Annotated in this window: 53 protein-coding genes (2 of these 53 only partly in view); 26 read left to right on the top strand and 27 right to left on the bottom strand. The window is 67.9% G+C overall.

The annotated features are described in order from the left end of the window. On the bottom strand, positions 1-685 hold the 5' portion of the coding sequence (locus RAH40_RS14155) for a bifunctional 5,10-methylenetetrahydrofolate dehydrogenase/5,10-methenyltetrahydrofolate cyclohydrolase (protein WP_306598203.1). The gene continues 173 nt to the left of window position 1, outside the view; only the first 685 of its 858 coding nucleotides appear in the window; its start codon is at positions 683-685; its stop codon lies off the left edge, out of view. Positions 686-725: 40 nt separating this feature from the next. Here RAH40_RS14155 and nth point away from each other — a divergent pair, with 40 nt between their 5' ends. Together nth and RAH40_RS14145 are read left to right on the top strand one after the other, a co-directional pair. Then, positions 726-2,177: an endonuclease III gene (gene nth / locus RAH40_RS14150; RefSeq protein ID WP_306598202.1), complete on the top strand. Its 1,452-nt coding sequence runs from the start codon at positions 726-728 to the stop codon at positions 2,175-2,177. Further along, positions 2,174-2,617, top strand: coding sequence for a DUF1569 domain-containing protein (locus RAH40_RS14145; RefSeq protein WP_306598201.1), 444 nt, complete (start codon positions 2,174-2,176; stop codon positions 2,615-2,617). The genes nth and RAH40_RS14145 overlap by 4 nt, the downstream gene beginning before the upstream one ends. 24 nt (positions 2,618-2,641) lie before the next feature. Here the strand turns inward: RAH40_RS14145 and RAH40_RS14140 are convergent, their stop codons facing one another. Then, on the bottom strand, positions 2,642-4,369 hold the full coding sequence (locus RAH40_RS14140) for a protein-disulfide reductase DsbD (RefSeq protein ID WP_306598200.1): 1,728 nt from the start codon (positions 4,367-4,369) through the stop codon (positions 2,642-2,644). Between the two features lie 104 nt (positions 4,370-4,473). Between RAH40_RS14140 and RAH40_RS14135 the strand changes: the two genes are divergently transcribed. The 6 genes from RAH40_RS14135 (at position 4,474) to RAH40_RS14110 (ending at position 12,657) form a co-directional block, all read left to right on the top strand. After that, positions 4,474-4,809 (top strand): 6-carboxytetrahydropterin synthase, encoded by a 336-nt coding sequence (locus tag RAH40_RS14135; RefSeq protein WP_306598199.1) that lies wholly within the window; start codon positions 4,474-4,476, stop codon positions 4,807-4,809. Then, positions 4,806-6,548, top strand: coding sequence for a polysaccharide deacetylase family protein (locus RAH40_RS14130; protein WP_306598198.1), 1,743 nt, complete (start codon positions 4,806-4,808; stop codon positions 6,546-6,548). The genes RAH40_RS14135 and RAH40_RS14130 overlap by 4 nt, the downstream gene beginning before the upstream one ends. A 35-nt stretch (positions 6,549-6,583) precedes the next feature. Next, positions 6,584-9,193: a DNA translocase FtsK 4TM domain-containing protein gene (locus tag RAH40_RS14125; RefSeq protein ID WP_306602302.1), complete on the top strand. Its 2,610-nt coding sequence runs from the start codon at positions 6,584-6,586 to the stop codon at positions 9,191-9,193. After that, positions 9,190-10,581: a C45 family peptidase gene (locus tag RAH40_RS14120; RefSeq protein WP_306598197.1), complete on the top strand. Its 1,392-nt coding sequence runs from the start codon at positions 9,190-9,192 to the stop codon at positions 10,579-10,581. Before RAH40_RS14125 ends, RAH40_RS14120 begins: the two co-directional genes overlap by 4 nt. Before the next feature lie 395 nt (positions 10,582-10,976). Further along, positions 10,977-12,017 (top strand): IS630 family transposase, encoded by a 1,041-nt coding sequence (locus RAH40_RS14115; protein WP_306597910.1) that lies wholly within the window; start codon positions 10,977-10,979, stop codon positions 12,015-12,017. A 220-nt stretch (positions 12,018-12,237) separates the two neighbouring features. Next, positions 12,238-12,657, top strand: a complete 420-nt coding sequence (locus RAH40_RS14110; protein WP_306598196.1) for a GxxExxY protein — start codon at positions 12,238-12,240, stop codon at positions 12,655-12,657. A gap of 186 nt (positions 12,658-12,843) precedes the next feature. On the opposite strand, the gene RAH40_RS14105 is transcribed toward RAH40_RS14110, so the two are convergent. After that, positions 12,844-14,145 (bottom strand): IS701 family transposase, encoded by a 1,302-nt coding sequence (locus RAH40_RS14105; protein ID WP_306598195.1) that lies wholly within the window; start codon positions 14,143-14,145, stop codon positions 12,844-12,846. Positions 14,146-14,209: 64 nt separating this feature from the next. Next, positions 14,210-15,226 (bottom strand): hypothetical protein, encoded by a 1,017-nt coding sequence (locus RAH40_RS14100; protein ID WP_306598194.1) that lies wholly within the window; start codon positions 15,224-15,226, stop codon positions 14,210-14,212. Between the two features lie 184 nt (positions 15,227-15,410). Here RAH40_RS14100 and RAH40_RS14095 point away from each other — a divergent pair, with 184 nt between their 5' ends. From RAH40_RS14095 to RAH40_RS14085, 3 genes are read left to right on the top strand one after another with little or no spacing between them, the layout of a single operon-like run. Continuing rightward, positions 15,411-15,998 carry a YceI family protein gene (locus RAH40_RS14095; RefSeq protein ID WP_306598193.1) on the top strand — a complete coding sequence of 196 codons (588 nt, stop codon included), beginning with the start codon at positions 15,411-15,413 and terminating at the stop codon, positions 15,996-15,998. Positions 15,999-16,013: 15 nt separating this feature from the next. Continuing rightward, complete coding sequence (locus RAH40_RS14090; protein ID WP_306598192.1) at positions 16,014-16,283, top strand: DUF493 family protein; 270 nt, start codon at positions 16,014-16,016, stop codon at positions 16,281-16,283. Positions 16,284-16,306: 23 nt separating this feature from the next. Beyond that, positions 16,307-16,804 carry a DinB family protein gene (locus RAH40_RS14085; RefSeq protein ID WP_306598191.1) on the top strand — a complete coding sequence of 166 codons (498 nt, stop codon included), beginning with the start codon at positions 16,307-16,309 and terminating at the stop codon, positions 16,802-16,804. 10 nt (positions 16,805-16,814) lie between these two features. On the opposite strand, the gene asnS is transcribed toward RAH40_RS14085, so the two are convergent. From asnS to RAH40_RS14045, 8 genes are all read right to left on the bottom strand, one after another. Then, entirely contained in the window at positions 16,815-18,113 is a 1,299-nt protein-coding gene (gene asnS / locus RAH40_RS14080) for an asparagine--tRNA ligase (protein WP_306598190.1), read from the bottom strand. 54 nt (positions 18,114-18,167) lie between these two features. Continuing rightward, the gene (locus RAH40_RS14075) at positions 18,168-19,103 is read right to left on the bottom strand and encodes a chemotaxis protein CheW (protein ID WP_306598188.1); all 936 of its coding nucleotides are present in this window, start codon (positions 19,101-19,103) and stop codon (positions 18,168-18,170) included. After that, a complete protein-coding gene (locus tag RAH40_RS14070) occupies positions 19,100-21,226 on the bottom strand; it encodes a chemotaxis protein CheA (RefSeq protein ID WP_306598187.1) in 2,127 nt (708 codons plus the stop codon). Before RAH40_RS14070 ends, RAH40_RS14075 begins: the two co-directional genes overlap by 4 nt. Positions 21,227-21,229: 3 nt before the next feature. Beyond that, positions 21,230-22,738 carry a chemotaxis protein CheW gene (locus tag RAH40_RS14065; RefSeq protein WP_306598186.1) on the bottom strand — a complete coding sequence of 503 codons (1,509 nt, stop codon included), beginning with the start codon at positions 22,736-22,738 and terminating at the stop codon, positions 21,230-21,232. Between the two features lie 3 nt (positions 22,739-22,741). Next, positions 22,742-23,311 (bottom strand): hypothetical protein, encoded by a 570-nt coding sequence (locus RAH40_RS14060; RefSeq protein ID WP_306598184.1) that lies wholly within the window; start codon positions 23,309-23,311, stop codon positions 22,742-22,744. A 32-nt stretch (positions 23,312-23,343) separates the two neighbouring features. Beyond that, complete coding sequence (locus tag RAH40_RS14055; RefSeq protein ID WP_306598183.1) at positions 23,344-23,700, bottom strand: response regulator; 357 nt, start codon at positions 23,698-23,700, stop codon at positions 23,344-23,346. A 24-nt stretch (positions 23,701-23,724) separates the two neighbouring features. Further along, a complete protein-coding gene (locus RAH40_RS14050) occupies positions 23,725-24,120 on the bottom strand; it encodes a PilZ domain-containing protein (protein WP_306598182.1) in 396 nt (131 codons plus the stop codon). A 115-nt stretch (positions 24,121-24,235) separates the two neighbouring features. Then, complete coding sequence (locus tag RAH40_RS14045; protein ID WP_306598181.1) at positions 24,236-25,816, bottom strand: adenylate/guanylate cyclase domain-containing protein; 1,581 nt, start codon at positions 25,814-25,816, stop codon at positions 24,236-24,238. A 70-nt stretch (positions 25,817-25,886) separates the two neighbouring features. Here RAH40_RS14045 and rimO point away from each other — a divergent pair, with 70 nt between their 5' ends. From rimO to RAH40_RS14030, 3 genes are read left to right on the top strand one after another with little or no spacing between them, the layout of a single operon-like run. Continuing rightward, positions 25,887-27,263, top strand: a complete 1,377-nt coding sequence (gene rimO / locus RAH40_RS14040) for a 30S ribosomal protein S12 methylthiotransferase RimO (protein ID WP_306598180.1) — start codon at positions 25,887-25,889, stop codon at positions 27,261-27,263. 41 nt (positions 27,264-27,304) lie between these two features. Further along, positions 27,305-27,754 carry an OsmC family protein gene (locus RAH40_RS14035; RefSeq protein ID WP_306598179.1) on the top strand — a complete coding sequence of 150 codons (450 nt, stop codon included), beginning with the start codon at positions 27,305-27,307 and terminating at the stop codon, positions 27,752-27,754. Then, positions 27,754-28,299 carry a phosphatidylglycerophosphatase A gene (locus RAH40_RS14030; RefSeq protein ID WP_306598178.1) on the top strand — a complete coding sequence of 182 codons (546 nt, stop codon included), beginning with the start codon at positions 27,754-27,756 and terminating at the stop codon, positions 28,297-28,299. The genes RAH40_RS14035 and RAH40_RS14030 overlap by 1 nt, the downstream gene beginning before the upstream one ends. Positions 28,300-28,348: 49 nt before the next feature. Here RAH40_RS14030 and RAH40_RS14025 read toward each other — a convergent pair whose 3' ends face one another. After that, a complete protein-coding gene (locus tag RAH40_RS14025; protein ID WP_306598177.1) occupies positions 28,349-30,100 on the bottom strand; it encodes a DNA repair helicase XPB in 1,752 nt (583 codons plus the stop codon). Between the two features lie 174 nt (positions 30,101-30,274). Between RAH40_RS14025 and RAH40_RS14020 the strand changes: the two genes are divergently transcribed. After that, positions 30,275-32,185: a helicase-associated domain-containing protein gene (locus RAH40_RS14020; RefSeq protein ID WP_306598176.1), complete on the top strand. Its 1,911-nt coding sequence runs from the start codon at positions 30,275-30,277 to the stop codon at positions 32,183-32,185. A gap of 176 nt (positions 32,186-32,361) precedes the next feature. Beyond that, the gene (locus RAH40_RS14015; RefSeq protein ID WP_306598175.1) at positions 32,362-33,261 is read left to right on the top strand and encodes a hypothetical protein; all 900 of its coding nucleotides are present in this window, start codon (positions 32,362-32,364) and stop codon (positions 33,259-33,261) included. Here RAH40_RS14015 and RAH40_RS14010 read toward each other — a convergent pair. From RAH40_RS14010 to RAH40_RS14000, 3 genes are read right to left on the bottom strand one after another with little or no spacing between them, the layout of a single operon-like run. After that, positions 33,256-33,543 carry a hypothetical protein gene (locus tag RAH40_RS14010; protein WP_306598174.1) on the bottom strand — a complete coding sequence of 96 codons (288 nt, stop codon included), beginning with the start codon at positions 33,541-33,543 and terminating at the stop codon, positions 33,256-33,258. The two genes, RAH40_RS14015 and RAH40_RS14010, sit on opposite strands and share 6 nt — an antisense overlap. 43 nt (positions 33,544-33,586) lie before the next feature. Then, entirely contained in the window at positions 33,587-34,093 is a 507-nt protein-coding gene (locus RAH40_RS14005; RefSeq protein ID WP_306598173.1) for a hypothetical protein, read from the bottom strand. Then, positions 34,080-34,607, bottom strand: coding sequence for an RNA polymerase sigma factor (locus tag RAH40_RS14000; RefSeq protein WP_306598172.1), 528 nt, complete (start codon positions 34,605-34,607; stop codon positions 34,080-34,082). Before RAH40_RS14000 ends, RAH40_RS14005 begins: the two co-directional genes overlap by 14 nt. Positions 34,608-34,833: 226 nt before the next feature. Between RAH40_RS14000 and RAH40_RS13995 the strand changes: the two genes are divergently transcribed. Continuing rightward, positions 34,834-35,496: a uracil-DNA glycosylase family protein gene (locus tag RAH40_RS13995; protein ID WP_306598171.1), complete on the top strand. Its 663-nt coding sequence runs from the start codon at positions 34,834-34,836 to the stop codon at positions 35,494-35,496. Between the two features lie 33 nt (positions 35,497-35,529). Further along, a complete protein-coding gene (locus RAH40_RS13990; protein WP_306598170.1) occupies positions 35,530-36,897 on the top strand; it encodes a lipopolysaccharide assembly protein LapB in 1,368 nt (455 codons plus the stop codon). On the opposite strand, the gene RAH40_RS13985 is transcribed toward RAH40_RS13990, so the two are convergent. Further along, on the bottom strand, positions 36,894-37,262 hold the full coding sequence (locus RAH40_RS13985) for a PilZ domain-containing protein (protein WP_306598169.1): 369 nt from the start codon (positions 37,260-37,262) through the stop codon (positions 36,894-36,896). The two genes, RAH40_RS13990 and RAH40_RS13985, sit on opposite strands and share 4 nt — an antisense overlap. Positions 37,263-37,435: 173 nt before the next feature. Between RAH40_RS13985 and rplI the strand changes: the two genes are divergently transcribed. The 7 genes from rplI to RAH40_RS13950 all read left to right on the top strand — a co-directional run bounded on the left by rplI (position 37,436) and on the right by RAH40_RS13950 (position 43,992). Then, a complete protein-coding gene (rplI, locus tag RAH40_RS13980; protein ID WP_306598168.1) occupies positions 37,436-37,885 on the top strand; it encodes a 50S ribosomal protein L9 in 450 nt (149 codons plus the stop codon). A 75-nt stretch (positions 37,886-37,960) separates the two neighbouring features. Beyond that, a complete protein-coding gene (locus RAH40_RS13975) occupies positions 37,961-38,260 on the top strand; it encodes an HU family DNA-binding protein (RefSeq protein ID WP_306598167.1) in 300 nt (99 codons plus the stop codon). Between the two features lie 187 nt (positions 38,261-38,447). Further along, positions 38,448-38,927, top strand: a complete 480-nt coding sequence (locus RAH40_RS13970; RefSeq protein ID WP_306598166.1) for a 4Fe-4S dicluster domain-containing protein — start codon at positions 38,448-38,450, stop codon at positions 38,925-38,927. Positions 38,928-38,937: 10 nt separating this feature from the next. Then, complete coding sequence (locus RAH40_RS13965; RefSeq protein WP_306598165.1) at positions 38,938-40,788, top strand: aldehyde ferredoxin oxidoreductase family protein; 1,851 nt, start codon at positions 38,938-38,940, stop codon at positions 40,786-40,788. Position 40,789: 1 nt separating this feature from the next. Beyond that, positions 40,790-42,031 (top strand): NAD(P)/FAD-dependent oxidoreductase, encoded by a 1,242-nt coding sequence (locus RAH40_RS13960; RefSeq protein WP_306598164.1) that lies wholly within the window; start codon positions 40,790-40,792, stop codon positions 42,029-42,031. Beyond that, the gene (locus RAH40_RS13955) at positions 42,028-42,282 is read left to right on the top strand and encodes a MoaD/ThiS family protein (protein ID WP_306598163.1); all 255 of its coding nucleotides are present in this window, start codon (positions 42,028-42,030) and stop codon (positions 42,280-42,282) included. The genes RAH40_RS13960 and RAH40_RS13955 overlap by 4 nt, the downstream gene beginning before the upstream one ends. A 222-nt stretch (positions 42,283-42,504) precedes the next feature. Further along, positions 42,505-43,992, top strand: a complete 1,488-nt coding sequence (locus RAH40_RS13950) for a PQQ-dependent sugar dehydrogenase (RefSeq protein WP_306598162.1) — start codon at positions 42,505-42,507, stop codon at positions 43,990-43,992. Here RAH40_RS13950 and RAH40_RS13945 read toward each other — a convergent pair. Then, positions 43,963-44,958 (bottom strand): YhcG family protein, encoded by a 996-nt coding sequence (locus RAH40_RS13945; RefSeq protein WP_306598161.1) that lies wholly within the window; start codon positions 44,956-44,958, stop codon positions 43,963-43,965. The two genes, RAH40_RS13950 and RAH40_RS13945, sit on opposite strands and share 30 nt — an antisense overlap. A 244-nt stretch (positions 44,959-45,202) precedes the next feature. Here RAH40_RS13945 and RAH40_RS13940 point away from each other — a divergent pair, with 244 nt between their 5' ends. After that, positions 45,203-45,478: a hypothetical protein gene (locus RAH40_RS13940; protein WP_306598160.1), complete on the top strand. Its 276-nt coding sequence runs from the start codon at positions 45,203-45,205 to the stop codon at positions 45,476-45,478. Here the strand turns inward: RAH40_RS13940 and thiS are convergent. The 9 genes from thiS to RAH40_RS13895 all read right to left on the bottom strand — a co-directional run. Next, entirely contained in the window at positions 45,475-45,672 is a 198-nt protein-coding gene (gene thiS, locus RAH40_RS13935) for a sulfur carrier protein ThiS (protein ID WP_306598159.1), read from the bottom strand. The two genes, RAH40_RS13940 and thiS, sit on opposite strands and share 4 nt — an antisense overlap. Before the next feature lie 2 nt (positions 45,673-45,674). Further along, positions 45,675-47,906 carry an aldehyde ferredoxin oxidoreductase family protein gene (locus RAH40_RS13930; RefSeq protein ID WP_306598158.1) on the bottom strand — a complete coding sequence of 744 codons (2,232 nt, stop codon included), beginning with the start codon at positions 47,904-47,906 and terminating at the stop codon, positions 45,675-45,677. A 15-nt stretch (positions 47,907-47,921) separates the two neighbouring features. Next, entirely contained in the window at positions 47,922-48,344 is a 423-nt protein-coding gene (locus RAH40_RS13925; RefSeq protein ID WP_306598157.1) for a 4Fe-4S binding protein, read from the bottom strand. 148 nt (positions 48,345-48,492) lie between these two features. Then, a complete protein-coding gene (locus RAH40_RS13920) occupies positions 48,493-50,640 on the bottom strand; it encodes a hypothetical protein (protein ID WP_306598156.1) in 2,148 nt (715 codons plus the stop codon). Between the two features lie 35 nt (positions 50,641-50,675). Continuing rightward, on the bottom strand, positions 50,676-51,743 hold the full coding sequence (locus tag RAH40_RS13915; RefSeq protein ID WP_306598155.1) for an ABC transporter ATP-binding protein: 1,068 nt from the start codon (positions 51,741-51,743) through the stop codon (positions 50,676-50,678). Continuing rightward, entirely contained in the window at positions 51,740-52,438 is a 699-nt protein-coding gene (locus tag RAH40_RS13910) for an ABC transporter permease (RefSeq protein WP_306598154.1), read from the bottom strand. The genes RAH40_RS13915 and RAH40_RS13910 overlap by 4 nt, the downstream gene beginning before the upstream one ends. A 3-nt stretch (positions 52,439-52,441) precedes the next feature. After that, positions 52,442-54,073 carry an L-glutamate gamma-semialdehyde dehydrogenase gene (pruA, locus tag RAH40_RS13905; protein ID WP_306598153.1) on the bottom strand — a complete coding sequence of 544 codons (1,632 nt, stop codon included), beginning with the start codon at positions 54,071-54,073 and terminating at the stop codon, positions 52,442-52,444. Positions 54,074-54,131: 58 nt separating this feature from the next. Next, complete coding sequence (locus RAH40_RS13900; RefSeq protein WP_306598152.1) at positions 54,132-54,956, bottom strand: substrate-binding domain-containing protein; 825 nt, start codon at positions 54,954-54,956, stop codon at positions 54,132-54,134. A 143-nt stretch (positions 54,957-55,099) separates the two neighbouring features. Further along, positions 55,100-55,402 carry the 3' portion of a winged helix-turn-helix domain-containing protein gene (locus tag RAH40_RS13895; RefSeq protein ID WP_306598151.1) on the bottom strand. Its footprint extends 72 nt past the window's final position, so only the last 303 of its 375 coding nucleotides appear in the window; its start codon lies off the right edge, out of view; it ends in the stop codon at positions 55,100-55,102.

Raw genomic sequence — 55,402 nt, 5'->3', positions numbered from 1 at the left:
TGGGGATGGAGTAGCCGTCGGCGGGCACGGCGCTCACGATGACGTCGGCCATCTTGATGAAACCCTCGAGGTGGGCCGGGTTGGTGTGGTGGTGGCAGAGGATGGGGGTGGCCTTGAGGTTGGCCACCATGGCGGTGATGGGGCGGCCGATGCGCAGGCTGTCGTTGATGCAGAGCACGGTCTTGCCGTCGAAGTAGTCGCCGCCGAAGCCGCGCTTGATGACCTTGATGACGGCGCGGCCGGTGCAGGGCACCATGCACACCCGGTCGATGCCCTCGGACATGCGCTTGCGGAACTTGTTGAGGTAGCCGATGTTGATGGAGTGCAGCCCCTCGATGTCCTTGCCGGGGGCCACCAGGTCCATGATCTCGTCGTCCCGGAGCTCGTCGTAGCGCAGGGGGTAGAAGATGAAGATGCCGTTGGTGCCGGGGTCCTGGTTGAGGTGGGCGATGAGCTTGACCACCTGGATGCCGCTGCCCACCTCGTGGATGGAGGGGCGGATCCCCAGCTCCTCGCAGTCCCTTACCAGCAGGTCCCGGTAGAGGACGCTGCCGGGGTCGTTGCTCCCCAGGATCACGCCCAGTCCGGGCGCGGAGCCGAGCTTGTGGATGTTGGATTTCACCCGGTCCCGGTAGTGCTGGGCGGTCTCCACGCAATCGAGCTTGCCAGTGGGCTGGAAGGTCATTCGGCACCTCGCCCTGATTCTAACGGGTTAAGCTGGTGGCATGGCAAGGAAGGCCCCCTCCAACTCCCCCCTTTCGGACCGGCTGAAGGCGGCCTACCCCGACGCCCGCTGCGCCCTGGACCACCTGGACCCCTTCCAGCTGGTGGTGGCCACCGTGCTCAGCGCCCAGTGCACGGACGCCCGGGTGAACATCACCACCCCGGCGCTCTTCCTGCGGTTCCCGGACGCCGCGGCCATGGCCGCGGCGGACCTGGAGGAGCTGGAGGGGCTCATCCGCTCCACCGGGTTCTTCCACAACAAGGCCCGGAACCTCAAGGCCATGGCCATGGCGCTGCTGGAACGGCACGGCGGCGTGGTGCCCGACACCCTGGAGGCGCTCTCGGCGCTGCCCGGCGTGGGGCAGAAGACCGCCAACGTGGTGCTGTCGAACGCCTTCGGCATCCCGGCCCTGCCCGTGGACACCCACATCTTCCGGGTGGCGCGCCGCCTGGGCCTCTCCGAGGGCAGCACCCCCGAGAAGGTGGAGGCCGACCTGTGCCGCCGGTTCCCCCGGGAGGAGTGGATCGACGTGCACCACCAGCTCATCCTCCACGGCCGGCGGGTGTGCGACGCGCGCAAGCCGGACTGCGCCGGCTGCGTCGTGCGGGACCTCTGCCCCACCGGCATGGGACGCATGGCCGACCCCCACACGGGGCGGACGCTGGGTTCGGCCGCCTCCACCGGCAAGGCCGCGCCCGCCGACGCGCCAGCGGCCCTGGGCGCGGGCCCCATGCGCATCATCTCCCTGGTGCCCAGCGTCACGGAGCTGCTGACCCAGTGGGGCCTGGCATCGCGCCTGGCCGGGCGCACCACCTTCTGCGTGGAGCCGCCCTGGATCCGCAACACCGTGCCCCCCATGGGCGGCACCAAGAACCCCGACCTCCCCCGCATCCTGTCCCAGCGCCCGGACCTGGTGATCCTGGAGCGGGACGAGAACACGCTGGAGGCCGCCCGGGCCCTGGAGGCGGCCGGCGTGCCCCTCCTGGTGCTGGAGATCCGGTCCCTGAAGGACTGCCTCCGGGCCTTCCGCCTCCTGGGCGATGCCGTGGGCGCGCCCGAGGCCGGCCGGGCCCGGGAGGCCTCCCTGAAGGCCTTGCTGCGCCCCGTGCGGAAGAAGGGGCGCCGGACCCTCACCCTCATCTGGAAGGACCCCTGGATGAGCGCCGGCCCCGACACCTACGTATCGGACCTGGCACGCCAGGCGGGGCTCCTCCCCGTGGGCCCGGACCGCTACCCCGTGCTGGCCGACGCCGACCTGGAGGCCCTGGCGCCGCAGGTGGTGCTGCTGCCCAGCGAACCCTACCGCTTCACCCGCCGCCACCGCGACGAGCTGGCCCGGCGCCTGGGCGGCGCCGAGGTGCGCCTGGTGGACGGCAGGGCCTTCACCTGGTACCTCAGCCGGACGGAAGACGCACTCAGGCAGCTTCACGATCTCCTGGAGGCCACGCCATGAAGAACTTCTTCGAGCACAGTGTCCAGGCCGGCCTGCTGAACCGGCTCCAGGCCCTGCAGCCCTCCGCCCCCGCCCTGTGGGGCCGCATGGACGCCGCGCAGATGCTGGCCCACTGCACCGGGGCCATGCGCATGGCCACCGGGGAACTGCCCGTGAAATCCGGCCTTCCCGCCCTCTTCGGCTGGATCTTCAAGCGCCTGGCTTACAACGACACGCCCTTCAGGCCCGGCGCCCCCACCGCCACGGAGTTCCGGATCGTGGAACCGAAGGAATTCCAGGTGGAGAAGGCGCGCTTCCTTACGCAGTTCCACACCTTCTCCGCGGGGCCTTCCGCCATCGGGGACGTCAAGCACCCCTTCTTCGGGACCCTCAGCCAGGACCAGTGGGGAAGGCTGCTGTTCAAGCACCTGGACCACCACTTCCGGCAGTTCGGCATCTAGCCTGTTTCCAATTGCGTGGAGCTCCTAGCCCTTGAGGAACTTCAGCATCTCGCCGGGCTTCTGGAAGCCCATGGAGCGCCGGAGCTCGCGCCCTTCGGCATCGAGCAGGATCACGGTCGGGTAGCTGCGGATCTGCAGTTTGCCGGCCAGGTCCTTGCGGACCCGGTCCGTGTCGATGCGGATGGCCACGGCGTTCTCCCGGATCCAGGAGGCCACGGCGGGATCGGGCCAGGTGTTCTCGTCCAGTTCCTTGCACTGGGCGCACCAGTCGGCGTAGATGTCCACCAGGACCACCTTGTTGCCTGCCTTGGCCTTGGCCAGGGCGCCTTCCAGGTCCTGTTCGAGCCAGGTCTGGGCGGCCCCGGCGGCCGGCGCGGCCGCGGCGGGGAGCTTCAGGTCCAAGCCCGCGGCCGTGGCGAGCACGCCCAGGAGGACGCCGATGGCCAGGGCCAGGATGCCCAGGCCCTTGCGCACCCCGGCGGCGAGGGTCGCGGCGGGCTGGAACGCCCCCAGGAAGGAGGCGGCGATGAGCAGCACGAGGCTCCAGAGGGCGAAGTCGATCCACAGCGGCAGGATCAGGCGCACCACCCACACCGCGAAGCCCAGGACCAGGAGGCCCATGAACTGCTTGAGCTTCTCCAGCCAGTCGCCGGACCGGGGCAGGGCGGCGGTGAAGGTGCCCGTGATCACGAACAGCACGCCCATGCCCAGCGAGAACGTGAACAGCTCGGCGGCGCCCAGCAGGACATCCCCCTTGAGGGCGATGGCCAGGAGCACGGTGCCGATGACCGGGCCCACGCAGGGCGCCGACAGGGGCCCCAGCACCAGTCCGACCAGGAACGCGCCCAGGAAGCCCTTGCGGGAGCCGCTGCCCTGGAGCCTCTGCTGGAGGGCGTCGGGGAGGCGGATCTCGAAGGCGCCGAACAGGCTCAGGGCGAACAGGCCGAAGATGACGGCCACCGGGACGAGGAAGGCCGGCCTCTGGGCGAAGGCGCCGAAGGCCGCGCCGGTGCGGGCCGCCACCACGCCCAGGGTCGTGTAGGTGACCGCCATGCCCAGGACGAGGGCGATGGACAGGGCGAAGCCCCTGGCCTTGCCGCCCCCCTTGGCCCCGATGACGGCCATGGTGATGGGGATCATGGGGAACACGCAGGGGGTGAGGGAGGCCAGGAGCCCCGCGGCGAACACGCCGAGGAAGATCAGGAAGAGGTTCTCCCGGGAGGCGGGGGCGGGGGAGGCGGCGGGGGCCGGAGCCGGAGCGGGCGGGGCCGGGGCCTTCGCTTCGGCCGGCGGGACCGGAGCGGGATCGGCGGCCGCGGGGGCCTTGCCCGCCAGGGCCGGGATCTCCGTGGCCTTCACCTTCAGCACCTTGTCGGTGGGCGGGAAGCATACCCCGCCCTGGCCCTCGGTGCAGGGCTGGTACTCCACCACCAGCTCCACGTCGCCCTTGAGGCCCTCGCCGGCCACGGGGATGACGACCCGGTCGTGCCAGATGCCGTCGCCCAGTTCGTCCTTTTCCCTCGTCGGAGGCATGGGGCCGGCCTTGAGGGTGCCCTTGGCGCCCTCCTTGAGGGCCACGGACATGAAGGAGGCCTTGAGGTGCGCGCCCTGGGGCACGGTGACCACCACGGCGCCCTTGCGCAGGACCACCTGGACGTCCCGCTCGGGATCGAACCCCTTCAGGGACTGTGCCTGGACTGCGCTGCAGGCCATGAGCAGCAGTGCGGTCAGGAATGCTGGCAACCCGCGCATCCATCCTCCAACGGGCCGGCAGGCCCACCCTCCATGATGCCAGCGGCGGGCGGGCCCGGCCATCGCGAGGATTTCAAGGGGCGGGAACCTGGATAGAATGGGACATGGGGACCTTCCTCCAATCCGTCCGCCGGCCCTTCGTGGCCGACCACTTCCACGACCTCCCCGGGTTCGTGGAGGCCCGCCACGGCCACAACTGGGAGGCGGAGGTGGCCTGCGCCGCCGGCGAGGACCCGGGCCCGGCCCTGGACGCCTGGGTGGCCCGCATGGACTATTCGCTCCTGAACCAGCAGGAGACCCTGGCCGGCCGGAATCCCACCGCCGAGCTCCTGGCGCAGGACCTCTTCCGCTGCCTGGAGGCCGCGGGCCTCGGCGTGGCGCGGGTCAAGGTGCGGGAAAAGGCCAACTACTGGGCCTCCTGCTCCCGGGAAGCCCGGTGAGGGGCGGGCCGGCCTCCGGCTGCCTGCGCCTCGCGCCGGTCCTTGCGGGGCTGGCCCTGCTCCATTGCCGCCGGGAGCCGCCTCCGCCGCCGCCCCCTCCGGCCCCGTCCATGGCCCTGGTGCTGGACCCCTGGAGCTGGCACTTCGTGGGTGGCCTGGTGGTGATCACCGGCGAGGTGGAGGATCCCGTGGAGGTGACCCTCAAGGGCACCACCCTGAACGAGACCCGGTCCCTGCCCTTCGGCCCCGTGCGCTGGGAGCTGCTCCGGCCGCCCCCGGGCGAGGTCGCCGAGCTGCGGGCAGGCGGCAAGCTGCTGATGAAATTCGAGTTCGACAAGACGCCTCCGCCCCGGACCCGGGCGGCCGCGCCGGTGCCCATCCCCGAGGCCGCGCCCCAGCGGTCCGGCCCGCCCCCGGCTCCGGGCCGCCCCGCCGCGGCCCCCGTGGCTCCGCCCCCCGAGGCCCTTCCAACCCCTGCCCGGCCCGCGGCCCGGCAGGAACCTGCCCGTCCGGTTCCCACCCCGGCGCAGCCGCCCGCGTCCACGCCCGGTGCGGCCTCGGCCAGGCCGCCTGTACGCCCGGAACCCGCCCGTCCGACCCCCTTCCCCGTCCAGCCTCCCCTTTCCGTGTCCGGAGGCGGCGCCCAACGTTCCCAGGTCCCGCCGCCGCCCCGCCCCCAGGCCGTGCCGGTGGCTCCGCCCCAGGAGAAGCCCTCCCCCGTCCGCTCCACGGGAACCCTTCCTGCCCGGCCCATGCCGACCCAGCAGGCGCCCCCGGCTCCCGCGCCCGCACCCAGGCCCGCCGCGCCCACCCAGGCCCCGCCCGCGCAGCCCCCGCCGCCCAGGCCCCGCCTGGAGCCGCCGCCGAACCCCAAGGTGCCGCCCCGCGTGGCCCCGGCCCCGGTGATCGTCGCCCGTTCCACCTCCAACGTGCCCGCCACGCCCTCCCCCTCGGCCAGGCCCGCGGTGCCTCCCCCGGTGAAGCTCCCTGAAGCCTCCGCCTGGCCCGGGGCGGGCGAAGGCGCCAACGTCCTCCGAGGTCCCAAGGGGGACCGCCGCATCTGCATGACCTTCGACGGGGGCTCCACCTCCGAAGTGGCGCTGGACGTGCTGGACGCCCTCAAGGCCCGCAACATCCGCACGACGATCTTCCTCACGGGCGACTTCATCCGCAAATACCCGGACCTGGTGCGGCGCATCGACCGGGACGGCCACGAGATCGGCAACCACACCCTCACCCACCCGCACATGGCCCCCGGCATGCGCCGCGATCCAAGGTGGACCCGCGAGCGCGTCCAGCAGGAGCTGCTGGACGCGGACCGGGCCCTGTTCCGCCTGCTGGGGCGGCCCATGGACCCCGTCTGGCGCGCGCCCTACGGGGAGCACACGGCCGAGATCCGGAAGTGGGCCGAGGAGCTGGGCTACCGCCACGTGGGCTGGAGCGAGGGCGCCGACACGCTGGACTGGGCCACGGTCAAGGAACGCAGGCTCTACCGCACCGGCAACGCCATCCTGGACAAGCTGCGGGCGCGCATGGAGAAGCAGGACGGGGACGGGCTCATCGTGCTCATGCACCTGGGTTCCGGCAGGCCCAGCGGCGACCGCCCGGGCCAGGTGCTGGGGCCCTTCCTGGACCGGGCCCTCCAGGACGGCTGGCACTTCGTCCCCATCGGCGACTACGTGAAGGGCCTCGGCAAACCCAGGTGGGAACCCGTCCGGCGCGTGGCCCTCCTGCGCTAGACTCAGTATCCATGACCGGAGGAAGCGTGAAAGGTATGGGCAGGATCCTGCTCAGAGTTCTGGCAGGGGCCTTCGCCCTGGTGATGGGTCTGTCCCTCCTGAGCTACCATCCGCTGGATCCCCACCCCTTCTCCCAGGGCGGCGTCGGCATGCCCATCAACAACCTGTGCGGCACCTTCGGGGCCCTTCTCGCCGGGACGCTGCAGACCCTGGTGGGCGCGGGCTCCTGGCTCGTGCCGGCGTACATCCTCTGGGAATGCTTCCCCTCGGGCGCCACGCTCTGGCCCCGGCGCATCGCCTGGGCCGCCCTGGCGCTCTCCGTGTGGACGCTCCTCGGGGGTCTGGGGCCCCGCCTCTGGCACGGGGACGCCTCGCAGGTCATCGCGCTGCGCTGGGGAGGCTGGCTGGGGCAGACCCTTTGGCCCCCCTGCCGCAGGCTGCTGGGGCCCGTGGGGCTCCCGCTGGTGCTGGCGCTGCTCATCGCGCTGGCCGTGATGCTCCTGGCGCCGGTGCTGGCGCGGAGCGCCGGGAACGTGGTCGCGGGCTGGCTCGGGAAGAGCGCCCTGCCCTGGTTCAAGCCGCTGCCCGCGAAGGGCGCGCGCAAGTTCATCGAGATGATCAGGCGCCCCTTCCTGCGCGTGTCGGCCCAGCGCGACGTGCCGGACCTGGACGCCCAGGACGCGCTCGACATGGCCCGGGAATCGGAACGCCACCGGCAGGAGCAGGAGGGCATCGACGCCATGGCCCGCGCCGTGGAGGCTTCGGCCTCCTACCGCAAGAACAACCGCGGCGGGGACCTGGACCTCCCCGTCATCCATTCGCTGCACCTGGACGTGGGCCCCGAGGACATCCCCGAGGATCCGGCGATCCTCATCGCCGAGCGGTACGGAACCCCGGCCGAACCCCTTCCGCCCCCCCTGCTCCTGCGCAACCTGCCCCCCCCGCCCCCGCCCAAGGCCCCCCTGGTGGCCCCCAAGGTGGAGAAGGACGCCTACGGCCGCGTGATGGAGCAGCAGCCCCTGGGCCTCACCGAGCCCACCCCGGTGCACCCCCTGCCGTCCCTGCCCGCGCCCAGGCCCAAGCCCAAGCCCGCCCCGTCCAAGCCGGCCGCGCAAAAGCCCGCGCCCGAGGAGGATGCGGGGCCCGGAATCGTGGACCGCCTGGAACTCCCGCCCAGGCGCCTCTTCGACCCGCCCCAGGCCGAGCACCGCCAGGACATGGCCCTGCTGGAGGCGACGCGGGCCCTGGTGCAGGCCAAGTTCACCGAGTTCAAGGTCAAGGGCACGGTCACCGGCCTCCAGCCGGGTCCGGTGGTGACGGTCTACGAGTTCCAGCCGGATCCCGGCGTTCCCGTGGCCAAGGTGCTGAGCATGGAGGAGGACCTGGCCCTGGGCCTCCAGGCCGAGAAGGTCCGCATCGACCGCATCCCGGGCCGCAACCTGGTGGGCATCGAAGTGCCCAACCGCCACCGGGAGGTCATCAGCTTTCGGGAGGTGGTGGACAGCCCGGCCTTCCGCGACCCCTCCCAGAAGGACGCCCGCAGCCTGCTGACGCTGGCCCTGGGCAAGGACATGGCGGGCCACCCCGTGGTGGCCGACCTCGCCAAGATGCCCCACCTGCTCATCGGCGGCTCCACCGGCAGCGGCAAGAGCGTGGGCGTCAACGCCATGATCTGCTCCCTCCTGCTCCGGGCCATGCCCAGCGAGGTCAAGCTCATCCTGGTGGACCCCAAGATGGTGGAGCTGGGCATCTACGAGGACATCCCGCACCTGTGGGCCCCGGTGGTCACCGACATGAAGGAGGCCGGCCGCGTCCTGAAGTGGGTGGTGTCCCAGATGGAGGACCGCTACAAGCGCCTGGCCCTGCTGTCGGTGCGCAATCTCGAGGGCTTCAACGCCAAGGTCGTGGAGGCCGGAGGCCAGATCGACATCAGCGACCGCACCCCGAACCCGCGCTGGCCCGAGCGGCCCCCGGTGCTGGAGCACCTGCCGTACGTGGTGGTGGTCATCGACGAGCTGGCCGACCTCATGATGGTCTGCCGCGCCGAAGTGGAGGAGAGCATCGCCCGCATCGCCCAGAAGGCCCGGGCCGTGGGCATCCACCTCATCCTCGCCACCCAGCGCCCCTCCGTGGACATCGTCACCGGCGTGATCAAGGCCAACCTCCCCAGCCGCCTGAGCTACCGCGTGAACACGAAGATCGACAGCCGCACCATCCTGGATTCGGGCGGCGGCGAGCAGCTGCTGGGCAAGGGCGACGCCCTCTTCCTGGCCCCCGGCAACGCGCGCCCCAAGCGCATCCACGCGCCGCTGCTCACCGAGGAGGAGACGCTGCGCCTGGTGGAGTGGCTCAAGGAGCGGGGGCGCCCCGACTACAACCGGGCCCTGCTCTGCGCCATGGAGACCGAGGACGAACTGGCCCTGGGCGGCACGGAGGAGGTGGCGTCCGCCGGCGACGACATCTACGACCGGGCGGTGGCGGTGGTCAAGCGCGAGCGCAAGGCCTCCACGAGCCTGCTCCAGCGCAAGCTGAACATCGGCTACGGCCGCGCGGCCCGCATCATCGACCGCATGGAGGACGAGGGCATCATCGGCGGTGACCGCGGCGCCGGCAAGCCCAGGGAAGTGCTCGCAGGGGAGGAATGAGAATGCGCATGCTGCTGGCTTTCGCCTGCGTCCCGCTCCTGGCGGCGCCGCTCACCGACGCCCAGAAGGCGCTCTGCGCCAAGGGGAGCCGCTTCGAGCGGGCCGGCTGGATCTACCTGCACCTGGAGGGCGGGCCCCGGGCCCGGGGCTTCCAGCACGGGTACCTGCTGGCGCGCGAGATCGAGGGGGGCATCAACTCCATCCGGAAGGGCTGGGAGCGCCAGACCGCCACCCCCTGGGCGGGCCTGGTGGAGAAGGCCAGGGCGTTCTTCGTGCCCGGCATCGACCCCGAGAACCTCGAGGAGCTCGCCGGCATGGCCGAGGGGCTCGGGGCGGCGGGCGTCGCCACCACCCGGGACGAGCTCGCCGTCTACAACGGCTCCACGGAACTCTCCGGCTACTGGTGGCCCCAGGAGCTGGCCCGCATCCGCGACGCGAAGCCCGAGCCGCACGTTAAGGAATCCTGCAGCGCCTTCATCGCCATAGGTTCCTACACCGCCGGCGGCGGGCTCGTCATGGGCCACAACAACATGAGCGGGTACCAGGACCCCCAGACCAACCTGGTGCTGGACATCGTGCCCGACAAGGGCCACCGCATCCTCATGCAGGGCGTCCCGGGCTGGATCCACAGCGGCACCGACTTCTTCGTCACGGACGCGGGGCTCGTGGGCACGGAGACCACCATCGGCGACTTCCAGCCCTACGAGGCCGGCGGGATCCCGGAATTCGCCCGCATGCGCCGCGCCACGCAGTACGCCGACGGCATCGACAGCTGGTGCGCGGTCATGAAGACCGGCAACAACGGCGGCTACGCCAACGCGTGGCTGCTGGGCGACATCAACCGCAAGGAGATCGCGCGCCTGGAGCTGGGCCTGCGCTACGTGGGCTTCGAGCGGAAGACGGACGGCTTCTTCACCGGCTCCAACATCGCCGAGGATCCGCGGATCCTGCGCTTCGAGACCACCACCCGGGAGACCGACATCAACGCGTCCAAGGTGGCCCGGCGCCTTCGGTGGCGCCAGCTCATGGCCCAGCACCGGGGGAAGATCGACGTTACCCTCGCCAAGGCCTTCGAGGCGGACCACTGGGACGTCTCGCGCCGGGAGGAGCACCCCGGGGGCCGCACCCTCTGCGGCCACTTCGAGCTGGAAGCCGAGTCCCCGGGGGATGCGCCCTTCGATCCCTCGGGCACCACCGACGGCAAGGTCCTGGACGCGGCCATGGCCCGGCGGATGGCCTTCGCCGGGCGCTTCGGCAGCGCCTGCGGCATGCCCTTCGACGCGCCGAAATTCCTGGCGGACCACCCGCAGTTCGAATGGCTGACGGGTATCATGCCCAGCCGCCCCACCCAGCCCTGGGTGGAGTTCAAGGCCGGCGAGACGCGCTAGGAGCCTGTCTACGTAATAGGAGGCCCCGCGACGGCGCCCAGAAGCGTGATTATCGAGCGCAAGGCCCGCAGGAGGATTAGGTCAATCCTTCAAGGGACTTGCACACGATAAGCGCGCTTCTGGGCGCCGCCCTTCGGGTGATGGCAGCGGGGCCAGCAACTCTGCGTCAGGCTCGTCAACCGCAGTCCCGCTGCGGCTTTCCTCGCCTTCCTTGATTTGCTAGCCCCGGTGCCATCATCGCGGGGCCTCCTATTACGTAGACAGACTCCTAGTGTAGGCCGCCAGAAATACCTGTAACGCCAATACAGCTCGTCGCATCCAAGCGGCAGGTGAGAACTTTGGCGCAAGTGGGGCGAGTTGATCTAACTGTGGAGCAATTCAGACGCCTTGAGGAAATGGCGCGGAGCCGGACCTTGCCTGCGCGCAGCGTCCTGCGGGCCAAGATTGTTCTTCATCGAGCTTCTGGCGAGTCCTTTCGTGACATCGGCCAGGCTTTGGGCTGTGATCATCGGACTGCTTGGCAATGCCTCAAGCGATGGGAGGAAGCGGGCTTCGATGGCCTCGAGAGGGAACGCCCAGGTCGAGGCCGGAAGTCTTGGGTGATTGCTTTGAAGGGGCAAGAGGTGCTCCATAAGACGACGCAGGAACAGCCCGTCAATGCCACGCACTGGAGCCGGGCCTCCATGGCGCAGGCCACCGGGGTGAGCGAGAGCACGGTGGGACGCATTTGGCGTCAGAATGGCCTCAAGCCGCACCGCACCGTTGGTTTCAAGTTAAGCAACGATCCTCATTTCGAAGAGAAGTTGGTGGACATCGTGGCCCTGTATCTGGACCCTCCGGAGCATGCCATCGTGCTGAGCGTAGATGAGAAGAGCCAGATTCAGGCCCTGGACCGGACTCAGCCTGGCCTACCGATGAAGAAGGGTCGCTGCGGCACCATGACGCACGACTACAAGCGCAATGGAACGACCACCCTCTTTGCGGCCATGAACACGCTGGATGGTACGGTGATCTCGGCCACGATGCCACGTCATCGCCATGAGGAGTGGCTGAAGTTCCTCAAGCGGCTTGAGCGGGGTACGTCGAAGCGACTCGCTCTGCACATCATTTGCGACAACTACGCCACCCACAAACATCCGGCGGTCAAAAGCTGGTTGAAAGGCCATTCGAGGGTCCACGTTCACTTCACCCCCACCAGTTCATCGTGGTTGAACATGGTGGAGCGATTTTTCCGAGACATCACGGAGAACCGCATCCGAAGGGGTATTTTCAGATCCGTCCCGGAACTCGAAGCAGCGATCCACACCTATATCGCGAGACACAATGCCGCTCCGAAACCATTTGTTTGGACCGCGTCCGCGAACGATATCCTCGCCAAGGTGACACGAGCACGGCAGGCCCTCGCGGCCATTCGGACGGCCTCTGCCAAGGGTTGACGGCGAACCTGCCTTTTTCTTTTCCTCGGTATCCTCGGCCTCCTCGGCGCCTCGGCGATGGCTTTCTCAAGTATCAGTCGGCGCAAAGATTACATGCGCCGAAGCACCCGTCGAAAAGCCCATCGCCGAGGCGCCGAGGAGGCCGAGGATACCGAGGAAAGAATTCTGGCCTGAACGTCCCGGCGTGATTGAGCGCACTCCTGACCCGAAGGAGGAAGTCATGGGTCGGCATTGGGGCGAAGATTGGGGCGACAACTATCCCCATCGAGATATCACCGAAGCCATCATCCTCGCTGCCATCAGGGTGCAGATAGTTCTGGGGCCTGGACTCCTGGAAAATGCCTACAAGGCTTGCCTCGCCCATGAACTCAGGTTGGCCGGACACGAGGCCCTACGCGAGGTTCACCTCGACATCACCTACAAGGAATTGTGCGTCGAGAATGCCTACATCATGGATATCGTGGTGGACCACAAGGTGGTCGTCGAGGCGAAGGCCATTGCGAAGTTTTCGGATGCCGACTTCGCCCAACTGAATAGCTGCCTCCACTTTGCAAATTTCGAAGTGGGCCTGCTGATCAATTTTCATAACTGGCCCCTCAAGGATGGGGGCATCAAGCGACTCGTCAACACCAAGCCCTGAACTGGACCCGAGGCGAAGGGGGGGGGACAAGGTGTTACCTGTTCTTCTGGCGGCCTACACTAGCACAACTGTGTCATAACATTGGCGCCTTGGTTTTTCCCACATGTCGGACAGTAGGCGAGAGAACCCACGAGAATCCGCTCCAGCCTTCGACGTAGCGTCGTTATGGAATAGGGCGAATGCCGCTCAGGGCGGAAGGGCGCGGTGTCCTCTGGGAAGGGGGGCGGGCTGGGGTGGTGCGTGAATGAAGCCAAAGATGGATTGGATCGTAGGGGGGGAAAGGCGGCTTCGTTCCGCCACAATGAAGGCATACGTGGCGGCGCATAGACTCAAGTGATGGTGGAATCCCCGCCATCCACGGCCCTCATAGTGGTCCAGGCCGAGTTCGTCTTTCATCTCCTGGTAGTCCCGCTCGATCCGCCAGCGCAGTTTCGTGACCCGGACCAATTGCCGGAGTGGCGTGGCCTCTGGCAGGGTCGAAAACCAATACTTGGTGGGCTCCTGCTCGGATTCGGGCCACTCAATCAACAACCACTCCTCCGGGTGCATTTCCGCTCGAGTGTTGTCTCGATGAGCGGGACGAACGCGCAGCGCCGCGAACCGGGATTCCATGATGCCCCGGGTTCCCTCTCCCCACGGCACCTTCGCCCAGGCGGCCTTGGGCAGGGCCTCCGCCAGGGCTTTGACCGTCTCGGGCTGATGCTCATCATCCCTCCTCAGTCTCTTGGCCGGATGTCCCTTTCCGCCGGGTTTTCTGGGGGGCAGCGGCCCATTGCCGTTCGCCCAGACGGTCGTGGTTTTGCTGACCCCCACTGCGTAGACGAGGTGCCGTTCCGTCAACCCTTCCCTGAAACCGAAAATGTCGCCGTAGCCCGCATCAGCCAGCACGGGCAGGTCAGGTTCCTTGTCCGTGCGCTGACCATCAATGAGGGCGAGCGCAATTTGCCATTTGGGCTGAAAGACAACCGCCTCGGGAACACCGGCCTCGGCACGGCGTTCCATGTCCTTGGCCCAGGCCTCCGGAAGATACAACCGGAACGCCACGGGCACGCTGCTCCAGCGGGAGGCCATGGACAAGCTCACGGCGCATTGGCAATTGGAGGTCTTTCCGAATGGCCCGCAATACTGATGGGCCACGCCAACCGAGTGCGTCCCCTTTTTGGGGAAACCTGTGTCATCGACAATCCAGGCTTCAATCGGCCCCTGGATCTCCATGGCTTCGCGAGCATAGTCCCGGGCCACCCGGAGAACCGCGTCATCACTCCAACCCGCTTGAGCCACCAGGTGGTGCAAGGATTGGTGCCGGGCCTGGACGTGCACCGGGTCCAACCGCGCTGCCATCGGCTCAACGCTTTTTCGATCCCCGGGCAGGATCAAACCCTGGCAATAGAGCGCCATTGGCTCACGGCGATCGGCATGGCCGGCCGCCTTCGCCAGTAATCCGGCGTAGGCATCGAAACGCGCACGGCTTTCGGCAGTCTCAACCATAGGTAGCCCTAGCCTATAGGATAGGCAGGGCGGGGAGGCTGTCAATACTTATGACACAGTAGTGCTAGGGCTGGACCGCCGGGGCCTCGACCTTGGGCTTGCGGGGGACCACCCAGACGCTGCGGTCCTTCTTCGGGGCCGCGCCGCCGGCGTGGCAGGACCGGCAGGAGGCCAGTCCCGGGTCGTTCCCGCGCCAGTAGGCGCTGGCGGCTCCCTGCGTCTCGGCCCTGCGGGCCTCGGGCACCTGGGGCCAGTAGAAGGTGAGCCGGGGGGTGCCGTCCTTGTCCGTCTCGAGGGCGTAAAGGGGGCCCTGGTCGAAGCCGGGGCGGCCCCAGCGGTCCTCCAGGGTGCTCATGACCACCAGGGAGCCGGGGGGAAGCTTCTCGCCGGCCCGGTAGGCCTGCTCGGCTTCCGGATTCACCCACACGCGGATCCAGCGGTTGCCGTGGGGCCCGGACTTCACCGGCTCGCTGTGGAGACCCCGAAGGGCCAGGTAGTCCAGGGCCCGCAGGGGGGCCTGGGCCTCGGGATCCCGGGGGGCCTCCGCCGCCACGGGCGGGGGTGCCGGGGCGGGCGCGGGCTTGGCTTCGGGAAGCCTGGGGGGGGCCACCAGGAGCTGGGGGGCCGGATGCTGGCCCACCATGACCGCGCCGGAATACGAGGAGAGGTAGGCCGCGAAGCACCAGGCCAGGCCCGCGAGCAGGGCCGGAAACCCGATGCCCTGGTGTTCCTGCCGGCGGCGGTAGAGGGACTTGAGGCACAGGGCGCCCAGGACCACGGAGGCGGCGCCCCCGATCTCGTGGACCCGGAACAGGTAGGGCATCCCGGCGGTGGCGGGGCCCCAGAAGGCCCCGGCGGCGAGGTTCCCGTGGGCGCGGGCCAGGTAGAAGCCGCTGGCCAGGGCCAGGATGGAGCCCACGGTGCCGATCCAGGCCAGGTAGCGGCAGGTGGTCCACCAGGGGCGGATCCCCCGGCCGCCCCGCTGGGCTGCGATGATGGGCAGGGGGATCATGAGCGCCGCCGCGATGGGCAGGTGCACCAGGAGTGCATGCTTGCTGGCGATCCAGGCAGTCCAGTTCATGGGGCGGGCATCCGGGGAGTGAATAGGAAGTTTTGTATATATTCTGCCTTGTTTCCAAGATCCGTTCCCTTGGAATCTGAGGTTTCCACATATTTCCGGTCACGTCCCCGGAGGCCGCCGCACCCAAGGACTATCAACAGGGGCTCATCCCCATTCGGGGGGCTCCCACCACTTGGAGTCGACCATGCCATCCCGCATCCTCCTGGGTCTCGCCCTCGCCTCCGGCCTCCTTGCGGCCGAACCCCAGGTCTTCCGGGTGGACACCACCCACACCGTCCTGGGCTTCAAGGCCCAGACCGTCCTGTTCGACGTGCCCGGCCGGTTCGACCGGTACAAGCTGCAGATCAAGGGCACCCCGGCCAGCCCCGCCGACGCCCAGGTCCAGCTGGACATCGAGACGGCCTCCGTCGATACGGCCAACACCAGCCGGGACAACCACCTGCGCTCAGCGGACTTCTTCGACGCGGCGAAGTACCCGGCCATCACCTTCACCTCCAGCAAGGTGACCCGGGAAGGGGACAAGGTGACGGTGCGCGGCACCCTCACCATGCACGGCAAGAGCCAGGAGCTGGACATTCCCTTCACGGCTTCCGAAGGCATGAACGGGGCGGGCAAGCAGACCTGGTCGTACCGGGCCACGGTGCCCCTGGACCGCCTGGCCTTCGGGGTGGGGGCCGACAGCATCGCCGCGAAGATCAGCCTGAAGCAGCAGGTGGAACTCAACCTCCTGCTGGTGGGCTTCTTCGAGGCCCCGAAGCCCGCGGCGAAGTGAGGCTATAATCCGGGAATGGACAGCTGCCCCCGCCCCGCCCAGGACTTCCCCCAGAGGGTGCCCCTGAAGATCATCGGCCGCGGCGCCGAGATGGATCCCCTGCGCATGGCGGCCCTGATCCTGGAGCACCTGGGCCCCCAGCCCGCCGTGGACCAGGCCCATTCCGCCAACCGGAAGGGCGCCTATACCAGCTTCACCTTCTGGGTGACCCTGCCCCACGAGCGGGCCGAGGCGCCCCTGAGGGCGGCCTTGCAGGGATTGCCCGGCGTGGTGATGCAACTCTGATATCCAGACATCCGGAGGCTCCCGTGAAACCGATCGTCCGTAGGCCGGGCCCTTTGGGCGCCATGATGGATGAACTGGACCGGGCCGTTCGCGACCTGGTCCAGCTCGTCGGCCCCCTCACCCAGGTGAACTACGACGTGGTGCGGGACCGGGAGACCGCCGACGAGGACTGCCGCTCCATCCGCACCGTGGTCGAGCACGTGGTGCGGTCCGGCTACGGGTACACGGAGCGGATCCGGGGAGCCCTGGACGTGCCCTTCGTGCTGCCGGACTACGTGGTGGCGACTCCCCTGGACGCCCTCCACGAGCTGCAGACCATGGCCTTCACCATGGCCGAGACCTTCGAGGGCCGGTGGGACCTTTCCGGGGACGTGGTGAAGAACGCCCGCATCACGGCGCGCTCGGGCCGGATCTACGACATGGAGCAGCTCATCGAGCACGCCATCGTGCATGTGCTGCGCCACCGCCGGCAGATCGAGCGGTTCCTCACCGAGACCCGGTTCAAGGGCGACCGGCGCTGAAGCGCGCGGGTCAGGGCCTGATCGTGCCCATCATCCGGGGGTAGGGCGCCGTCTCGCGCACGTGGGGGAGCTTGCAGATCCACGCCACGGCCCGCTCCAGGCCCAGGCCGAAGCCGGCGTGGGGGACGCTGCCGTACTTGCGCACGTCCAGGTACCACTCGTAGTCCGAGCGGTCCAGGCCCTCGTGGGCGATCTGGTCCAGGAGGTACTGCAGGCTCGAGGCCCGCTCGCCGCCGCCGATGACCTCGCCGTAGCCTTCGGGGGCCAGGAGGTCGGCGCCGAGGGCCAGCTTGGGGTCCAGGGGATCGGGTTCCATGTAGAACGCCTTGAAGGACTTGGGGAAACGGTGGACCCAGAGGGGGCGGTCCGTGGCGTTCATGAGGATGGTCTCGTCGTCGTTGCCGAAGTCCTCGCCCCAGTTGATGTCCGAGCCCAGCTCCTTGAGCCGGGCCACGGCGTCGGTGTAGGTCATGCGGTCGAAGGTGGTGGACAGGGCGGTCTCCAGGGGGGCCAGGTCGCGCTCCAGGATGGCCAGCTCCTCGCGGCGGCCCTCCAGGACCCGCTGGAGGATGAACTTGGTCATGCGCTCGCCCAGGACCATCACGTCCTCCAGGTGGGCGAAGGCCACTTCGGGCTCGACCATCCAGAACTCGGTGAGGTGCCGGCGGGTCTTGCTCTTCTCGGCGCGGAAGGTGGGGCCGAAGCAGTAGGTCTTGCCGAAGGCGGCGAGTCCGGGCTCCTGGTAGAGCTGGCCGGACTGGGAGAGGAAGGCCATGCCCTCGTCGAAGTACTGGGTGCCGAACAGGCTCGAGGTGCCCTCGCAGGCGCTGGGCGTGAGGATGGGGGCGTCCAGGAGGGTGAAGCCGTCGCCGTCGAAGAAGTCCCGGATGGCCTTGGCGATGGTGTGGCGCACGCGGAGGATGGCCCACTGCCGCTTGCTGCGCAGCCAGAGGTGCCGGTTCTCCATGAGGAAGGCGGTGCCGTGCTCCTTGGGGGTGATGGGGTAGTCCACGCTGTCGCCGATGAGCGTCACCTTGGTGGCCAGGATCTCGGGCTCGCCGGTCTTCGGGTGCTGCTGGACCCGGCCCTCCAGGACGATGGCGGCCTCCTGGGTGAGCCTGCCGGCCAGTTCGTAGCTCTCCGGATCGGCTTCGGCGGCGCCCACGACGCACTGCACGAAGCCCGAGCCGTCCCGCAGGTCGATGAACCGCGTCTTGCTGGTCCGGGCGTTGCGCACCCACCCGCGGAGGGTCACGGTCTGGCCGATGTGCTGCTTCAGGTGGCGGATTTCGGTAAGGGGATGGTCCACGTCAGGCTCCAGCGATACCCCTCCATCATGGCGCGGATTGGCCATTCGCCCAAGTCAGGCCTTCAGGCCGGTGTCCCGGAACTTGGAGCCCACGATCATCTGGAGGCCGCGGATGTGGTTCAGGACGCGCTCCAGCTTCTGGCGGGCGATGTCCTGGTACTGCAGTTTCTGGATGAGCTCGAACACCTCGTCCTGCATCCGGGTGCCCAGGGCCTCAACCTGGGCCAGCACGGCCTCCAGGCCCTTCATGTGGCCCAGGCCGGCCTCCTGCTTGAGCCGCACCAGGCCCTGGAAGCACTTGTCGGTGTCGGCCAGCATGGTCTCGACCTTCTCCAGCACCTTCTCCATCTCCTGCTCGGTGTGGGAGATGGCCTCCTCCATCTGGGGGATGATCCGGCTGGCGTCGGACTCGACCCGGAAGGGGGCGGCGGCGATGAGCTCCTGCAGGCCGGCGTCCAGGGCCTGCTCCACGTCGTGGCCCTGGTGGAGGCCCAGGCCGTGGGACCGGGAGGTGTGGAAGGTGGTGATGAGGCGGCTGTCCAGGAGCGCCGTGATGCGCTCCTCCTGCACGATGAAGCCCTGCACCCAGGCCCCGTCGGGCCCGGCCAGGAGGGCGCTGGCGGGCACCATCTGCTCGCGCGTGGCCTCCACGACCGAGGCGACCCGGTCCACCAGGAGGCCCACGTTGCTGGAGGACCCCATGTCCAGGACGATGATGTTGAGCGAGAGCTCGGAAGCCAGCGGCTCCATGCCCATGCGCAGGCGCAGGTTGATGACGGGGATGGACTGGCCGCGCAGGTCCAGCAGTCCCTCGACGCTCCGGGGCATGTGGGGGATCTGGTTCAGGTCCCGGTGGGGGGTGATCTCCGCCACCTGGGCCAGGGGCACGGCGTAGGTGTGGCCGGCCAGCTCGAAACTGAGGTACTGCCCCTCCCGGACGGCTCCAGCCGCCGGTTCGTGGGGGACCCCGGTCGCCGCGGCAAGGCTCACAGGCCCTCCTGGACGGCGAGCATGAGGAGCTCGGCCGGGTCGAGGATCAGCACGACCCCGCCGTCGCCCATGATGCTGGCGCCGGAAATGCCCGGGAGGCTGGCGAGGTAGGGGGCCAGGGGCTTGATCACCATCTCCTGGCGGCGGAGGAAGGCGTCCACGATCACGCCCATGCGCCGGCCGCCGGTGGAGACCACCACCACGGGCAGCTCCTCGTCCTCCAGCAGCTCGACGGAGCTCTGCTTGAAGTGCAGCAGGTCGCTGAGGCGGGTGACGCCCAGCACCTCGCCCCGGAGGTTGATGGCCTTGCGGCGGGTGAGGTGGCTGAGGGTCTCCTTGGGCACCAGGAGGGTCTCCTCCACGGCCGTGCCCGGGAGCGCGAAGACCTGGCCGCCGCTGCGCATGAGGAGCGCGTCGATGATCGCGAGCGTCAGGGGCAGCTTGATGGTGAAGATGGAGCCGCGGCCCACGGAGCTGGTGACGGAGACGCTGCCGTTGAGCTTGCGGACATTGGACTTGACCACGTCCATGCCCACGCCGCGGCCGCTGATGTCGGTGACCTGCTTGGCGGTGGAGAAGCCCGGCAGGAAGATGAGGTTGATGGCCTCGTCGTCGGTGATGCTCTCGGCCTTCTCGGGCGTGAGGATGCCCTTCTCCACGGCCTTGGAGCGGATCACGGCGGGGTTGATGCCCTTGCCGTCGTCCTCGATCTCCACCAGGACGGAATCGCCTTCGTGGCGGGCCCTGAGCACGACCGTGCCGGTCTCGGACTTGCCCGAACCCGCGCGCACGTCGGGCATCTCGATGCCGTGGTCGGCGCTGTTGCGGATGAGGTGGATGAGGGGATCGCTGAGCTCCTCGATGAGGCTCTTGTCGATTTCCGTGTCCTCGCCCACCATCTGCAGCTCGATCTTCTTGCCGGAGGCCTTGGCCAGGTCGCGGAGCATGCGGGGGAACTTGGTGAAGATGGTCTTCACGGGCACCATGCGGATGCCCAGCACCGAGGCCTGGATCTCCTTGCTCACCTGGTCCAGGTAGACCGAGGAGCGGCGCAGCTCCTTGACCAGCGCGTCGGCGCCGGGGGTGAGGGCCTCGCCCTCCAGGCGCTCCACGATATGGGCGATCATGGTCTTGCTGATGATCAGCTCGGCCACGGTGTTCATGAAGTTGTCCAGCTTGGCCTGGCTCACGCGGATGGTGTCGTTCACGGCCTTGCTGGTGTCCTGGGGCTTGTCCTGGACCTTGCGGGCCTCGGCCACGGGGCCGGCGGCGGGGGCCTCGGGCGCCTCGGCCACGGGCGCCTCGCCCAGGGTCAGGTCGAAGTACTCGATGGACACGTACTTGACGCCGTCGAAGAGCTTGCGCACGGATTCGGGGGTCTCGGCGGGCGTGAGCAGAAGGAGGAGGCCGAAAGGCAGCTCCTCGGGACGGAACTCGTCCAGGTCCATGTCCTTCATGATCTTGGACGAGTGGATCATGCGGCCGACCAGGTCGACCATGGAGATCATGGACAGGGGGTTGAAGGGGGTGCCCAGGAGTTCGGGCAGGAGGCGGACCTTCAGGGCCATGACGGGAACGCCCTGGGCCAGGGCCTCCTCCGCGGCCTGGATGGCCTCGCTGTCCATCTCCTCGAGGCCCGGGGGCACCCGGAGGCCCTGGGCCTTGGCCGCCGCGGATACGGCTGCCACGGGGGCCGGGGCCGCGGCCTTGGCCCCGCCGCCCTTGAGGGCCTCGAGGCGGGCGATGAGGCCGGACGTGTCGGGATCGGCCGGCGCGCCCTGCTTGCGCAGGTTCACGGCCACGTCGTTCACCAGCACCTTGAGCGTGTCCTCGGTCTCGAAGAGCACCTCCATCACCTCGGGGCTCACCTTCATGCGGCCCTTGCGCAGGTCGTCCAGGATGTTCTCGCCGATGTGGGCCAGCGCCTGGACCTTGGCCAGGCCCAGGAAGCCCGAGGCCCCCTTGATGGTGTGCACGGACCGGAAGATGGCGTTGAGGATCTCCAGGTCGCCCGGGGCCTCCTCCAGGGTCAGGAAGTTCTGCTCGATGAGCTCGAAGTGCTCGCCGGCCTCGACGAGGAAGTCTTCATAGAAGCTGGGGTCGTCCAGGGAGAATTCGCTCATGGTTCAGCCTTTTTTCTTTCCCTGGAAGACCTGCAGCTGCTGGCCCTCCACATCGGTGAGGAGGCGTTGGACGTTGAGCAGGAACACGACGCCCTGGTCCGTGCGGGCCACCTTCTCGATGAAGGTGTTGGCGCCCACGGCGGTCACCTTGGGGGGCTCCTCCAGGCGCCGCTGATCGACGGACTTCACCTCGTCCACGGAATCCACCACCAGCCCGGTGGAGACCCCGCCGATGGGGGTGATGACGATGCGGGACAGGTTGGTGGCGGCCTGGCGCTCCAGTCCGAAGCGCTCGCGCAGGTCGATGACCGGCATGACCTCGCCCCGGAGGTTCAGCACGCCTTCGATGAAGGAGGGCGCGCGGGGCACGGGGGTGATGTTGCTGACCATGATGATCTCCCGCACCTCGTGGAGGCGCAGGGAGTAGGCCTCGGGGCCCAGGCGGAAGACGACCAGCGGCAGCTCGAAGCTGTCGGCGTGGTCCTCCTTGGTCTCCTGGATGAGGCTGGTGCTCATGGCGGCGATCTTGGCCTGGTCCTCGCCCGTGATGATGTCCAGCACCTTGAGCAGGCTCACCATGCGGTCGGAGCGCACCACCACGCCCTCCAGGTCGCGGCTCTCGCGCTCGCTGAGGGTCTGGGGGGGCGGGAGGATGTCCTCCTCCCGGATCCGGATGATCTCCTGGATGCCGTCCACCACGATGCCCAGCTTGGCCGCGCCGAAGCTGAGGAGGATGACCATGTCGCCGGCGGTGGGGTTCTCGGCGGGTTCGACCTGGAGGAGCTGGATGAAGTCCAGGAGCGGGAGCACCTGGTCCCGCAGGCAGATGACGCCCAGGACGTAGGGAGGCGCGTCCGGGACCTTGGTGATGGTGGGGATCTCGATGATCTCCTCCACCAGCTTGAGGTCGATGCCGAAGGACTCCCGGCCCAGGGTGAAGGTGACGTAGGGCAGCTCGTCCTCGACGAGCTCGGCGGCCGCGTCCTGGGACATGAAGGTGGAGGTGCCGGCGGAGGTGTCGGCCAGGACCTCGCGGTGGCCGAATTCCGAGGAATCCAGGATCTTCTCGAGGTTGATGAGGGTGATGAGGCGGTCGCCGGTGGTGACCATGCCGGCCAGGTACTCGCTGCGCACGCCGGCCACCAGGGGCGGGGTGTCGCGCAGGGTGAAGTCGTCCAGCTTGACCACTTCGGCCACGGAATCGACCATGAGCCCCGTGGGCTGTCCCGCCAGGCCCAGGATGATGATGCGGGTCTTGTCCGTGGGGGGCTTGGGGGGCAGGTGGAAGCGCAGCCGGCTGTCCAGCACCGGGATGATCATCCCGCGCAGGTTCACCACGCCCAGGACGAAGCTGGGCGCGCCGGGAACGGGCGTGATGTCGGTGCGGGGCGTGATCTCCTGGACCCGGTCGATGTCCAGACCGAATTCCACGCCGTCCAGGGTGAAGGTCACCAACTGGCCGGAGGGGACGAACTCATGGGCCTGCCTGGCCTGGACTTCAGCTGTTGCCATGGATCATCCCTTGGTCTGGCTTCGTTTGAATTCCTCGACCACCGAATCCGCGTGGGTCTTCTTCTCGTCCGGAGTCGTGCCGGTGGTGGCGATGGTGCGGCTGATGGAGGCCCGCTCCCCTTCGCTCTTCAGGCCCGTGCCCAGGAGGTCGACGATGTAGTCGTGGATCTGGCGCAGGTGGTGGACGATGCGTTCGAGCTTCTGGCGGGTGATGTCCTGGAACTGCATGAGGTCCATGGCCTCGTAGACCTTGTCCTGGATGTCCTTGCCCGCCGCCATGACCTGGCGGATGGCCTCCTGGACCGAGGCGTCCTGGGCGGAGGGATGGGCCATGAGGCCCGTGATCAGGGACTGCTGCTGGCCCACCAGGGTGCTGATGAGGTCCAGCTGGTCCATGACCTTGTTGGTCTCGCGCTCGGTGACGGCCGTGACGGCGTCCAGTTCGGAGATCACGTGGCCCTGGGCGTCCGGGGCCGTGCCCTCCGGCGCCTTGGCGGGCGCGGCCTCCTTCTTGGCCTTGCCGGGCTTGGCCGGCGCGTTCTTCATGAGGGCGTCGATTTCGGACTGATCCATGGTGCCTCCCCTTAGGAGTGGGTCTGGGAGGTCTAGCCGAGCAGGGACTCGATCTTTTCCTTGAGCGTCTCGGGCGTGAAGGGCTTGACCACGTAGTTGTTCACGCCGGCCTGGAGGGCCTGGACGATGTCCTCCTTGGCGGCGTTGGTGGTGACCATGAGGATGGGGATCGTGCTGTTCTGGCCGCGCACCGTCTGGACGAACTCCAGGCCGTCCATCTCCGGCATGTTCCAGTCGGTGATGATCATCTCGACACCGCCCTGGGCGAGCTTTTCAAGGCCGGCCTTGCCGTGCTCCCCTTCCACCACGTCGGTATAGCCGATGCGGGAAAGGGTGTTGATGATGATGCGGCGCATCGTCGAAGAGTCGTCCACGATTAGGATCTTCAAGGGAGCTCCTTTTAGGTCAATATCCTACTTCTCTTCCGCCATTGCGGCGGCCTCGATGAACTTCATCAGGGCCGCCTGATCATCCGGATATACGTTGAGGAATTTTACCCCAAGTTCATACTCGCCGCTTTCGAGGTGTTCCACCCGGACGACTTTCCCGACGGCCACCAGGGGCCTCAGGTCCGCCTCGGCCGCGGGGCCGAAGTGGTTCTGGTGCCTGCCCCAGCCCGGTACCCGGATCTCCAGCTTCAGGAGGGTCTCGAGGGGAAGCTCCCTGGGGGAGTTCAGCAGGAGGCCGCCGCCGGAGATGTCGCCGTAGACGCTGGTGGCGGGCTCCGGCTCCCGGGCGAAGGAGAGCTCCTGGAAGCCCACGGTGGCGCCACCTGGGATCCTTCGGTAGTTTCGGCGTTCGGAGGACATGGGGACCTTCCTATGCATGATGATCGGAGGGGCGGGCTCCCGGCTTGAGTTTGAGTCGGAACAGGTCATTTCAACATGCGGGCGGGGGAAAAGTCCAAGGCGCAGGCAGCCCGGTTCATTCCCAGGGCACCAGGAAGGGCCGCACCTCCTGCTCGATGTTCTTGAGGGAGACGGGGTTGAGCTGCACGAAGTCTTTTGACTGCAGTATTTCAGCAGTCCTCGGGCCGATGGCGATCTGGCCGGGGCCGGCCACGCTGCTCTCCAGCCGGGAGGCCAGGTTCACCGTGGAGCCCATGACCGTGTAGTCCATGCGCTTCTCGCAGCCGATGTCGCCGGCGAAGGCCTCCCCGCTGTTGATCCCGATGCGCATGCGCAGCTCGGGGTAGCCCGCGGGGCGGTTCTCGTTCATGAACTTCAGGCCCTGCTGCATGGCCTTGGCGGCCTCCACGGCGTGGAGCGCGTGGTCGGGGTCCGGCGCCGGGGCCCCGAAGAAGGCCATGATGGCGTCGCCGATGTACTTGTCCAGGGTTCCCCCCCGGATGAAGATCTGGTCGGTCATGACCTCGAAGGAGCGGTTGAGGATGGTGGCCAGCTGCAGGGGCTCCATGCCCTCGGACATGCGGGTGAACCCCGAGATGTCGGCGAAGAGGACCGAGATCTCGCAGCGGCGCGCCTGGAGGATGGGGGCGTCCAGGTTCTGGGCGGCCTTGAGGATCTCGTTGACCACCTGGGGGCTGTGGTAGCGCTCCAGGCGCTGGCGGAACCGGGTCTCCCGCTCCCGCTGGATGCCCACGGCGGCGAAATTGGCCATGGCGGAAAGGAGATGCTCGTCCTCCCGCTTGAAGCCGCCCTTGTTGAGGCTGGATTCCAGGTAGATCACGCCCAGGGCCTGGGTGTCCACGATGAGCGGGGCGCACAGGGCCGAGGAAATGCCGTGGATCTTGATGCTCTCCCCCGCCGAGAAACGGGGGTCCACCCGGGCGTCGGTGGTGAGGATGGTGACCTTGGCCGTCATTGCCGTTCGGGCGATGGTTCGGCTGATGGGGGTGGTGATGGCGCCCGGCTTCTCCTCCCAGACGAACTCGGGCACCAGGTCCCCGGTGGGGTCGGCCAGGAGGATGAACCCCCGCTGGCAAGGGATCTGGCCCGAAATGAGACTCATGACGGATTCCAGGAGCTCGGCCAGGCCCGCGGCCGCCAGGAGCTTGCCTGCCATGGAGGCCAGCCGGGAAAAGAGCGCCTCCACCTCGGCCGGCGCCTGGCCCGCCTGATGCTTGGCCAGCAGGTCCTCCAGGGTGGAATGGGGCACCATGATGCTGCCGGAGGTGTCGAAGGCCCGGTCCTCCAGGGCGATCTTGGCTTCGGTGTGCGGCTTGGAGAGGACCAGGGCGGGCGGGGCCAGGACGCTCGTCTCCTCGTCCACCCACTGGACGGGAACCTCCCCCAGGAGGACCGTGTCCCCGGGTTTCAGGGGGGTGGGGTCCACCACGGGGAGATCCCGGAAGGTCGTTCCGTTCATGGACTTCATGTCCTGCACGAGAACCTGGCCGCCCTTGAGGAAGAACCGGGCGTGCACCCGGCTGACCGCATTGGAGGAGATCTTGACCGTCGCCGCGTCACCCCGGCCCACGGTGACGCCTTCTTCCGTGAGTTCCACCGTCCGGCGGGCCCCTTCGACGAGCAGGATGATCTTCATGGCCTTCTACTCTCAGCAGAATGCAGAGAATAGCACCGATAACGCTATTCTGGAGGGTCAAGGAGGCCGGATGGCCAAAGTCGGATTCATGTCCCTGGGCTGCCCCAAGAACCTCGTGGACAGCGAGGTGATGCTCGGCCACCTCAGGTTGAAGGGCTTCACCATCACCCCCGACCCCGCCCAGGCGGAGATCCTGGTGGTCAACACATGTGGTTTCATTGAATCGGCCAAGAAGGAAAGCATCGAGGCCATCCTCCAGGCGGCCGCGTACAAGAAGGACGGGGCCTGCCGGAAGCTGGTGGTGGCCGGGTGCATGGTGGAACGGTACCGGGACCAGCTCCTGGCCGACATGCCCGAGATCGACGCGTGCCTGGGCACCCGGGACATCGAGCACATCGCCGAGGTGCTGGGCGCCTCCGACCGGCTCTTCGAACCCGAGCGGGATCCCGGCTACCTCTACAGCGAGGCCAGCCCCCGGCTCCTGACCACCCCCGCGGCCAGCGCCTACCTCAAGATCAGCGAAGGCTGCGACCACAGCTGCGCCTTCTGCATCATCCCCGCCATAAGGGGCCCCCAGCGGAGCCGGACCGTCGCCTCCGTGGTGGCCGAGGCCCGCCAGCTGGTGGCCGGCGGGGTCCTGGAGATCAACCTGGTGGGCCAGGACACCACCGACTTCGGCCGGGACCTGGGGGACCCGGACGCCCTGGAGAAGCTCGTGCGCGCCCTGGGCGCGGTGGAGGGCCTGAAGTGGTTCCGCATCCACTACGCCTATCCCAACCGCCTCACCGACGGCCTCCTGCACGCCATCGCCGAAACCCCCAACTGCGCGAAATACCTGGATATGCCCCTGCAGCACGGGGACGCCGGCGTCCTCAAGGCCATGGCCCGGGGCGGGGGCCGCAAGCCCTTCCTGAAGCTGCTGGAGAAGGCCCGGCGCATCATCCCGGACGTCTTCATCCGGTCCAACTTCATCGTGGGCTTCCCCTCCGAGGACGAGGCGGCCTTCGGGGAACTGCGCGCCTTCGTGGAGGAGGCCCGCTTCGAGCACGTGGGCGTCTTCACCTACTCCCTCGAGGAGGGGACGCCGGCCTTCGGCCTGGGCGACCCCGTTCCCGTCCGCACCAAGAACAGCCGCAAGCGCATCCTCATGGAGCTCCAGCAGAAGATCTGCCGGGAGCGGAACCGGGGGCTGGAGGGCCGGGTGCTGGACGTCCTGGTGGAGGGCACCCACGAGGAGACCGACATGGTCTTCAAGGGCCGCCACATGGGCCAGGCCCCCGAAGTGGACGGCGGCGTGCTCATCGTCGGCGGGGACGTGGTGCCCGGCACCATCCAGCCCGTGCGGATCACCAAGGGCCACGCCTACGACCTGGTGGGCGAGGTGGTGGAGGGCGGCGCCGAGGAGGCCGTGCGCCGCTTCGAGGAATCCCGGCGGGCCCGTTCCTGACCCGGGCGGTCTGGTTTAGACTGTCGCCTAGGAGGCCCGTGATGTCCGAGAAATTCCCCGTCACCGTCAGCTGGAAGGGCAGCACCCAGGACACGGCCTACAGCCGCTCCTCGCAGCTCGCCAAGCCCGGTGCGCCCGTCCAGATCCCCGCCACCAGCAGCCCCGCCACCGGCGGCGACGCCGCCCGGTGGAACCCCGAGGATCTCCTGGCGGCGGCCATGGCCCAGTGCCACATGCTCACCTTCCTGGCCCTGGCCACCAAGGTGCGCCTGACGGTCACCTCGTACGAGGGCGCGTCCGAAGCCGTCATGGAGACCGTGGACCGCCTCACCCGGGTCGCCACCATCACCCTGAAGCCGACGATCACCGTGGCCCCCGGCACCAGCCACGACAAGGTGCGCGAGATGTTCGAGAAGGCGCACAAGTACTGCGTCGTCGCCAATTCCTACAACGGCGAGGTCATCCTGGAGCCCACCGTGGTGGACGCCTGATGCGGGCGGGGCGCTGGGCGTGGTTGGTGGCCACGGGCCTGGGCTCGGGCCGCCTGCGCCCCGCGCCCGGCACGTGGGGCTCCCTGGCGGGGCTCGCCGTCTGGTGCCTGCTCACCCCGCTCCTGGCGGCGCCCGGAGCCTGGATCTCCGAACTCCTCTTCCTGGCCGCGCCCATCGCCATGACCGGGCTGGCCGTGGCCGCCGCCGACCGCGTGGCGGCCGAGACCGGCGACAAGGACCCCGGCTACATCGTCGCCGACGAGTGGGCGGGGCTCTGGATCGCCCTGTGGCCGGTGCGCTGGGGCATCGCCTACGACCTGCCCCGGCTCCTCCAGACAGGCGGCTGGCGCCTGCTGCCCGTCCTGGCCATCCCCTTCCTCGCCTTCCGCCTCTTCGACATCTGGAAGCCCTGGCCCATCCGCCAGATCCAGGTGCTGCCGGGGGGCGCCGGGATCGTCGCGGACGACGTGGTGGCGGGCCTTTTTGCCATCCCCGCAGTGCTCCTCCTGGTCGAGCCTTCGATCCGGTTCCTTGCCACGTTCTGATCTTTTCCCGGCGAACCTCAGCCCCTAGGCCACCTCGGCGAGGAAGGAATCAGGGCTGCAGGGGCGCGGTGTCCTCCAGCAGTTGACGCCACACCGCCGGTTCACTCAACCCGTTCTCATCCAGGTGCCTGCTCTCGATCAGGTAGCGGTAGCCCTGCTCCGTCAGGAACAGCTGCCGGTTTCTGGCGAACTCCTGCTCGGTCGTATCCCTTGAAATCAAAGAATAGAAGAAGCTGATGTTCCGGTCCCCCTTGGGCCGCAAGATCCGCCCCAGGCGCTGGGCCTCCTCCTGCCGCGAGCCGAAGGTGCCGCTCACCTGGATGGCCACGCTCGCGTCGGGCAGGTCGATGGCGAAATTCGCCACCTTGCTGACGATCAGGACCTTCAGTTCCCCGGCCTTGAACCTGCGGTACAGCTCCTCCCGCTCCCGCTCGGGGGTCTGGCCCGTGAGGACGGGCGCATCCAGGCGTTCGCCGATGATGCGCAGCTGCTCCAGGTACTGTCCGATGACCAGGATGCTGTCGCCGGGGTGCCCCGCCAGGAGCTCGTCCATGACCACCAGCTTGAGGCTGTTCTCCGAGGCGATGCGAAAGCGCGCGCGCTGGTCGGCCACGGCGTAGTCCATGCGCTCGTCGGAGGGCAGGGGCACGCGGATCTCGAGGCAGTGGGCGGTGGCGATGAAGCCGCTCTTCTCCAGGGTCTTCCAGGGCACGTCCACGCGCTTGGGACCGATGAGGGAGAAGACGTCCTCCTCCTTGCCGTCCTCCCGCACGAGCGTGGCCGTGAGGCCCAGGCGGCGCTTGGCCTGGAGCTCGGCCACCGCGCGGAACACCGGCGCGGGGAGCATGTGCACCTCGTCGTGGATGACCAGGCCCCAGTTGGCGGCCTCGAAGATCTTGAAGTGCTCGAAGGGGGCGCCCTTGCTCTTGCGGTACGTGAGGATCTGGTAGGTGGCGATGGTGACGGGGCGGATCTCCTTGGTGTCGCCGGTGTAGAGCCCGATGTCCTCCTCCCGAAGGGATGTCTTGTCCAGCAGCTCCTGCTTCCACTGCTTGACGGCGGTGACGTTGGTGGTGAGCACCAGGGTGCGGGTCTGGAGCCGGGCCATGCAGCCGATGGCGATGACGGTCTTGCCCGCCCCGCAGGGGAGCACCAGGACCCCGGCGCCGCCCTCGGGGCCCCCGCCGGCGTGGAAGACGTCCACCGCCGCCTGCTGGTAGGGCCGGAGACCGAAGGGCTTGCCCGTGCCGGCCAGGGTGGCGCGCATGCTGAATTCCAGGGGGTCGCCGGGCTTGAAGCCCGCCAGGTCCTGCACGGGGTGGCCCAGGCGGATGAGCTGGAGCTTCACCTCGCCGCGCTTGCCATCCGCCAGATAGATCCCTCGCTGATCCGGGTAGGGCTCGGCCAGGTGCTCCTGGAGGCTCCGCTGATTTTCCAGTTCATAGAAGAGGCCCCGATCGTCCATCTCCAGGGCCAGCCGGTCACCCTTCTGCACCAGGCGCAGCTTGCCGTACCGGGTGCCGTGGTCCTGGATCTCCTGGAGGAGGTTCTGGGGCACCGGGTACTTGGACCACCGGTTGAGGGTGGAGGCCATCTCCTCGCAGGAGACGCCCGAGGCCGAGGCGTTCCAGAGGGAGAGCGGCGTTATGCGGTACGTATGGATATGCTCGGGCGACTTCACCAGCTCCGCGAACCGGCTCAGCTCGTCGCGCACTTCCTCGAAGGACGGGTGGGCCACTTCGAGGAGAAGGGTCCTGTCACTCTGGACGATCAGGGGGTTGTCCGGACGAAGGGCGATCACGCGGCAGGGTCCAAAACTCTGAGACTAGAAGGAGTCGACCCCAGGGTCAACGCACCGGTTTGGGGGTGGTGGGGGGCTGGATTTTCCCCTGACGTTTACGTTTGAATCATGAGAAACTGATCGGTCATTACGGATCGGCCCCCCCCCGGCACAGCCCGGTGCATGTGAGGAATCATGGCCCCTTCGCATTACCAGCTTCTATGCAACTGCAGTGACGACCAGCTCCGCGTGATCTGCCAGCGGAGAAGGCTGCCGGTCCCCCAGTACTGGCAGGAGGGGCCGGAGGGGCGCATGCGCCTCCTCAAGACGATGGTCTTCCACCTGGAGGACAACAAGCAGCTCACCAACACCCTCCTGGATCTGGACGGGAGCAAGCTGACGGCCCTCAAGCGCCTCGCCGAGGAGGAACGCCAGCCCGAGGTGGAGTTCCAGAGCGAACTCCTGGCCCTGGGCCTCATCCTTCCCACGGCGGAGGGCTGGGCGGTGCCGGGCCGGGTGGCCGACGCCCTCGCCGACTTCGATGACGCCGCCTTCTGCTTCCAGGGGGGGCCGGATGTCGCCCTCATCCCCGCCCAGCCCTACGGCTTCGCGCTGGCCCTCACGTCCGTCCTGCTGCGCTGCATGGGCGGGATCCGGGTCCTCAAGGGCGGCCTGCCCGCCAAGAAGGAGCTGGGCCAGCTCCTGCAGAAGAACGCCCTGCTCAAGGACGAGCGGGACGCCACCCTGATCTTTGGCCTCCTGCACCGCCTGGGCCTCCTGTGGAACCGGGAGGGCCGGGTGGACACCCTGCTTCCCGCCGTGCTCTCGCATTCCCCCCGGTGGGTTCCCGAGCGGGCCTTCGCCATCCTGCTCGAGCACGACCTCAAGCTCTGGAACATGCCCCCCGCCGAGGACCGCACCTTCCTCATGCAGCACCTGCTGGAGCGCCGCGGGCAGGTGCTGGCCGTGAGGCCCTTCCTGGCCTTCCTCCAGACCCTCCACCCGCTCGACGTGAGCCGCACCGAGACCGTGTTCCTGCCCTTCCTGGGCCGGATGGGCCTGGTGAACCTGGATGCCGAGGGGGCCCATGTCACGCTCTCGCCGCACGGGGAGACCCTCTCCCAGGAATACCTCCTGCGGGACCACCGGGGCACCGAAGGGCACTGGACCCTCTTCATGGCCAACCAGCCCCTGGTCATCCAGCCCACCCTGGAAGTCCTCACCCCCATGGTCCAGAACCCCCACCGCCTCCTGCGGGTGGCCCAGATGGCCGACGTGGAGACCCTCGACGCCATGGTGAGCCTGCGGGTGGGTTCCGACACCCTCATCCGGGCCCTGGACATGGGACTGACCCTGGAGGAGATGAACGGCCTCCTGGGCGCCCCTTCCGCCGCCGTGCCCCAGCCCCTGGCCCAGCTCCTGGAGGATCTGGCCCGGCGCCTGGGCGAAGTGGAGGTGCAGCAGGGCTGCCGCCTGGTCAAGGCCCGCACCGAGGCCCTGGCCGACGAGCTGATGCTCCGCCCCGAGCTGTCCACCCTCAACCTGCATCGCATCTCCGAGACGGTCCTGGAAGCCAACGGCCCCGGCAACGCCTTCGCGCTGCTCAAGCAGGCCGGCTTCCTGCCCAAGCCCGGCCGCTTCCTCCCCGTGAGCATCGACGGGGACGAGGCCCTCTACCTTTGGTCGCTGGCCTGTCTTTCCTTCGTGGACGAGCAGGGCATGAACCACCACCTGGACCCCGTGCGGCAGATCATCCACGCCGCCCTGCAGCGCATCCAGGCCGAGGACCCCAACCTCCACCAGGAGATCCGCCGCCGCGTGCCGATGCTCCACATGGGCATGGGCGCCCAGGCCGCGGAGGAGACCACCCGCATCCTGGAGTACGCCGCCAGCTACAACCTCATGGTGGAACTCACGTACCTGCCCCTGGCGGCCCACCGCCCCCAGTTGCGCAAGGTCACCCCCCAGGGCGTGGACGGCGAGCACCTGCGTGGCTTCTGCCACCTGCACCAGGAGGTCATGAGCTTCCGGCTGAGCCGCATCATGGGCGTCCGGCTGCTGAACGAGCGCGGCTGGACGCCGCCCATGCACCCTCAGGCGGTCTAGCGGGCGGCACTACGGTAAGGACCTGAACGCCTGTCCATGGAATTGCAGTGGCACGCGTATAAATAATTACTATGCTCAGGAACGAGGTTCCTGTGCGATTCGGAAAATCGACCCGACTGCTGTTTGTCTTGGCCCTGGCCCTCGCCGGGGTTGCCCTCCAGGCTGAAGCCTGCCCGGTGGAGAAACTGTCAAGTGCCGACCAGGCTTCCATCGCGGCGCTCAAGGCCCAGGAGAAGGCCCACCCCACGCCGTTCGAGGGGCTGCTCAGCCACCTGGAGACGCATGCCCAGCTCCTGCTGAGGGCTTTCGATGCGACCCCCGGCATGACCATGGACATTCCCTGGCTCAAGGGCTGGATCCTGAAATCGGAAGGGCGCGAGCGGGTCAGGAACGCAAGGCTGTGCCAGGCCACCCTTGACCGCCACCACCTGGCCCAGGTCTGCCTTCCCCGCAAGCTGCTCCTGCTGCCCCCGGGTTCCGGGGATGAGGAACCCGGCCTTGCGGTGGTGGAGAAGGTGGCGGGGACGAGGCCGGGGCGCCTCACCCTGCCGGAGGTCCACGCCCTGGCCGTGCTGTCCGTGGAATGCTGCAACTACGACTACCACGAGGAGAATTTCCTCCGGATGACCGACGGCCGGCTGTTCTTCATCGATACCGACAAGATCGGCACCACGCGGACGGAGGGTCTGGTCAATCTCCACCAGATGGCACTCACCGCGGAGGCCAAGGACTACCTGAACGCCCTGATCAAGGCCAACTGGGGCCGGTTCCAGGCGGAGATGGAGCATTACCGGATCGAGGAAAACGAGGACTACCTTCAGCTCCGGTTCGACGCGGAAGGCGACCCGAAGCGCACGAAACGCCGCCGGGCAACCACGGAACCCCCGGCAGCCTCCTCCACGTCCTCCAGTTCTTCCCACGCCGGCGCCGTGGGCGACGGTTCCTTCACCTGGCCTGATGCCGCCCTGTCCCCCGGGGCGGACAAGAAGCGCAAGGTCGAAACCGCGCCGCCGCCCAGTGTCCAGGTGAAGCCCAAGGAGGAAAGCAAGGAGGAGGCAGCCGTCGCGCCCCTATAGGTTGCCCAGCTCCACCATCCGCTTGTCGATGCGTTCGGCCACCTTCTCCAGCACGTCCTTGAACTCCGCCCGGCCGTCCTTGGACTCCTTGTCGAACTTCCGCTCCAGCTGGAGGATGGACTTCTGCATCTGGTTCAGGAGCCCTTTCAGCTCCTCCACCTCGTCCATCACCTGGTTGATCCGCCCGTCCGGGGGCCGGCTGTTGCTGAAGACGCTCATCCCCGCCAGGGCCGCGGCCAGGGCGGAGCAGATCAAGATGAGTAGTTCCATTCCGCTGGACATGGGCGTCGCTCCGTGCCCAATTCTAGCCGGAATCGGCCGGGGATCAGTGCGCCTTCACCTGCTGGGTGTCCTGGGGGATGACACCGGCGGGCTGCTCGATGGGGATGACCAGCTCCTTGCCCTTGGTGGCCGGCCTGACCTGCTTGCGGCCCGAGGCCAGGAGGGGCTGCTGCGCCTGGATGGCCTTGCCCGGGGCGGGCACGCGCTTGATGGAGGCGGCCATGCGGGTGAGCTCGGCCTCCTTCTGCACCATGGCGGAGGCCAGGTCCTCGGCCTTGTGCTTCTGGGCGATGCCCCAGAGGCTCACGCCACCGAAGGCCAGGGCCAGGGGCAGGGCGGCGGCCAGGAGCATCCAGTGGCTGCGGCGGCGGGCGGTATGGTTGCGGCGCCGGGCCTCCTTGCGGAGCTCCTCGGCCAGGGCGATGAGCTCGGGCGTGGGCTCGGATTCGAAGTAGTTCCGGGGCTTCATGCCGAGAAGGGCACGGAGTTCGGCCCGCAGCGCCGTGTCGCCGGAGGGTTCTTGGCTGCGTTGGGGGTCAAGCCAGGACATGAAGGCCTCCAGAGTTTCCGGTCGAATTGAGTTGGTTCCTGAGGTGGGCTTTGGCGCGGTGGATGCGGGTCTTGACGGTGGCTTCGGGGATGTCGAGGATCTCGGCGATCTGGCGGATGGAGAGGTCCTCCACCACGAAGAGCCAGAGGGTCTCGCGGAAGGTGGGGGAGAGGGTCTTCATCCGCTCCCGGACCTCCTGGCTGAGCAGGTCGTCGTCCGCTTCCGGTCCCTTGCCCTGCTCCACGACGGCTTCAAGGCTGATGGACTGGTTCTTCAGGGGCCGGCGCTCCGTGAGGGAGAGGGTGCGCACGGTACCGTAGAGGTAGGCGGTGGGATGTTCGACGGGGGTTTCCCGCTGCATGAGAATGACGAAAGCTTCCTGGGCAATATCTTCCGGGTAAGTGGCGCCATAACGCCGTGCGTAGCTTACCAAACGGGGATAGAGACAGGAAAAAATTTCGTGAAAGTCAGTGGTTTCCCCGAAGGGAAGATCCGGTGGGTTGAACGGCTCCATGCATGGCTCCGAATTCTAAATGATGAAGGGGAGGGAAATGTTCCCGGAATGTGATCCCCTTCGTGGAATTGGGTAGTCTAGGACCATGAGCGGGCACTTCCACCACTGGCGCGACACCCTCCAGGACCTGGGGGTGATCGGCCTGGTCCCTCCACCATACCAACCCGAAGCCCTTTCTGATACCCCTGTTGTGCCGCAAAAAAGCATTGTGAAACAACAGCTTGTATTGGAAAAAACAACGGCCGCGCCCGCCCCTCCCCCGCCTTCCGGACCCAAGGCCCTTCCCCCCCAGGAGTTGGTGGAGGCGGCCGGGAGCCTGGCGGAGCTGGAGGCCTGCATCCAGGGGTGTCTGGCCTGCCCCCTGGGGGCTGGACGCATGAAGTTCGTCTTCGGGGAAGGGGACCCCGGAGCGAGGATCCTGTTCGTGGGCGAGGGCCCGGGGCGGGACGAGGACCTGCAGGGGCGCCCCTTCGTGGGCAAGGCCGGGGAGCTGCTGGACAAGATGCTGGGGGCCATGGGGTTCGAACGGAACCAGGTCTACATCTGCAACGTCGTGAAGTGCCGGCCCCCCGACAACCGCACCCCCACCCCCGCCGAGGCCCAGCGCTGCCTGCCCTACCTGAGGCGCCAGATCGAGCTCATCCGCCCCGCCGTCATCGTCACCCTGGGCGCCACGCCCCTGCGCGAGCTCCTGGGCGTGGCCGCCGGCATCACCCGGATCCGCGGGCAGTGGCAGACCCTGGACATGCTGGGGGGGATCCCCGTGATGCCCACCTTCCATCCCGCCTACGTGCTGAGGCAGTACACCCAGGATGTGCGCAGGGCCGTGTGGGCGGACCTCCAGGCCGCCAGGAACTGGCTATCGGAAAATCACGGCACGGCGAAATGATGCCAAACTAGGCGTTCAATACGGGGAACCTCCATGCGTCTGATCAACGTGCTCTTCATCGTGCTCATCGCCTTCGTGCTCATGTCGGTGGGCTACGTCTACATGGGGAACACGGCCGTCCTGGGACAGAACATCAAGCTCTGGACCGACGTGAGCGTGCGGGTGTCTTCCCTCCTGGTGGGCGCCTTCCTCCTGGGCTTCGTGCTGAACCTGCTCTACACCGGCATCATGGAGTTCACCCGCTTCGTCAAGGGCATCAACGCCTCGGCCGCGACCCGGGCGGGAAAGCGCCTCTCCAGCCTGCTGGCCGAGGCCCGGGACCTCCTGTCCCACGGCCTGCCCGGGCATGCCCGGCAGGTGCTGGAGAGCGTGCTGCGGGAGCGGGGCGACCACGAGGCCGCGAGCCTGCTCATGGGCGAGGCCCTCGTGAAGCTGGGCGACTACGACGCCGCCGTCAAGCACCTGGAGGGCTGCGTGGCGGCCCATCCCGCGGCCATCGAATTCCAGTACATGCTGGCCGACGCCCTCATCGCCGCCCGCAACCCGGAGGCGGCCACCGTCCTCCTGAAGCGCGTGGCGGGGGACAACCCCAAGCAGGCGCTGCGGGCCCTGCGCAAGCTCCGTACCCTCCACATGGACGCCGGGCGCTGGGAGGAGGCCCTGGATGTCCACAAGCGGCTCATGTCCCGGTTCGGCAAGGAAGTGAACAGCCCCGAGCGGGCCCAGGGCGCGGCGCTGCAGTACCAGGTGGGCCTGACCAAGGTGGAGGCCGACCTCTACAAGGAGGCCGCCCAGATCTTCCAGCAGATCCTCAAGGAGGACACGAGCTTCGTCCCCGCCTACCTCTCCCTGGGGCGCTGCATGATCCTCCAGGACCAGGAGGTGCAAGGCCTGGAGATCTGGCAGGAGGGCTTCCGCACCACCGGCGAGGGCGCCCTGCTTCAGGAGGTGGAGGACTACTTCATCCAGAGCGGCAAGCCCGAGGAGGGTCTCGCCGTGCTCCGCCGCATCGCCGCCACCAGCGAGTACGCCACCACCGCCAAGTTCTTCCTGGGCAAGATGCTCTACCGCCTGGAGATCCTGGACGAGGCCCTGGTGCTCTTCCAGGAGGTGCGCGCCCAGGTGGTCTACTCGCCCATCCTCTTCTTCTTCATGGCCAAGATCCATTCCCGGCGTGGCCGCATGGAGCAGGCCCTGAACGAGTACCGCCAGCTCCTGCGCAACCTGGGCATCCTCCGCCAGCGCTTCGAGTGCAGCGTCTGCGGCCAGAAGACCCCCGACTACGTGGACCGCTGCGAGGCCTGCGGCAGCTGGAACAGCAGCCACTTCATGTTCAAGGAGAACGAGCTGCCCGAGCTGCACCTGCGCCCGGAGACGGGTCCCTGGGTGGGAATGATCTAGCTTTTCGACTCGACGAAATGGAGGAGGGACTCCTCCATGGACGGCGTCATGGCGAGGAAGTGGATGCCCAGGCCGATGAGCTCGAGGGCGCCCCTGCCGCCGCCGGAGCCGCCCAGCACGTAGGCGACCTTGGCCATGAACGGTTCACCCGTCAGGTCCGGGTTCTCGAAGCCGAAGTGCTCCAGGAGGGTTCCCTGCCGGAAGAGGTGGTTCTCGGCCCGGGGCAGGGTGGCGAAGCAGCCGCCCGCGCTCAGGTTGGTGATCCGGATGTTCTTGTAGGCGAACTGCTTCACCCGGAACTGGATGGTGACGTCCGGTCCAACGACGATGCGCAGCTTCGATCTTCTGTCGGATGCAGAATCCATGGGGTTCCGTTGGGAAGGGTGTCGGGTTAAAGTAATATGACAGAAAAAGTGGCCTCAACCCACCGAGGGAACGGGCTCCAGACCTTTGGAGAACCCTGGCCGGGAAATGTTTCCCAGCCTAACCTATGAGGGGACAACGCCTTAGCGCTGGCCATGCACTGGAGATATACCCAATGGAGATTCTGCTGATCGAGAATGTGCCCAATCTGGGCGTGCGCGGCGACGTCGTCAACGTCAAGGACGGCTATGCCCGGAACTTCCTGCTTCCCCGCAAGAAGGCCCTGCCCGTCACCGCCGGCAACAAGCGCCAGATCGAGCTCGAGAAGGAACGCAACATCAAGCTGCGCGCCAAGGAGCTGGCCGATGCCCAGTCCCTGGCCGAGAAGCTTTCCGCCCTGGCCCTCACCGTGGCCAAGAAGGTCGGCGACAACGGCCACCTCTTCGGTTCCGTCACCAATGGCGACGTGGCCGAACTGCTCAAGGCCAAGGGCTTCGAGATCGAGAAGCAGAGCATCACCGTGCCCCACGTCAAGTCCGTGGGTGCCTATGAAGCGGACGTCCGCATCTACGCCGGCGTCCACGCGAAGATCGCCCTCGAAGTCACGGCCCTTTCGGCCGAGTAGTCCTTCCCGTTCCACGGAGCCAGACCGAGCCTTCCTGGCTTCAGATCCTCAATACCGCCTCCAGAGAGGAACAGCATGACCAAGACCACTTCCAAGCCCGAAACCATCGGCATTCCCGAACTCTCCGCCTCCCTCGCCGAGGCCCACGACCTCACCAAGGCCCGTGCCAAGGCCATGCTCGACGGCCTCCGTGACGAAATCGTGCAGTCCCTCCTCGGCGGCAAGCGCGTGAACGTCTTCGGTCTGGGCACCTTCGAAGTCCGCGCCACCCGCGAGAAGATGGGCCGCAATCCCAAGACCGGCGAGAAGATCCAGATCCCCGCCGGCCGCAAGGTCGTCTTCAAGGCCGCCAAGGGCCTCAAGGACCAGATGTAAGTCGAACTGGACCAGGAAAACGGCCACCTCCGGGTGGCCGTTTTTTTGTTCGCTGTTTCCTTGCAGACATATCGATTTTTCGCATGCATTAATATTTATATAGTTGCCATTGATACGGTGTCTCTGCGTGTGGCACGACGCGGATGCGGTGCATACTTCCCGCCAAATCCCGTCAGGAGGCACCTCCATGCAGAAATCCTTGAAGATGGATCCCAACAAGTGCACCGGTTGTCTCCAGTGCGAGATGGCCTGCGCCTTCGAACACCACCGCACCTTCACCATCTCCCGTTCGAGGATCAAGGTGTTCAGCTTCGAGGCGGAGGGGCGCAAGGTGCCCTACACCTGCACGCAGTGCGACGAGGCCTGGTGCCTTCACGCCTGCCCGGTGGAGGCCATCGTCCTGGATCCGAAGACGGGCGCCAAGAAGGTGCTGGAGGACCTGTGCGTGGGCTGCAAGGTCTGCACCATCGCCTGCCCCTTCGGAACCGTGAACTACGTCGCCGCCACCGGCAAGGTGCAGAAGTGCGACCTGTGCGACGGCGGCGAACCCGCCTGCGCGGGGGCCTGCCCCACCGGGGCCATCACGTACGTGGACGCCGACTGGACGGGGCTGGACCGGATGCGCCAGTGGGCCGGCAAGACCGACAACAACCCGGCAGCGGTGTGAGGAGGCGACCATGACCTGGACCAAGAAGATCCTTCGCGTGAACCTCACGGCCGGCACCTGCCAGGCCGAGCCCCTGAACCTCGAGTGGGCCCGGCAGTACCTGGGCCAGCGCGGCCTGGCCACCAAGTACCTGGTGGAGGAGACGGACCCCAAGGTCCTCCCCCTGGCCGAGGGCAACAAGCTCATCTTCGCCACGGGACCCCTGACGGGAACCTCCGCCAGCACCGGGGGGCGCTACTCGGTGGTCACCAAGGGGCCCCTCACGGGCGCCATCGCCTGCTCGAACTCCGGCGGCTACTTCGGCGCCGAGATGAAGTTCGCGGGCTACGACATGATCATCTTCGAGGGCAAATCCGAAAAGCCCGTGTACCTCCTCCTGGAGAACGACGACGCCCGGCTCCTGGATGCCGCCCACCTGTGGGGCCGCACGTGCTGGGACACGGAGGAGCTGATCAAGCACACCCACCAGGACCCGCAGCTGCGCGTGGCCAGTATCGGCCGGGCCGGCGAGAACGGCGTCCTCTTCGCGGGCATCGTCAATGACCTGCACCGCGCCGCGGGCCGCTCCGGGGTGGGGGCCGTCATGGGCTCCAAGAACCTCAAGGCCGTCGCGATCCGGGGCACCCGCACCGACGCCTACGCGCCCGCCGATCCCGAGGGCTTCTTCAAGGCCGTGGCCGCCGCCAAGGCCGTGCTCGCGGGCAACGGCGTCACGGGCCAGGGACTGCCGACATACGGCACCCAGGTGCTCATGAACGTCATCAATGAAGTGGGCGCACTGCCCACCCGCAACCACCGGGACATCCAGTTCGAAGGCGCCCACGCCATCTCAGGCGAGGCGATGCACGCTCCCCGCGACACCGATGGCAAGCCCAACCTCATCAACCGCAACGCGTGCTTCGCGTGCACCATCGGCTGCGGCCGCATCTCGAAGATGGACACGAGCCACTTCTCGGTGAAGGACAAGCCCACCTATCACGGCGCCTCCGGGGGCGTGGAGTACGAGGCCGCCTGGGCCCTGGGCGCCGCCTGCGGCGTGTCGGACCTGGAGGCCCTCACCTACGCCAACTTCCTGTGCAACGAGGACGGCTTCGACCCCATCACGCTGGGCACCACCATCGGCGCGGCCATGGAGCTGTACGAGCTGGGCCTCCTGAAGAAGGAGGAGGTGGGCCTCGAACTGACCTGGGGCAGCGCCGAGGCCCTGGTGAAACTCTCCGAGATGACGGCGCAGGGCGTGGGCTTCGGCAAGATCATCGGCCTGGGTTCCCGGGTGCTGTGCTCCACCTACGGCCGCCCCGACCTGTCCATGTCGGTCAAGGGGCAGGAATTCCCCGCCTACGACGGCCGCGGCCTGCAGGGCATGGCCCTGGAGTACGCCACCAGCAACCGCGGCGCCTGCCACGTGCGCGGCTACATGGTCTCCCCCGAAGTGCTGGGCATCCCCGTGAAGATGGATCCCGGCGCCACCGAGGGCAAGGCCCCCATGCTCAAGGCCTTCCAGGATCTGACGGCCGTGGTGGACTCCGCGGGCATCTGCCTGTTCACCACCTTCGCGTGGGGCGGTCCGGACATCCAGTCCATGATCCAGCCCGCGCTGGGCGGGGACTACTCCCTGGAGAACCTCATGCTCCTGGGCGAGCGGGTGTGGAACCTCGAACGCACCTTCAACCTGGCAGCGGGTCTGACCGGCAAGGACGACACCCTGCCGCCGCGCCTGCTCACCGAGCCCGCCAAGACCGGTCCCATGAAGGGCAGGGTCGCCGAGCTCGGGAAGATGCTGCCCGAGTACTACCAGGTGCGGGGCTGGACCCCCGAGGGAGTGCCCACTCCCGAGACCGTCGCGCGCCTGGGGCTGTAGCATGCGCCACGTCATCATCGGCGCCGGCCCCGCCGGCGTCACCGCCGCCGAGACCCTCCGCAGGGCCGATCCCGCGGGTTCGGTCACCCTCATCGAGGGCGAGGGGGAGATCCCCTATGCCCGCATGGCGATCCCCTACCTGCTGGCCGGGAAGATCCGGGAGACGGGGCTGCGCATCCGCCCCGGGGAGGACCACTACCGGAACCTGGGCATCGACGTTGTGGGGGGCCGGGTCCGAAGCGTGGACCCGGGCGCCTCGCAGGTGCTCCTGGAGGGCGGCCGCGCCCTCGCCTACGACCGCCTCCTGGTGGCCACCGGCTCGAGGCCAACCCTGCAGAGGATCCCCGGTATCGACCTCCCCGGGGTCCACACCTGCTGGACCCTGGAGGACGCCCGGGACCTCCTGCGCAAGGCCGGGCCCGGCACCCGCGTGGTGCAGATGGGCGCGGGGTTCGTGGGGTGCATCATCATGCAGGGCCTCGTGTCCCTGCGGGTGGACCTCACGATCCTCGTGCGCAGCGGGCGCATGGTGTCGCGCATGATGAACCCTCCCTCCAGCGCCCTGATCCGGCGCTGGTGCGAGTCGAAGGGCGTGAAGATCCGCGTAGAGACCCTGCCCGGGGCGATCACGGCGGAGAACGGCCACCTCGGCGTCCACCTGCCGGGCGGGGAGGTCCTCCCGGCCGATCTGTATCTCTGCCTTGTGGGCGTCAAGCCCGCCGTCGAGTTCCTGGCGGGCACCGGGGTCCAGGTGGACTCGGGGATCCTCGTGGACGCGGGCATGGCCACCTCGGTGCCCGGGATCTACGCAGCCGGCGACGCCGCGGAGTTCGTGGACGTCGTCACCGGGGAGCGCTCCGTGAACGCCATCCAGCCCAACGCCGTGGAGCAGGGGCGCATCGCGGCCCTGAACATGGCCGGCCGGCGGGCCGCGAGCCGGGGCACCTTCCCGTTCAACGTCCTGGACACCCTGGGTCTCAAGTCCTCCTCCTTCGGGGCGTGGCAGGGGCTGCCCGGCGGCGATTCCGTGGAGGTGTCCGACCCGGACCGCTACCGCTACCTGAAGCTGGAATTCCTGGGGGACCGCCTGGTGGGCGCCAACGCGGTGGGCCACACGGATCACATCGGCGTGGTCCGGGGCCTCATCGAGGGGAGGGTGCGCCTCGGCCCCTGGAAGGAACGCCTGCGAAAGAACCCAACCCAGCTCATGGAGGCCTACCTGGCCTGCGCGCAGAAGGCATGAACATCACCCTCAAGCTCTTCGCCACCCTCTCCGTCCACCTTCCGCCGGAGGCCCGCAGGTCCCACCAGGCCGCGGTGGAGGTGCAGGCGGGGGCGACGGTGCTGGGCGTGATCGAGGCCTTCCGGGTGCCCCCGGCGCTGTGCACCCTGGTGCTGGTGAACGGCACCTACGTGGCGCCGGAGGCGCTGGCCGGCAAGGTCCTGGCGGAGGGGGACGTGCTGGCCATCTGGCCGCCCGTGGGCGGAGGCTGACCCGCAGCCAGGGAGCCCGGTCGGGACACCCGCCTCCTCCGGCTTCCGGGTGGGGCATCGGTTCCGCAGCCCCGCGCGGCCGGAGCGCCTGGGGCTGGCAAACGACTGCTGTTCGGGCGAGTGCTTGCCTGTTGGATAAGCCTTGTCAATTCAAATCAAAAATTTGGCATTATTCATTTTTTTCCAGCACGTGTAAGGTCGGGTGATGCCCTGGAGGCTTCCATGCGCCGTCTGGTGTTCGCCATCCTGCTGGTTCCTCCCGTTCTTTCCCTCGGTTGTGGGTCCTCGAGCCCCGCCGCCCCGTCCAATCCCACGCCTGCCCCCCCACCCGCGACGCCCCCTCCCACGCCTCCCCCGACGCCCTCATCCGACACCACGCCCCCGGTCTGCGCCCTGACCTTCCCCGGCTCCTTCGCCACCGGACTCAGCGGGGCGGTGACGCTGGCGGCCACGGCCACGGACGATGTGGGCGTGGCGGGAGTGGATTTCCAGCTGGACGGGGCGGATCTGGGCACCGCGACCCAGGCGCCCTACACGTTCACCCTGCCGGACACCGGCGTCTATGCTGCCGGCCAGCACGTGGTCGGGGCCCGCAGCCGGGATGCGGCTGGAAATGCCAGCCCCTGGTCCAAGGCCGTGGTGGCATTCGGGGGCAGAGCCGCCCTGCCGGCGGGCTTCACCCTGACCTCGCTTCCCGGCACGCTGTCTAGCGCCACGGCCCTGGGCGCGGCGCCCGACGGGCGGATCTTCGTGTGTGAACAGGCCGGGGCGCTCCGGATCTACAAGAATGGAAGCCTCCTTGCCGCGCCCTTCGCCACCCTCCCTGCCACGGCCTCGGGGGAGCGCGGACTTCTGGGGGTGACGTTCGACCCGGCCTTTGACGCCAACGGATACCTCTACGTCTACTACACCGCCACCTCCCCCGTGATCCACAACCGCGTCAGCAGGCTTGCCGCGGACCCGGGCAACCCGGACCGCATGCTCGCCGGAAGCGAGACGATCCTGGTGGAGCTTCCGGCCCTGGTGGCGGACAACCACAATGGCGGCGCGCTCCATTTCGGGCCGGACGGCAAGCTCTATGTGGGGGTGGGCGAGAACAGGGTGGGCGCCAACGCGCCCTCCCTCTCCAGCCCGCTGGGCAAGATCCTCCGCTACAACGCGGACGGATCCATCCCACCGGACAACCCCTTCTACGGCACCGCCACGGAAGGCAACCGGGCCATCTGGGCCCTGGGCCTGCGCAATCCCTTCACCTTCGCCTTCCAGCCCGGGACCTCCCGCATGCACATCAACGATGTGGGCCAGTCCACCTGGGAGGAGGTGGATCTGGGCGCCGCGGGCGCCAACTACGGGTGGCCTTCCACCGAGGGTCCCACGACCACGCCGGGTTTCACGACCCCCCTGTTCGCCTATGGCCATTCAGGCATCCCTCCGGGCCAGCCGGCCAGCACGGGCACCTTCCTGGTGGGGCAGGCCATCCTGGGCGCCGCCTTCGACCCTCCATCCTCCACCTGGCCCGCGGCCTACAAGGGGAGCTACTACTTTGGCGATCTCGTCGGAGGATGGGTGGCCCGCCTCCATCTGGCCAGCGGGAACGTGAGCCTTTTCGCCAGCGGCTTCGAGCAGGAGATGAGGGACCTGGCCTTTGGGCAGGACGGGGCACTGTACGTCCTGGTCCAGTCAGGGCTGATGCGAATCTCCAGGGAGTAGGGCGGAGCGTCGCCCGGAGCCTCGGGGAGGCGGGGGCCTGGGCCGAGTTTCCAGGGCGAGCCTCGTCGGTTCGAGTTCCTTCACGAGCCGCCCCTCATCCGGCAACTCGGCCGGGTACCTTGCCGCCAGAATCGTGCTGGGCAGGTTGTCGAGAGCGTAATGGGCCTCCTCCGCGCCCTTCCCGGTGCATAGGATGAGGCCCACCGGGGGGTTCTCCCCCTCGCGCATCCCATGCCCACGGACATAGTTCAAATACATGTGCATCTGGCCCGCATCGGCATGGCTGAACCGGCTGTCCTTGATGTCGATCACCACCAGGGCCTTCAGCTTGCGATGGAAGAAGAGCAGGTCCACCCGGAACCAGGTGTCATCGAGGCGAAGCCTCCGCTGGCGCCCCACGAACGCGAAATCATCCCCCATTTCCAGAAGGAATTCGGCGAGATGCTGGATGAGGGCTTCCTCGAGTTCGGATTTGGAGTATTCGTCCTTCAGATTCAGGAATTCGAGAACAAAGGGGTCCTTTATGGCCTCGTGGGGCGAGGGGTTACCGGTTCCTGGAATCCCACTGTCCAACGGGATGGCCTTGCTGTCTGCACGGGAGGTGCGTTCGTAGAATCGGCTCTCTATTTGGCGATCCAGTTGGCGAACGGACCACCCTCCCCGGAGAGCCTCCGATTCATAAAACATTCGTTCTGATAAATCGTTGACAGACAAGAGCCGGACATAGGCCGACCAGGGGAGTGTGAACCGCTTGGTCAGGTCGGCTGCGAGACGTTTAATAAGGGTTTCGCCATAGGCGGCTTGCTCTCTTCCGCCCTGTTCAAAATGGACGATCCGCCTGCCAATCTCCCAGTAGGTGGCGGTCATCAATGCGTTGACGCTCCGAGCGGCTGTGGATCGTGCGGATTCGACCAGGGCGGTGATTCCGGCCTGAACGTCGTTGTACCCAAGAGGGTCGATATTCATGATGATTTCCTATAATTTTTAATCTGAACTGGGAGAAACGCCCCATTCCGGTAGCCGTTACCGGCGGGGTAAATGGACGGAGAATAGTTAAGCGAAAAAATTAAGAAACAAAAAAGAATTCAAAACGAAATTTAATCCCGCGCCCATCCCTTCGCAAGGCCCCCGGGAGAAAAACCCTACTCGATCCGGGCGGACGGGCTCGCCAACGGGGCGGAGCGCCTTTCCTTCCGGGAGATAATCCCCCATGGTCCTCCTGGAAATGACCCTGTCGCCGGCCGAGTTCCGACGCTGCCTGCCGGCTGCGGTGGGCGGGGCCTTCGTCCAGGATGGGGACGTCTACCGGGGCGGCGAGGGGGCGCGGACGTGGGTAGTCCGGGTCACGGCCCTGCCGCCCCTGGCGCTCGGGGTCCTGGCCCTGGAGCGGGTGCGGGTGGAGCTGGATTTCGTCGGGTACGCCCCGGCGGAGGAGGCGGCCTTCATGGACCGGTTCCGGGCCCACACGCAGAGAGGCGGAGGCTAGCCGCCGCTCATGAGGTGGATCACCTGCACCACCGCCCCGTCGGGGACGGGGGTGGTGGGGTAGTCCTTGGGTTGGATCAGGGCGTCGTCCAGCTTGATGACCAGGAGCGGGAACTTGAAGTTCTTCAGCGTCAGCACGTCCTTGACGGTCATGCCGGGGGTCCACGCCGCCGTGTCGCCGTTGACGGTGATCACGGTCAGCCGCCGTGGTTCTTGACGATCTCGACCACTTCGGGGAAGACGTCCAGGCCCAGTTCCTGGATGCGGGCCAGGGTGGGCACCCCGTTGGGGGTCCAGCCGCGGCGGAGGTAGACGGCGTCCACCAGGCTGTTGTAGCGCTTCATTCGGTAGTCGCGGGTGATGGCGATCTTCTCGTCGACGGACCTGCCCGCGGGATCCACGCCGATCTCCTCCACCATCTGCTTGTCGTAGCGCTCGGCGCGGGACTCGTACTCCTCGCGGGTGACGGGGCCCACGGAGCGGTACGGCGGGATGTCGAAGGAGCGCAGGCCCTTGCCCATGCGGATGTTGAAGATGCGCTGGAAGTTGTAGACCTTGGCGCTCTGGCGGATCAGCTCGTCCTTGTCGATCCTGATGCCCGTGGTGGCGGTGAAGACGTCCACGTAGTTCTGCACGTGCTCGGGGACCTTGGCGGGTTCGCTGGTGGAGGCGTTGTCGGAGGGGACCACGTCGTTCCAGGGGAGCTTGCAGAAGCCGTTGAGGCCGAACCAGGTGCGGAACAGGGGGAAGTAGTAGAGCGCCTCGGCCTTGTCCTCGAACGTGGGCAGCTGCTTGTTCACCATGTCCATGAAGATCAGCCAGGCCTCGTCGTGCTGGGGGCCCTTGTTGGTGAGGGCGTAGCCGCCCTGCTGGGCCAGGGACTCCTTGGACATGTACTGGCTGTACTCCAGGCCCTTGCACTCCATGCCGATGTCGGCCATGAGCTTGGGGTCGCCCCAGCCCTTGGCCGCGAAGATCTCCTTCATCTTGTGGATGCCCTGGCCGGCGATGATGCCGAAGCCTTCGCCGCGGGCCATCTGGTGCATCATCTCCAGGTCGGCTTCGGCGTTGCCCCAGGTGAGGTCCAGGCCGCCGGTGCGTTCCAGGTTGAGGATGCCGCGCTGGAAGCACTCCATGACGAAGGCGGTCAGCGTGCCCCAGGTGATGGTGCAGACGCCGTAGGTGTCGCAGTAGAAGTTCAGTTCGAGGAGGTAGTCGGGGTCGAAGACGCCGCCGTTGGAGCCCAGGCCCGCGGCGTTCTCGTACTCGGGGCCGTCCACGGTGACCATGTGGCCCTTGTAGGGGCCGGTCTTGAGCACGACGCCGTCGGCGCCCTTGGCGCAGGCCATGGAGCACCCGTACCAGCATCCGTCCACCGTCTCCTGGGTGCAGCGCGCCTGCCACACGGGGGAGGCGATCTTGTGGGTGTCGGGGTGGGAGCCGTACTGGAAGTTGTGGGTGGGCAGGAGGTCGTAGGCGTCCATGATCTCCACGATGTGCGCGGTGCCGTTGCGGCGCATCTTGCACTGGGAGTCGTCGTTGGTGCGCATCTCCTTGTGGAACTTGATGCCGGTCTTCGCGATGGTCTCGGGGTCCACGGGGTTGTTCAGCCCGCCCTTGACCACGGGGCCGCGGCACACGAGCGCCCGGATCCGCTTGTCCCGGAACACCGTGCCGATGCCGCCGCGCCCGGCCTGCTTGAGGCGCACGCAGCCCCGGCGGTGGTCCCACCAGGAGAAGTTCAGCATGCCGATGAGGCTGTGCTCGGCGCCGGCGCCCGTGGAGACGACGGAGATGTTCACGCGGTCCTCGTCGTTCTCGGCGTACATCCGGGTGAGGACCTCGGCCAGCACGTGGCTGTCCACGGGCTCCATGGGCGCGGCCTCGATGAGGATGACGCCCTTCTGGCCGTCGATGAAGAGGATCACGTCCTGGTCGGCCTTGCCCTGGAGCTCCAGGGCGTCGAAGCCCGAGAACTTGAGCAGGGGTCCGAAGTAGCCGCCCACGTTGGAGTCCACGGGGATATCGGTCTGGGGGGAGAGGGTCACGACCAGGGACTTGCCGCTGCCCGCGTACTGGGTGGTGCCGGAGACGGGGCCGGGGCTGATGATGATCTCGTTCTCGGGGTCGTTCCACCGGGTGGCGGGGGTGACCGCGTTCCACAGGTGCCAGAGGCCGAAGCCGCGCCCGCCCAGGAAGATGTCCTTCATCTGCTGCGTGACGGGCTTCTCCATGATCTCCCGGCTGCCCACGTTCACGTAGAGGGTGCGGTTGGTGTAGCCCCTGTCGGGGAGGCTGGGGGTGAAGGTCGCCTCGGCCAGGAGCTTGTGGGCGGCCCTGATGGCCTCCAGGCCTTCGTGGTACTCGGTGCGCTTGGTGAAGTCCACTTCGCAGCGGACGATGGGGGTGCTGGATTCCATGTGGCTCATCGGGCGTTCCTCGGTTCAGATGATGCGGCGGGCGGGTTCGGGAACTTCGACGATCTCCAGGGCGGCGTGGGGGCAGGCCTTCACGCAGATCCCGCAGGAGGTGCACTTGTAGGGCTCGATCCAGTCGGGGTTCCGCTCGAAGGCCTCCTTCTCGCAGAAGCCGATGCACATGTAGCAGCCCACGCAGAGCTTCTTGTTGATCATGACCACGCCCAGCTTGTTGCGCTTGAGGGCCTCGGCGGGGCACACCACCACGCAGTCCCCGCACTGGTCGCAGAGGACCGTCGTGCCGGTGCCGTCGCCGTTGTCCCGGATGTGCAGGGCCGCCAGCTTGGGGTCGTCCACCTTGAACACCTTGGTGGCGCAGTCGGACTCGCACTCGTGGTTGCAGTCCCGTCCGTAGTTGCACTTGGTCAGGTCGATGCGCAGCTGTCTCATGCCCAGGCCACTCCCATGGGGCAAACATCCCTCGACGGCATGTTGCCGTCGTGCGCCCCAGTTCAACGTACCTTGGCATTTGCGGCGGAACAAGGAAGCGGCCGGATTTGTGATCTGGCTCACGGCCTTATCTGACAACGGAAGTCGACTATTCGCCGAGGTTCAGGAGGTCGCCCAGGCCCGTGCGGATCTCCTCGAGGTCGAACCGGACCGAGGCCAAACGCTTCGCGTCGCCGGCCGCCCGGATCGCCTTGCCCCAGCCGGCCAGGAGTTCAGGCACCTGCATTCCCTGCGTCTCGAAATCGCTGCGGGACGGGCCGCCCGCCATGGAAAGGCCGGCCCAGCGCACCACGAACGCCCTGAGGCCCCGGGACCAGAGGTTCTGCATCCAGGCGTCGATCTCCCGGTGCCGGCCCTCGGAGGCGAGGGTCCGTTCCATCGCGAAGGAGACGGTGCCGGGGACCGGGCCCGCCAGGCCGTGGCCCCCCATCCGCGGCCAGGGGTCCAGGGAGGCGAGGAGCTCATGGGGCCGGGGGATCCGGCTGTCCAAGGCCGACCATTGGGCATAGGCCCTCCAGGCGAGTGGATTGGACGGCCATGCCCCGAGCCTTTCGGCAAGGGTGGAGCAGATCTTCCTGGCGGCGGGTCCCCAGGTGGCCGGGTCGGGCTTGAAGGGGAGGGCCCGGAGGGGAGCGCAGGTCGCCACGCAGTCACTCAGGAAAAGGACCTCCAGGGCCGGGTCGGGGAGGCGGGTCCGCAGGGCCTCCATGCGTTCCCTTCTCGCATCCAGGCGCTCAGGGTTGGCCTTGATGAACGCGTTGAGGGCGTCCAGGCGGGGGGTGGCCTGGGCCCGCAGGGCGGCATCCAGGGTCTCCGCGGCCGGGAGGCCGGGTCCGGTGGCCAGGAGCCGGCTGCCCTGGAGCAGCACCCACCGGGTACCCGCGGCCCAGGCGTGGGACGCGCTCAGGGCCCCGGCTTCCACGGCGGAAAGGGGGGTCCAGGTCAGGTCGCCTGGATCCCAGACCTTGAAAAGGGGGTCGATCTGGACGCGTGCCCAGGCGATGGGGGCATGGGGTCCGAGCAGGGCGAGGCGCAGCGGGGGGAGATCCGGCAGGGGCGGGTCGGGCAGGGGAGGCAGGTTCAGGAGGTCGAGAAGCGGGGATCTCTGTTCCGGGGTCAGGGGCGGGAGGGGCGGAAACTCGGGGCTGTTCCGGGCGGTAGCCATCAGGGCCCTGGCGGAAAGGGCGCGCCAGGCGGACCCGCTCCGGGCGCGGAGACCGGCCGCATCCGCCAGCGCCTCGTCCAGGTGTCCCTGGCGGAGCAGGGCTTCCAGGTGAAGCCCTCCCCACTCCACCAGCATCTGGTTCACATGGCGCCTGCCCAGCCTGCGCACGAGGGCGGGATCGAGGTTGGCTTCCAGGCTCGCGGCCGCTTCCCTGGCCAGGATGGCGGGCGCGTCCCGGTGGATCAGGCGGAGGAAGAAGGGCGCGAAGGGCGGTGGCCACGGGCGCCCCGGCACGCCCGGAAGATCCAGGGCGGCCGCCAGGGCCCCCGGCGCAGGATCGGAAGCCGGGGTCAGGTTGATGCCCATGTTCCAAAGCCTCAGGTTTTCGGGGTCCCTCAACAGGAGGGGGCGGATCCTCGAGGCGAACCTGCGTACCGCCGGTCCGAGCTCCGGATCCTGGTCCAGGCCCGCCTGGCCCAGCGTATAGATGGCGGACTGGGCAAACGGCTCCTCGTCCTCCCCCAGGGCCGCCTCGAACCCCTTCAGGGCGGAGGCCAGCTCCGTGCGAAGGATCGCCAGGAGTCCGGGGCCCAGCTTGCCGGCCTTCCGGGCGTTGTAGGCGTGGACGGAAAGCCCCTGCACCCGCTCCTGCCAGGCCTGGGCGTCGTCGGGACGGTCGCGCAGATGGTCCTTGAGGGCGTCCCACTGGGAACGCCAGCCGTTGCCTTCCATGAGGGCGCGGATGTTCGCGGGGGAAGGCAGGCCCCGCCCTTCGGCGATCTGAAGGCCGGACGGGTCATACAGGGCCCAGCCCGGTCCCTTCTGGATCCCGGCCATGACCGCCTTGAGCTCCTCCGAAGGGACAAGCAGGGCGAGGCCCTTCTCATACTCGGAGCCCAGGCTGTCCTCGCCGAACCAGGCGAACTCAGGCGCCGGCAGGGCGGCCACCAGGACATGGCTCTCCGGGGAACGCAGCGCGGCGACCGCCTTGGCCACGGGGGCCCAGGCATCCTGGGCATGGAGGGAGGCCACGGCAACGAGGAAGGTCATGCAGCGGAAGCTGGAGCGCATGCCTGACACGATGCCACAGGGAGGCGCGGCGCGCACTATCTGCGCAGGAGATGCACCGCCGTGGCCTTGAAGCTCGCCACCACCCGGCTCCCCTCGGCCAGGCCCAGCTCCTCCAGGGACACCGGCGTGACGTAGGCGGCCAGGAAGAAGCCGCAGTCAAGCTCCACCTTGAAGAAGGGCCCCTTGGGGACGATGCGGGTGACGGTGCCGTGGAAATTGTTGCGGGCGCTGGAGTGGGCCTCGGCGTGGGGGGAGAGGGTGACGTTCTCGGGGCGGATGCCGATGCGCACCTCGTCGCCGGGGGCGGCCTCCCCCGCGGCCACCACGGGGCCTCCGGCCGTCCCCACCCGGAACTCGCCGTGGCCGGCGCCTTCGACCCGGCCGGCCAGGACCGTCTCCATGCCCACGAAGTCCGCCACGAAGGCGTCCGCGGGGCGGTTGATGACGTCGGGGGCGGGGCCGCACTGGACGATGCGTCCCTGGCGCAGGACGGCGATGCGGTCCGCGAGGCGCAGGGCCTCCATCTGGTCGTGGGTGGCGATGACGGTGGTGGTGCGGGTCTCCCGCAGGACCCCGGCCAGGTCGTCCAGGAGGGCCTCCCGGGTGGGGGGGTCCAGGGCGGAGAAGGGTTCGTCCAGGAAGAGGATCTCCGGGCGCAGCACGAAGGCCCGGGCGAGGGCGGTGCGCTGGGCCTCGCCGCCGGAGAGGTTGCGGGCGGACCGGTCCAGGAGGTGGTCCACGCCGAAGCGCCGCGCCAGCTCCTCGACCCTCGGTCCGCGCCCGGGCGCGGGCACCCCGTGGAGCTTCAGGCCGGATTCCAGGTTGGACCGAACCGTGGCGTCGAAGAGGAGGGGGGCCTGGAAGACCATGGTCACCCGGCGCCGGTAGGCGTCGGGGCGCAGGGCCTCGCCCCTGAAGAAGAGGGCGCCCCGGGCCGGCTCCAGGAGGCAGGCCAGGGTCTTGAGGAGGGTGCTCTTGCCCGAGCCGTTGGGGCCGATGAGGGCCAGCACCCCGCCGGCCTCCAGGTCCAGGGAAGGGACCTCCAGGACCGTGACGTCCCCGCGCCGGACGACGAGGTCCTCCACCCGCAGCAGCGCGGTCACCGGGGCCGCTCCCGCTGCTGGATGTGGGTGAGGGCGGCGTTCACCACGAAGGTGAGGGCCAGGAGGATGAGGCTGAGGGCGATGGCCACGTCGAAGTTGCCCTTGCCGGTCTCCATGACGGTGGCCGTGGTGAGCACCCGGGTGCTGCCCTTGATGTTGCCGCCCACCATGAGGGAGGCCCCCACCTCGGAGATGACCCCGCCGAAGCCGGCCATGACCGCCGCCAGCAGGGGCAGGCGCGCCTCCCGCACCAGGAGCCAGAGCATCTGGATCCGGGTGGCCCCCAGGGAGAGGATCTGCAGGCGCAGGTCCGGGGGCAGCTGCTGGAGGGCGGCCACGCTGATGCCCGTGATGATGGGGGTGGCGATGACGGTCTGGGCCAGGATGATGGCCGAGGGGGTGTAAAGGAGCTCCCAGCCGCCCAGGGGCCCGTTGCGCCACAGGAACATGGTGACGAAGAGCCCCACCACCACCGGCGGCAGGCCCATTCCGGTGTTCACCAGGCTGATGACGATGCGCCGCCCGGGGAAGTCGGTGAGGGCGAGCACCAGCCCGGCCCCCAGGCCCAGGACCAGGCTCGCCAGGGTGGCCAGGAGGGTGACCTTCAGGGTGAAGAGGGTGATCCCCAGGACCTCGGGGTCCAGGGTGCGCAGAAGGTCAAAGGCCTTCCGGATGCCCTCCCACAGCAGTTCCAAATTTCATTCCTCGTCCATGAAAGGATAGGCGAAGTCCCGGTGGGGGGCGAAGCACTCCTTGATGGTGCGGGGCGAGGTCCAGCGGATGAGGTTCAGGAAGCTGCCGGCCTTGTCGTTGGTGCCCGAGGCCCGGGCGCCGCCGAAGGGCTGGTGGCCCACCATGGCGCCGGTGCACTTGTCGTTGATGTAGAAGTTGCCGGCGGTGTTGGCCAGGGCCTCGGTGAGCCGGTTGATGACGTAGCGGTTGCGGGCGAAGATGGCCCCGGTGAGGGCGTAGGGGCTGGTCTCGTCCAGGAGCCGGACCGTCTCGTCCAGCTTCGCGTCCTCGTAGACGAAGAGGGTGAGCACCGGCGAGAAGATCTCCTCCTGCATGGTGACGAACTTCGGGTCGGTGGTGACGATGATGGTGGGCTCCACGAACCAGCCCGTGGCCTTGTCGCCGCGGCCGCCATGGATGATCTCGGCGGCCGGGGACTCCCGGGCCAGGCCGATGTAGCGCATGGTGTTGTCGAAGCTGGCCTCGTCGATGACGGCGCCCATGAAGTTCCTGAAGTCCCGGGGATCGCCCACCTTGATGCGGGCCATCATGCCGAGGATGAGCTCCTTGAGCTGGGGCCAGTGGGAGGCGGGGACGTAGGCCCGGGAGCAGGCGGAGCATTTCTGCCCCTGGTACTCGAAGGAGGCCCGCACGATGGCCGTGGCCACCTCCACCATCTCGGCGGAGTGGTGCACGAAGATGTAGTCCTTGCCGCCGGTCTCCCCGACGAGGCGGGGGTAGATCTTGTACTTGCCCACGTTGTCGGCGACGGTCTTGGACATGGAATTGAACACGCCCGTGGACCCGGTGAAATGCAGGCCCGCGAAGGCCGGGTGGTCCAGGACGATCTTCCCGATGACCGAGCCCCTGCTGGGCACGAAGTTGATGACGCCCCGGGGCAGGCCGGCCTCCTTGTAGAGCTGCATCAGGTAGTAGTTGGAGAGGATCGAGGTGCTGGCCGGCTTCCACACCACGGTGTTGCCCATGAGGGCGGGGGCGGTGGCGAGGTTGGCGCCGATGGCGGTGAAATTGAAGGGCGACACCGCGAAGACGAAGCCCTCCAGGGCCCGGTAGTGCACCCGGTTCCACGTGTGGGTGTTGCTCTCGGGCTGCTGGCGGTAGATCTGCTCCATGAACTTGGCGTTGTACCGGAAGAAGTCCGCGGTCTCGCAGGTGGAGTCGATCTCCGCCTGGTGCGCGGTCTTGGACTGGTTGAGCATGGTGGCGGCGTTGAGGATGTATCGGTACTTGGTGGAGATGAGGCTGGCCATGCGGTTGAAGATCGCCGCCCGCTCCTCCCAGGGCGTGCTTTCCCATTCGGCCTTGGCGTCCAGCGCCGCCTGGATGGCGAGCCGGATCTCGGCCTCGCCGGCCTCGTGGTACCGGGCCAGCACGTGGCCGTGCTCGTGGGGGCACACGGCGTCCTGGAGGCGGCCGGTGCGCACCTCCTCGCCGCCGATGATGAGGGGGATGTCGAGGACCTGGTCGTACTGCCGGTCCAGCTCGGCCTTGAGCAGGGCCCGTTCGGGGGTGCCCGGGGCATAGGAGAAGGCCGGTTCGTTGAAGGCTTCGGGGAGATTGAAGATGGCGTTGGTCATGGGTCCTTTCCCGGGTCTCTGGGGATTCACCCAGTCTAGGGGTCCCGCAATAACAGCCCTAGTTGTCCTTTTTGCCCGCGTCGGGGAAGAAAAGGGGAGAACCGAACCTGTCGACGCCGAACGTGCGGATCACAGCCTGCGCGGGGGCCGAGACCATGAACGCCGCGAAGGCCCTGCCACCGGCCGCGTTGACCTTGGGGAACTTCGCGGGGTCGATCTCGATGACGTGGTAGATGTTGGCCAGGGAGACGTCGCCCTCGGAGACGATGGCCAGGCCCAGGTTCTTTTTCATGGCCAGGTAGGTGCCGCGGTCCGACAGGGTGTAGGCCCGCTTCTCGGAGGCCACGTTGAGGGTCTGGCCCATGCCCTGGCCGGTCTCCAGGTACCAGGGCTTGCCGGCCGGATCGATGCCCGCGCCCTTCCAGAGCTTCTTCTCCTGGGCGTGGGTGCCGGACTGATCGGCCCGGGAGACGAACGTGGCTGAACCGGCGGCCAACTTCCGGAAGGCGTCGGCGGCGGTGGGGGCGGCCTTCAGGCCGGCCGGGTCGGCCGCGGGGCCGAGCACCACGAAGTCATTGTGCATCACCAGCTTGCGGTTGAGGCCGGGGCCGTCGGCCATGAAGGCCTTCTCGGCGTCGGGGGAGTGCACCAGGAGGACGTCGGCCTCGCCCTTGCGGCCCATGGCGATGGCCTGGCCCGAACCGACCGCGATGGTCTTGACCTGGAACCCGGTCTGCTTCTGGAACATGGGAACCAGGACATCCAGCAGCCCGGAGTCCTGGGTGCTGGTGGTGGTGGCGAGGATCACGCTGTGCTGGGCGAAGGCCGCGGGGCCCAGGCACAGGATGGCTCCGGCCAGGAGACTCAGGATCCGGTTTTTCATGGGTGCCCTCCGATTACGGCCGTCCCGGGCGGATGGTCGGACCACACCCCTCGTTTGGGGCGCTAAGGCGCGGAACTCGGACATCCCGGCCCCGGGAACGGACGCTGCACCGATGGTTACATATGGATATAGCGGATGGCAAGTCAGTCGGGCTGGACCCCGGCCCCATTGCCCAGGAGCCGCTGATACTCCCGGATGGAATGGCGCACCGCGTCCCAGGCCAGGGACTGCAGGGCCCGGTAGCGCTTCACGGCCTCCTGGCCCAGGTCCGTCACCACCGCCCCGCCGCCCTTGGGGCCGCCCAGACGGGTGGTCACGACGGGTTCCCGGAAGCAGGCGTTCATCTCGTCCACCAGGAGCCAGGCGCGGCGGTAGCTCATGCCGAGCTTCCGCCCGGCGGCTGAAATGGAGCCGGTCTCCTGGATGGCCTCCAGGAGGTCGGCCTT

It is taken from the genome of Geothrix sp. 21YS21S-2, assembly GCF_030846775.1.
Classification (GTDB): Bacteria; Acidobacteriota; Holophagae; order Holophagales; family Holophagaceae; genus Mesoterricola.
Note: the sequence above shows the minus strand (reverse complement) of the source record. Positions and strands in the feature narration are given on the sequence as shown.

What these genes read in the sequence shown, in the direction of transcription:
- RAH40_RS14030 (WP_306598178.1), top strand. Translation starts at nt 27,754, where the DNA reads ATGCGGGCGGGGCGCTGGGCGTGGTTGGTGGCCACGGGCCTGGGCTCG.
- RAH40_RS14050 (WP_306598182.1), bottom strand. Translation starts at nt 24,120, where the DNA reads ATGTCCTCCGAACGCCGAAACTACCGAAGGATCCCAGGTGGCGCCACC.
- RAH40_RS13985 (WP_306598169.1), bottom strand. Translation starts at nt 37,262, where the DNA reads ATGGATTCTGCATCCGACAGAAGATCGAAGCTGCGCATCGTCGTTGGA.
- RAH40_RS13900 (WP_306598152.1), bottom strand. Translation starts at nt 54,956, where the DNA reads ATGAAAAACCGGATCCTGAGTCTCCTGGCCGGAGCCATCCTGTGCCTG.
- RAH40_RS14120 (WP_306598197.1), top strand. Translation starts at nt 9,190, where the DNA reads ATGAGAATGCGCATGCTGCTGGCTTTCGCCTGCGTCCCGCTCCTGGCG.
- RAH40_RS14070 (WP_306598187.1), bottom strand. Translation starts at nt 21,226, where the DNA reads ATGAGCGAATTCTCCCTGGACGACCCCAGCTTCTATGAAGACTTCCTC.
- RAH40_RS13930 (WP_306598158.1), bottom strand. Translation starts at nt 47,906, where the DNA reads ATGAGCCACATGGAATCCAGCACCCCCATCGTCCGCTGCGAAGTGGAC.
- RAH40_RS14045 (WP_306598181.1), bottom strand. Translation starts at nt 25,816, where the DNA reads ATGAAGATCATCCTGCTCGTCGAAGGGGCCCGCCGGACGGTGGAACTC.
- RAH40_RS14060 (WP_306598184.1), bottom strand. Translation starts at nt 23,311, where the DNA reads ATGGATCAGTCCGAAATCGACGCCCTCATGAAGAACGCGCCGGCCAAG.
- RAH40_RS13950 (WP_306598162.1), top strand. Translation starts at nt 42,505, where the DNA reads ATGCGCCGTCTGGTGTTCGCCATCCTGCTGGTTCCTCCCGTTCTTTCC.
- RAH40_RS14010 (WP_306598174.1), bottom strand. Translation starts at nt 33,543, where the DNA reads ATGTCCAGCGGAATGGAACTACTCATCTTGATCTGCTCCGCCCTGGCC.
- RAH40_RS13960 (WP_306598164.1), top strand. Translation starts at nt 40,790, where the DNA reads ATGCGCCACGTCATCATCGGCGCCGGCCCCGCCGGCGTCACCGCCGCC.
- RAH40_RS14145 (WP_306598201.1), top strand. Translation starts at nt 2,174, where the DNA reads ATGAAGAACTTCTTCGAGCACAGTGTCCAGGCCGGCCTGCTGAACCGG.
- nth (WP_306598202.1), top strand. Translation starts at nt 726, where the DNA reads ATGGCAAGGAAGGCCCCCTCCAACTCCCCCCTTTCGGACCGGCTGAAG.
- RAH40_RS13940 (WP_306598160.1), top strand. Translation starts at nt 45,203, where the DNA reads ATGGTCCTCCTGGAAATGACCCTGTCGCCGGCCGAGTTCCGACGCTGC.
- RAH40_RS14035 (WP_306598179.1), top strand. Translation starts at nt 27,305, where the DNA reads ATGTCCGAGAAATTCCCCGTCACCGTCAGCTGGAAGGGCAGCACCCAG.
- RAH40_RS13955 (WP_306598163.1), top strand. Translation starts at nt 42,028, where the DNA reads ATGAACATCACCCTCAAGCTCTTCGCCACCCTCTCCGTCCACCTTCCG.
- RAH40_RS14020 (WP_306598176.1), top strand. Translation starts at nt 30,275, where the DNA reads ATGGCCCCTTCGCATTACCAGCTTCTATGCAACTGCAGTGACGACCAG.
- RAH40_RS14135 (WP_306598199.1), top strand. Translation starts at nt 4,474, where the DNA reads ATGGGGACCTTCCTCCAATCCGTCCGCCGGCCCTTCGTGGCCGACCAC.
- RAH40_RS13920 (WP_306598156.1), bottom strand. Translation starts at nt 50,640, where the DNA reads ATGCGCTCCAGCTTCCGCTGCATGACCTTCCTCGTTGCCGTGGCCTCC.
- RAH40_RS13970 (WP_306598166.1), top strand. Translation starts at nt 38,448, where the DNA reads ATGCAGAAATCCTTGAAGATGGATCCCAACAAGTGCACCGGTTGTCTC.
- RAH40_RS14110 (WP_306598196.1), top strand. Translation starts at nt 12,238, where the DNA reads ATGGGTCGGCATTGGGGCGAAGATTGGGGCGACAACTATCCCCATCGA.
- RAH40_RS14105 (WP_306598195.1), bottom strand. Translation starts at nt 14,145, where the DNA reads ATGGTTGAGACTGCCGAAAGCCGTGCGCGTTTCGATGCCTACGCCGGA.
- rimO (WP_306598180.1), top strand. Translation starts at nt 25,887, where the DNA reads ATGGCCAAAGTCGGATTCATGTCCCTGGGCTGCCCCAAGAACCTCGTG.
- RAH40_RS13965 (WP_306598165.1), top strand. Translation starts at nt 38,938, where the DNA reads ATGACCTGGACCAAGAAGATCCTTCGCGTGAACCTCACGGCCGGCACC.
- rplI (WP_306598168.1), top strand. Translation starts at nt 37,436, where the DNA reads ATGGAGATTCTGCTGATCGAGAATGTGCCCAATCTGGGCGTGCGCGGC.
- RAH40_RS14000 (WP_306598172.1), bottom strand. Translation starts at nt 34,607, where the DNA reads ATGGAGCCGTTCAACCCACCGGATCTTCCCTTCGGGGAAACCACTGAC.
- RAH40_RS14065 (WP_306598186.1), bottom strand. Translation starts at nt 22,738, where the DNA reads ATGGCAACAGCTGAAGTCCAGGCCAGGCAGGCCCATGAGTTCGTCCCC.
- RAH40_RS14005 (WP_306598173.1), bottom strand. Translation starts at nt 34,093, where the DNA reads ATGTCCTGGCTTGACCCCCAACGCAGCCAAGAACCCTCCGGCGACACG.
- RAH40_RS14090 (WP_306598192.1), top strand. Translation starts at nt 16,014, where the DNA reads ATGGACAGCTGCCCCCGCCCCGCCCAGGACTTCCCCCAGAGGGTGCCC.
- RAH40_RS14140 (WP_306598200.1), bottom strand. Translation starts at nt 4,369, where the DNA reads ATGCGCGGGTTGCCAGCATTCCTGACCGCACTGCTGCTCATGGCCTGC.
- RAH40_RS13925 (WP_306598157.1), bottom strand. Translation starts at nt 48,344, where the DNA reads ATGAGACAGCTGCGCATCGACCTGACCAAGTGCAACTACGGACGGGAC.
- RAH40_RS14115 (WP_306597910.1), top strand. Translation starts at nt 10,977, where the DNA reads ATGGCGCGGAGCCGGACCTTGCCTGCGCGCAGCGTCCTGCGGGCCAAG.
- RAH40_RS13990 (WP_306598170.1), top strand. Translation starts at nt 35,530, where the DNA reads ATGCGTCTGATCAACGTGCTCTTCATCGTGCTCATCGCCTTCGTGCTC.
- RAH40_RS13975 (WP_306598167.1), top strand. Translation starts at nt 37,961, where the DNA reads ATGACCAAGACCACTTCCAAGCCCGAAACCATCGGCATTCCCGAACTC.
- RAH40_RS14095 (WP_306598193.1), top strand. Translation starts at nt 15,411, where the DNA reads ATGCCATCCCGCATCCTCCTGGGTCTCGCCCTCGCCTCCGGCCTCCTT.
- RAH40_RS14125 (WP_306602302.1), top strand. Translation starts at nt 6,584, where the DNA reads ATGGGCAGGATCCTGCTCAGAGTTCTGGCAGGGGCCTTCGCCCTGGTG.
- RAH40_RS13945 (WP_306598161.1), bottom strand. Translation starts at nt 44,958, where the DNA reads ATGAATATCGACCCTCTTGGGTACAACGACGTTCAGGCCGGAATCACC.
- pruA (WP_306598153.1), bottom strand. Translation starts at nt 54,073, where the DNA reads ATGACCAACGCCATCTTCAATCTCCCCGAAGCCTTCAACGAACCGGCC.
- RAH40_RS14100 (WP_306598194.1), bottom strand. Translation starts at nt 15,226, where the DNA reads ATGAACTGGACTGCCTGGATCGCCAGCAAGCATGCACTCCTGGTGCAC.